57 protein-coding genes (1 of these 57 cut by a window edge) are annotated in these 54,583 nt (G+C 70.4%); 25 read left to right on the forward strand and 32 right to left on the reverse strand.

Annotation, left to right across the window (positions count from 1 at the left end; genetic code table 11):
* Positions 1-111 precede the first annotated feature (111 nt).
* The 3 genes from SD626R_RS15860 to SD626R_RS15870 all read right to left on the reverse strand — a co-directional run bounded on the left by SD626R_RS15860 (position 112) and on the right by SD626R_RS15870 (position 1,233).
* Positions 112-462: a ferredoxin gene (locus SD626R_RS15860; protein ID WP_092567277.1), complete on the reverse strand. Its 351-nt coding sequence runs from the start codon at positions 460-462 to the stop codon at positions 112-114.
* Positions 463-538: 76 nt separating this feature from the next.
* A complete protein-coding gene (locus SD626R_RS15865; protein ID WP_092567278.1) occupies positions 539-778 on the reverse strand; it encodes a DUF7508 domain-containing protein in 240 nt (79 codons plus the stop codon).
* Complete coding sequence (locus SD626R_RS15870) at positions 775-1,233, reverse strand: DUF5796 family protein (protein ID WP_092567279.1); 459 nt, start codon at positions 1,231-1,233, stop codon at positions 775-777. Before SD626R_RS15870 ends, SD626R_RS15865 begins: the two co-directional genes overlap by 4 nt.
* 97 nt (positions 1,234-1,330) lie before the next feature.
* Between SD626R_RS15870 and SD626R_RS17365 the strand changes: the two genes are divergently transcribed.
* The 5 genes from SD626R_RS17365 to SD626R_RS15890 all read left to right on the forward strand — a co-directional run bounded on the left by SD626R_RS17365 (position 1,331) and on the right by SD626R_RS15890 (position 4,292).
* On the forward strand, positions 1,331-1,456 hold the full coding sequence (locus SD626R_RS17365; protein WP_255310226.1) for a hypothetical protein: 126 nt from the start codon (positions 1,331-1,333) through the stop codon (positions 1,454-1,456).
* On the forward strand, positions 1,456-1,917 hold the full coding sequence (locus tag SD626R_RS15875; RefSeq protein WP_092567280.1) for a hypothetical protein: 462 nt from the start codon (positions 1,456-1,458) through the stop codon (positions 1,915-1,917). Before SD626R_RS17365 ends, SD626R_RS15875 begins: the two co-directional genes overlap by 1 nt.
* Positions 1,918-2,041: 124 nt before the next feature.
* Positions 2,042-2,947: a shikimate kinase gene (locus SD626R_RS15880; RefSeq protein ID WP_092567281.1), complete on the forward strand. Its 906-nt coding sequence runs from the start codon at positions 2,042-2,044 to the stop codon at positions 2,945-2,947.
* Positions 2,948-2,970: 23 nt separating this feature from the next.
* The gene (locus tag SD626R_RS15885) at positions 2,971-3,264 is read left to right on the forward strand and encodes a chorismate mutase (protein WP_092567282.1); all 294 of its coding nucleotides are present in this window, start codon (positions 2,971-2,973) and stop codon (positions 3,262-3,264) included.
* Between the two features lie 104 nt (positions 3,265-3,368).
* The gene (locus tag SD626R_RS15890; protein ID WP_092567283.1) at positions 3,369-4,292 is read left to right on the forward strand and encodes an acetamidase/formamidase family protein; all 924 of its coding nucleotides are present in this window, start codon (positions 3,369-3,371) and stop codon (positions 4,290-4,292) included.
* A gap of 34 nt (positions 4,293-4,326) precedes the next feature.
* Here SD626R_RS15890 and SD626R_RS15895 read toward each other — a convergent pair whose 3' ends face one another.
* Positions 4,327-6,342, reverse strand: a complete 2,016-nt coding sequence (locus SD626R_RS15895; RefSeq protein ID WP_092567284.1) for a helicase HerA domain-containing protein — start codon at positions 6,340-6,342, stop codon at positions 4,327-4,329.
* A gap of 127 nt (positions 6,343-6,469) precedes the next feature.
* On the opposite strand from SD626R_RS15895, the gene SD626R_RS15900 reads away from it, so the two are divergent.
* The gene (locus tag SD626R_RS15900; RefSeq protein ID WP_092567285.1) at positions 6,470-6,817 is read left to right on the forward strand and encodes a DUF5518 domain-containing protein; all 348 of its coding nucleotides are present in this window, start codon (positions 6,470-6,472) and stop codon (positions 6,815-6,817) included.
* Positions 6,818-6,848: 31 nt separating this feature from the next.
* Here the strand turns inward: SD626R_RS15900 and SD626R_RS15905 are convergent, their stop codons facing one another.
* The 6 genes from SD626R_RS15905 to SD626R_RS15930 all read right to left on the reverse strand — a co-directional run bounded on the left by SD626R_RS15905 (position 6,849) and on the right by SD626R_RS15930 (position 13,335).
* A complete protein-coding gene (locus SD626R_RS15905) occupies positions 6,849-8,507 on the reverse strand; it encodes a tryptophan--tRNA ligase (protein WP_092567286.1) in 1,659 nt (552 codons plus the stop codon).
* Positions 8,508-9,045: 538 nt separating this feature from the next.
* Complete coding sequence (locus tag SD626R_RS15910) at positions 9,046-10,242, reverse strand: ATP-NAD kinase family protein (protein ID WP_092567287.1); 1,197 nt, start codon at positions 10,240-10,242, stop codon at positions 9,046-9,048.
* A 316-nt stretch (positions 10,243-10,558) separates the two neighbouring features.
* A complete protein-coding gene (locus SD626R_RS15915; protein ID WP_092567288.1) occupies positions 10,559-11,251 on the reverse strand; it encodes a competence/damage-inducible protein A in 693 nt (230 codons plus the stop codon).
* Positions 11,252-11,346: 95 nt separating this feature from the next.
* Entirely contained in the window at positions 11,347-12,111 is a 765-nt protein-coding gene (locus SD626R_RS15920) for a DUF5803 family protein (protein WP_092567289.1), read from the reverse strand.
* A 4-nt stretch (positions 12,112-12,115) separates the two neighbouring features.
* Positions 12,116-12,811, reverse strand: coding sequence for a DUF2110 family protein (locus SD626R_RS15925; RefSeq protein WP_092567290.1), 696 nt, complete (start codon positions 12,809-12,811; stop codon positions 12,116-12,118).
* Complete coding sequence (locus tag SD626R_RS15930; RefSeq protein ID WP_092567291.1) at positions 12,811-13,335, reverse strand: transcription factor; 525 nt, start codon at positions 13,333-13,335, stop codon at positions 12,811-12,813. The genes SD626R_RS15925 and SD626R_RS15930 overlap by 1 nt, the downstream gene beginning before the upstream one ends.
* Before the next feature lie 151 nt (positions 13,336-13,486).
* Here SD626R_RS15930 and SD626R_RS15935 point away from each other — a divergent pair, with 151 nt between their 5' ends.
* Positions 13,487-14,503: a hypothetical protein gene (locus tag SD626R_RS15935; protein ID WP_092567292.1), complete on the forward strand. Its 1,017-nt coding sequence runs from the start codon at positions 13,487-13,489 to the stop codon at positions 14,501-14,503.
* A gap of 16 nt (positions 14,504-14,519) precedes the next feature.
* Here the strand turns inward: SD626R_RS15935 and SD626R_RS15940 are convergent, their stop codons facing one another.
* The gene (locus tag SD626R_RS15940; RefSeq protein ID WP_092567293.1) at positions 14,520-16,121 is read right to left on the reverse strand and encodes a PAS domain-containing protein; all 1,602 of its coding nucleotides are present in this window, start codon (positions 16,119-16,121) and stop codon (positions 14,520-14,522) included.
* A gap of 75 nt (positions 16,122-16,196) precedes the next feature.
* Here SD626R_RS15940 and SD626R_RS15945 point away from each other — a divergent pair, with 75 nt between their 5' ends.
* A complete protein-coding gene (locus tag SD626R_RS15945) occupies positions 16,197-17,681 on the forward strand; it encodes an ATPase domain-containing protein (protein ID WP_092567294.1) in 1,485 nt (494 codons plus the stop codon).
* Positions 17,682-17,720: 39 nt separating this feature from the next.
* On the opposite strand, the gene SD626R_RS15950 is transcribed toward SD626R_RS15945, so the two are convergent.
* Positions 17,721-18,281, reverse strand: a complete 561-nt coding sequence (locus tag SD626R_RS15950) for a tRNA (cytidine(56)-2'-O)-methyltransferase (protein ID WP_092567295.1) — start codon at positions 18,279-18,281, stop codon at positions 17,721-17,723.
* Between the two features lie 172 nt (positions 18,282-18,453).
* On the opposite strand from SD626R_RS15950, the gene SD626R_RS15955 reads away from it, so the two are divergent.
* Both SD626R_RS15955 and SD626R_RS15960 read left to right on the forward strand, forming a co-directional pair.
* Entirely contained in the window at positions 18,454-19,536 is a 1,083-nt protein-coding gene (locus SD626R_RS15955; protein WP_092567296.1) for a phosphoribosylaminoimidazolesuccinocarboxamide synthase, read from the forward strand.
* Positions 19,537-19,630: 94 nt separating this feature from the next.
* Entirely contained in the window at positions 19,631-20,335 is a 705-nt protein-coding gene (locus tag SD626R_RS15960; protein WP_092567297.1) for a DUF47 domain-containing protein, read from the forward strand.
* 42 nt (positions 20,336-20,377) lie between these two features.
* Here the strand turns inward: SD626R_RS15960 and SD626R_RS15965 are convergent, their stop codons facing one another.
* Positions 20,378-23,074: an AAA domain-containing protein gene (locus SD626R_RS15965; protein WP_092567339.1), complete on the reverse strand. Its 2,697-nt coding sequence runs from the start codon at positions 23,072-23,074 to the stop codon at positions 20,378-20,380.
* A 113-nt stretch (positions 23,075-23,187) separates the two neighbouring features.
* Between SD626R_RS15965 and SD626R_RS15970 the strand changes: the two genes are divergently transcribed.
* Positions 23,188-23,739, forward strand: a complete 552-nt coding sequence (locus SD626R_RS15970; RefSeq protein WP_092567298.1) for a hypothetical protein — start codon at positions 23,188-23,190, stop codon at positions 23,737-23,739.
* Between the two features lie 403 nt (positions 23,740-24,142).
* On the opposite strand, the gene SD626R_RS15975 is transcribed toward SD626R_RS15970, so the two are convergent.
* Entirely contained in the window at positions 24,143-24,511 is a 369-nt protein-coding gene (locus SD626R_RS15975; RefSeq protein ID WP_092567299.1) for a cupin domain-containing protein, read from the reverse strand.
* 74 nt (positions 24,512-24,585) lie between these two features.
* Positions 24,586-25,497 carry a 1,4-dihydroxy-2-naphthoyl-CoA synthase gene (locus tag SD626R_RS15980; RefSeq protein WP_092567300.1) on the reverse strand — a complete coding sequence of 304 codons (912 nt, stop codon included), beginning with the start codon at positions 25,495-25,497 and terminating at the stop codon, positions 24,586-24,588.
* Positions 25,498-25,724: 227 nt separating this feature from the next.
* On the opposite strand from SD626R_RS15980, the gene SD626R_RS15985 reads away from it, so the two are divergent.
* Genes SD626R_RS15985 through SD626R_RS15995 form a run of 3 tightly spaced genes read left to right on the forward strand, consistent with a single transcriptional unit; the run spans position 25,725 to position 28,350 of the window.
* A complete protein-coding gene (locus SD626R_RS15985; protein WP_092567301.1) occupies positions 25,725-26,750 on the forward strand; it encodes an ABC transporter substrate-binding protein in 1,026 nt (341 codons plus the stop codon).
* The gene (locus SD626R_RS15990) at positions 26,750-27,553 is read left to right on the forward strand and encodes an ABC transporter permease (protein WP_092567302.1); all 804 of its coding nucleotides are present in this window, start codon (positions 26,750-26,752) and stop codon (positions 27,551-27,553) included. The genes SD626R_RS15985 and SD626R_RS15990 overlap by 1 nt, the downstream gene beginning before the upstream one ends.
* Positions 27,541-28,350, forward strand: a complete 810-nt coding sequence (locus SD626R_RS15995) for an ABC transporter ATP-binding protein (protein ID WP_092567303.1) — start codon at positions 27,541-27,543, stop codon at positions 28,348-28,350. The genes SD626R_RS15990 and SD626R_RS15995 overlap by 13 nt, the downstream gene beginning before the upstream one ends.
* A 4-nt stretch (positions 28,351-28,354) precedes the next feature.
* Here the strand turns inward: SD626R_RS15995 and SD626R_RS16970 are convergent, their stop codons facing one another.
* From SD626R_RS16970 to SD626R_RS16010, 4 genes are all read right to left on the reverse strand, one after another.
* Entirely contained in the window at positions 28,355-28,516 is a 162-nt protein-coding gene (locus tag SD626R_RS16970; RefSeq protein ID WP_176697344.1) for a hypothetical protein, read from the reverse strand.
* Between the two features lie 70 nt (positions 28,517-28,586).
* Positions 28,587-28,811, reverse strand: a complete 225-nt coding sequence (locus SD626R_RS16000) for a hypothetical protein (protein WP_092567304.1) — start codon at positions 28,809-28,811, stop codon at positions 28,587-28,589.
* Between the two features lie 83 nt (positions 28,812-28,894).
* The gene (gene deoC / locus SD626R_RS16005) at positions 28,895-29,533 is read right to left on the reverse strand and encodes a deoxyribose-phosphate aldolase (protein WP_092567305.1); all 639 of its coding nucleotides are present in this window, start codon (positions 29,531-29,533) and stop codon (positions 28,895-28,897) included.
* 138 nt (positions 29,534-29,671) lie between these two features.
* A complete protein-coding gene (locus tag SD626R_RS16010) occupies positions 29,672-30,034 on the reverse strand; it encodes an Hsp20/alpha crystallin family protein (RefSeq protein WP_092567340.1) in 363 nt (120 codons plus the stop codon).
* A 157-nt stretch (positions 30,035-30,191) separates the two neighbouring features.
* Here SD626R_RS16010 and gatD point away from each other — a divergent pair, with 157 nt between their 5' ends.
* The 4 genes from gatD (at position 30,192) to SD626R_RS16030 (ending at position 33,970) form a co-directional block, all read left to right on the forward strand.
* Complete coding sequence (gatD, locus tag SD626R_RS16015) at positions 30,192-31,514, forward strand: Glu-tRNA(Gln) amidotransferase subunit GatD (RefSeq protein ID WP_092567306.1); 1,323 nt, start codon at positions 30,192-30,194, stop codon at positions 31,512-31,514.
* Complete coding sequence (locus SD626R_RS16020) at positions 31,511-32,620, forward strand: GNAT family N-acetyltransferase (RefSeq protein ID WP_092567307.1); 1,110 nt, start codon at positions 31,511-31,513, stop codon at positions 32,618-32,620. Before gatD ends, SD626R_RS16020 begins: the two co-directional genes overlap by 4 nt.
* Positions 32,621-32,644: 24 nt before the next feature.
* The gene (locus tag SD626R_RS16025) at positions 32,645-32,860 is read left to right on the forward strand and encodes a hypothetical protein (RefSeq protein ID WP_092567308.1); all 216 of its coding nucleotides are present in this window, start codon (positions 32,645-32,647) and stop codon (positions 32,858-32,860) included.
* 111 nt (positions 32,861-32,971) lie between these two features.
* Positions 32,972-33,970 carry a prepilin peptidase gene (locus SD626R_RS16030; RefSeq protein ID WP_092567309.1) on the forward strand — a complete coding sequence of 333 codons (999 nt, stop codon included), beginning with the start codon at positions 32,972-32,974 and terminating at the stop codon, positions 33,968-33,970.
* A gap of 36 nt (positions 33,971-34,006) precedes the next feature.
* On the opposite strand, the gene dnaG is transcribed toward SD626R_RS16030, so the two are convergent.
* On the reverse strand, positions 34,007-35,584 hold the full coding sequence (gene dnaG / locus SD626R_RS16035) for a DNA primase DnaG (RefSeq protein ID WP_092567310.1): 1,578 nt from the start codon (positions 35,582-35,584) through the stop codon (positions 34,007-34,009).
* 177 nt (positions 35,585-35,761) lie between these two features.
* Between dnaG and SD626R_RS16040 the strand changes: the two genes are divergently transcribed.
* The 3 genes from SD626R_RS16040 to SD626R_RS16050 all read left to right on the forward strand — a co-directional run bounded on the left by SD626R_RS16040 (position 35,762) and on the right by SD626R_RS16050 (position 38,172).
* The gene (locus SD626R_RS16040) at positions 35,762-36,046 is read left to right on the forward strand and encodes a hypothetical protein (RefSeq protein WP_092567311.1); all 285 of its coding nucleotides are present in this window, start codon (positions 35,762-35,764) and stop codon (positions 36,044-36,046) included.
* Positions 36,043-37,527 (forward strand): sodium:solute symporter family protein, encoded by a 1,485-nt coding sequence (locus SD626R_RS16045; RefSeq protein WP_092567312.1) that lies wholly within the window; start codon positions 36,043-36,045, stop codon positions 37,525-37,527. The genes SD626R_RS16040 and SD626R_RS16045 overlap by 4 nt, the downstream gene beginning before the upstream one ends.
* Positions 37,528-37,698: 171 nt before the next feature.
* Positions 37,699-38,172, forward strand: a complete 474-nt coding sequence (locus SD626R_RS16050; protein WP_241996682.1) for a hypothetical protein — start codon at positions 37,699-37,701, stop codon at positions 38,170-38,172.
* 48 nt (positions 38,173-38,220) lie between these two features.
* Here SD626R_RS16050 and SD626R_RS17370 read toward each other — a convergent pair whose 3' ends face one another.
* The gene (locus tag SD626R_RS17370) at positions 38,221-38,346 is read right to left on the reverse strand and encodes a hypothetical protein (protein ID WP_255310235.1); all 126 of its coding nucleotides are present in this window, start codon (positions 38,344-38,346) and stop codon (positions 38,221-38,223) included.
* Between the two features lie 133 nt (positions 38,347-38,479).
* Between SD626R_RS17370 and lipA the strand changes: the two genes are divergently transcribed.
* Together lipA and SD626R_RS16060 are read left to right on the forward strand one after the other, a co-directional pair.
* Positions 38,480-39,418 carry a lipoyl synthase gene (gene lipA, locus SD626R_RS16055; protein WP_092567314.1) on the forward strand — a complete coding sequence of 313 codons (939 nt, stop codon included), beginning with the start codon at positions 38,480-38,482 and terminating at the stop codon, positions 39,416-39,418.
* 176 nt (positions 39,419-39,594) lie between these two features.
* Positions 39,595-40,983 (forward strand): ABC transporter substrate-binding protein, encoded by a 1,389-nt coding sequence (locus tag SD626R_RS16060; protein WP_092567315.1) that lies wholly within the window; start codon positions 39,595-39,597, stop codon positions 40,981-40,983.
* Between the two features lie 205 nt (positions 40,984-41,188).
* On the opposite strand, the gene SD626R_RS16065 is transcribed toward SD626R_RS16060, so the two are convergent.
* From SD626R_RS16065 to SD626R_RS16090, 6 genes are all read right to left on the reverse strand, one after another.
* Entirely contained in the window at positions 41,189-41,893 is a 705-nt protein-coding gene (locus SD626R_RS16065) for an ABC transporter ATP-binding protein (protein WP_092567316.1), read from the reverse strand.
* Entirely contained in the window at positions 41,890-42,837 is a 948-nt protein-coding gene (locus tag SD626R_RS16070; RefSeq protein WP_241996683.1) for an ABC transporter ATP-binding protein, read from the reverse strand. Before SD626R_RS16070 ends, SD626R_RS16065 begins: the two co-directional genes overlap by 4 nt.
* Entirely contained in the window at positions 42,834-44,207 is a 1,374-nt protein-coding gene (locus tag SD626R_RS16075; protein WP_092567317.1) for a branched-chain amino acid ABC transporter permease, read from the reverse strand. Before SD626R_RS16075 ends, SD626R_RS16070 begins: the two co-directional genes overlap by 4 nt.
* The gene (locus SD626R_RS16080; RefSeq protein ID WP_092567318.1) at positions 44,204-45,316 is read right to left on the reverse strand and encodes a branched-chain amino acid ABC transporter permease; all 1,113 of its coding nucleotides are present in this window, start codon (positions 45,314-45,316) and stop codon (positions 44,204-44,206) included. The genes SD626R_RS16075 and SD626R_RS16080 overlap by 4 nt, the downstream gene beginning before the upstream one ends.
* Before the next feature lie 166 nt (positions 45,317-45,482).
* Positions 45,483-47,141, reverse strand: a complete 1,659-nt coding sequence (gene ggt / locus SD626R_RS16085; protein ID WP_092567319.1) for a gamma-glutamyltransferase — start codon at positions 47,139-47,141, stop codon at positions 45,483-45,485.
* Positions 47,142-47,378: 237 nt separating this feature from the next.
* A complete protein-coding gene (locus tag SD626R_RS16090) occupies positions 47,379-47,684 on the reverse strand; it encodes a putative quinol monooxygenase (protein ID WP_092567320.1) in 306 nt (101 codons plus the stop codon).
* Positions 47,685-47,819: 135 nt separating this feature from the next.
* Between SD626R_RS16090 and SD626R_RS16095 the strand changes: the two genes are divergently transcribed.
* Together SD626R_RS16095 and SD626R_RS17410 are read left to right on the forward strand one after the other, a co-directional pair.
* Complete coding sequence (locus SD626R_RS16095; protein ID WP_241996684.1) at positions 47,820-50,018, forward strand: hypothetical protein; 2,199 nt, start codon at positions 47,820-47,822, stop codon at positions 50,016-50,018.
* A gap of 419 nt (positions 50,019-50,437) precedes the next feature.
* Positions 50,438-50,569, forward strand: coding sequence for a DUF1328 domain-containing protein (locus tag SD626R_RS17410; RefSeq protein ID WP_092567321.1), 132 nt, complete (start codon positions 50,438-50,440; stop codon positions 50,567-50,569).
* A 141-nt stretch (positions 50,570-50,710) separates the two neighbouring features.
* Here the strand turns inward: SD626R_RS17410 and SD626R_RS16105 are convergent, their stop codons facing one another.
* The 5 genes from SD626R_RS16105 to SD626R_RS16125 all read right to left on the reverse strand — a co-directional run.
* Positions 50,711-51,181: a PIN domain-containing protein gene (locus SD626R_RS16105; protein ID WP_092567322.1), complete on the reverse strand. Its 471-nt coding sequence runs from the start codon at positions 51,179-51,181 to the stop codon at positions 50,711-50,713.
* Positions 51,178-51,429, reverse strand: a complete 252-nt coding sequence (locus SD626R_RS16110; RefSeq protein WP_092567323.1) for a hypothetical protein — start codon at positions 51,427-51,429, stop codon at positions 51,178-51,180. The genes SD626R_RS16105 and SD626R_RS16110 overlap by 4 nt, the downstream gene beginning before the upstream one ends.
* A 98-nt stretch (positions 51,430-51,527) precedes the next feature.
* Positions 51,528-52,142 carry a molybdopterin-dependent oxidoreductase gene (locus SD626R_RS16115; protein WP_241996685.1) on the reverse strand — a complete coding sequence of 205 codons (615 nt, stop codon included), beginning with the start codon at positions 52,140-52,142 and terminating at the stop codon, positions 51,528-51,530.
* A gap of 135 nt (positions 52,143-52,277) precedes the next feature.
* Positions 52,278-52,466: a hypothetical protein gene (locus SD626R_RS16120; RefSeq protein WP_092567324.1), complete on the reverse strand. Its 189-nt coding sequence runs from the start codon at positions 52,464-52,466 to the stop codon at positions 52,278-52,280.
* Between the two features lie 185 nt (positions 52,467-52,651).
* Positions 52,652-54,583, reverse strand: the 3' portion of a protein-coding gene (locus tag SD626R_RS16125; RefSeq protein ID WP_092567325.1) for a heavy metal translocating P-type ATPase. It continues 531 nt past the right edge of the window; only the last 1,932 of its 2,463 coding nucleotides appear in the window; its start codon lies beyond the right edge, outside the window — the gene reads right to left on this strand; it ends in the stop codon at positions 52,652-52,654.

A 54,583-nucleotide genomic window follows, 5' to 3' on the forward strand; every position in this document is an offset into this window, starting at 1 on the left:
TACAGGAGCGGATCTTAAGTCCGCCGCTTTTGGCCAGGCTCAGCCACCCCCGCGCGGATTTCGGTTCCGGCGGCGGGGTGAAACGCCTTTCGGAAGCCGGAGGCGAGCGGGCTACCAGTCGACCGAGAGCGTCCCGTCGCCGTGCGGATCGGGCGCGATCTCCTCGTCGGTACGCCGGTCGACGACGTGAATGACGCCCTGCTCCTTCTTCGCGGGACAGACCTCGGCCGCCCGCACGTTCTCCGCTAACTCGTCTTCGCCGATGTAGTACGACTGCGGCTTCCCTATCCCGCTCTGGATGTCCATCACCCAGTTGTCGGCGACCTCGGCGCACTTCCCCGCGCCGAAGCACTTGTTGGCCTCGAAGACGATCTTATACGGCTTCTCCTCGATCGGCGGCCCCTCGCCGCCGATGTCGCTCGCGCGCACCACCTCGTCGTCGGCGTCCGCCTCGTCGCTCATACCCCCTCGTCCGCGACCACGGGACTTTCGTCTGTCGGTCGTTCCCGGCGAGTGCGGTCACGTTCCGTCTCCCCGTCTACCCCTCGACGTGCTCCCCGAGCAGTCGCTCCGCGTGCTCGGGCGACTCCGCCAGTTCCCACCGCACCTTCGCCGCGTCCCCGTACGCGAGCGCCTCCTTCAGTTCGTCGCCGAGAACGCCCGCGCCGAACCCGACCGTGTCGCCGTCGGCGTCGCCGAGTTCGTAGAGGGCGTAGCGGCTCGGTGCGCTCCCGACCGTCGAGCGGTCGAGGTCGCGCCAGGGCTTCGCGAGGCTCACCGGTGCGCGTCGAGCCCGTCCTCCGGGCCCTCGACGATCTCGAAGCTCCCCTCGGTCCAGCCGTCCTCGACGAAGACGAACACGCGACCGCCGGCGATCTCGGGGTCCGCGATCACCTCGTTGCGCTGGTCGGTGCGGCCGACGATCACGCCGGGGAACACCTCGTCGCGCTCGCCCTCCTCGACGAGGACGCGGCCGACCCCGGACTCCTCTAAGATCTCGTCGTCGGTGTTGTAATCGTTGACGTACGTCATCACGCCCTCGGTCTCGGTCGGGTCGGTGACGAGCACGTGCGTCTCCTTGCCGGGCCCGGCGGTCACCGACCCCTCGACCGCGTCGGGGACCCCGCGGTAGAGGGTCGTCCGCCCGTCGAGGTACTCGACGACGACCCCCTCCTCGCGGAGGTCGATCCCGATCGACGTCGGCGGGACGTCGCTGCGTGAAGGCGCTGACATACGCGTCGCTCGGGCCGCCCGCCTCAAAAGGGGCGCGCACTCAGTCGCGAGAATCGGGCGTGCCACATTTAAGTCCCCGCCGACGGGAGTCTACCTTATGCAACGGACGCGACGGGGGTCGCCGGGCGCTGGCGTCTGGCTCGCAGCCGGGTTCTCCAGGAACGCGTCGGAGAAGCGCACCGGACGGCGGGATCGGCCGGCGGGCGGGCGGGCGGTGGTCTGATGGACGCGAAGGGAGCCGGCCTCACGGCGGCGGTGTTCGCGGTCGTCGGCGTCGGCGTCGGGCTGGTCGCCGCGGTCGGGGCGGGCTGGGCCGAGACCGCGCTCGCGACCGCCGCGACCGGCGAGACCGCTCGGTTCGGTCCGGTGTTCGTCGCGCAGTCGTACCTCGCGGTCACGGCGACCGCCCTGATCGGCGCGCCGCTCGTCGCCGGCGTGCTCGGCGTGCTCTTCGGGTCGCGGGCGTACGACGCCCGGGAGGCGGCCGCGACTTCGGGCGTCGGCGGCGGGGTCGGCGCGCTGATCTACGGCTTCGTCGTCGTCGCGCTCGTCGTCGTCTCCCAGGGCGAGGCCGCGACGCAGGCGCACGGGGTCGGCGACGCGCTCGGACCGCTCCTCACGACCGCGGTCGTCGCCGCCGTCGTCGGCGCGGCGACCGGCGCGCTCGGATCGGTGACGGGGTGACCGGCGCGACTGGAAGTCTGTACGGGACGACGGCCGACGCCGCGGTGCGGCGCGCGGAGCCGGTCTGAGCGAGAGTCTCGCCGTGATCGCTACCTCTTTGTCCGCGCTCGTCGGCCGTGAGTGCATGGAGGGACGGGCCGCGGCGCTCGGCGCCGGCACCGTGTTGAACGCGCTCGCGACGGGCACCGGCGCGGCCTTCGGCATCGACGTCGAGACGCGCGCGAGCGTCGCGCTCGACCCGGCCGCCGAGGGCGTCGACGGGACCATCGCCGAGGTCCCAGACGCGGACACCGCCCTGATCGAGCGCTGCGTCGCGCTCGCGACCGAGCGGTGGGGCGACGGCGAGGGCGGCGCCGTCCGGACCGACAGCGACGTGCCCCTCGCGGCCGGGCTCAAGAGCTCCAGCGCGGCCGCCAACGCGACCGTGCTCGCGACCTGCGACGCCCTCGGGCTGACGGTCGGGGACGGAGCCGACGGAGACGACTCGGCCCCCTCGGTCGACGTCACCCGGCTGGAGGCCTGCCGGCTCGGCGTGCAGGCGGCTCGCGAGGCTGGCGTGACGGTCACCGGCGCGTTCGACGATGCGACCGCCTCGATGCTCGGCGGGGTGACCGTCACCGACAACACCGACGACGAGCTGCGGTCGCGCGAGACCGTCGACTGGGAGGTCCTCGTCTGGACCCCGCCCGAGCGCGCCTACAGCGCGGACGCCGACGCGGCCCGCTGCGAGGCGGTCGCGCCCATGGCGGAGCTCGTAGCGGACCTCGCGCTCGACGGGCGGTACGCCGAGGCGATGACCGTCAACGGGCTCGCCTTCTCGGCCGCGCTCGGCTTCGACGCCGACCCCGCGGTCGAGGCGATGCCGCACGCGACCGGGGTGTCGCTGTCGGGAACCGGCCCGAGCGTCGTCGCCGTCGCGGATCCGACCGACCCCGAGACCGACCTCGACGCGGTCGCCGACGCGTGGGCCGAGCGCCCCGGAACGCTGCGACGAACGACCACGAGAAACGACGGCGCGACCGTCGAGTGAGCACACCATCGACCCCACTACCCATGAGTGACACACCGAACGCGGACGACCGAAGCCTCGACGAACTGCGACGCGAAATCGAGGACATCGACCGGGAGATCGTCGAGCTGATCGCCCGCCGAACGTACGTCGCCGACACGGTGGCGGCGGTGAAAGCGGAGCGCGACCTCCCGACCACGGACGAGGGACAGGAGGAGCGCGTGATGGAGCGCGCCGGCGAGAACGCCGAGCAGTTCGACGTCGACGCCAACCTCGTGAAGGCGATTTTCCGGCTGCTGATCGAGCTGAACAAGGTCGAACAGCGGGAGAGCCGGTAGCTCAGTCGAGGCCGAGGCGAATACCTCGTCGCCGCCGAGGGAGAGAGTCGTCGAGCGCGTCCGTGCGGGGATTTTTGTTCCAGCGCTCCGGAGTCGGAGCCGATATGTCACGAGAGCTGGTCTCTCACCGCGATGGTCACGTCTACGAGTTCGCGCCGGAGATGGAACCCGTCCACGAGGCCGCCGACGGCGAGTCGCTCACGATCGAGACGATCGACAGCCTGAACGGCGCGATCCAGACCGACGACGACCTGCTGGACGCGATCCCCGAAGAGGTGAACGCCGCGACCGGCCCGATCGCCGTCGAGGGGGCGACCCCCGGAGACGTGCTCGCGGTCGAGATCGAAGAGGTTCGCGTCGCCGAGGACCGTGGACGCGTCATCACGGCGCCCGGGTTCGGCCTCCTGCAGGACGACCCCGACATCGAACACCCCGCGACGCGGGTCACCGAGGTCGACGACGAGGACGACGGGGCCGCAGGCCGGATCGAGTTCGAGGGGACCGACGTCCCGATCGAGCCGGTGATCGGCACGATCGGCGTCGCCACCGCCGAGGAACCGGTCTCGACGCTGACGCCTGACGACCACGGCGGGAACCTCGACACGACCGACATGACGACCGGGACGACCGCGTACTTCCCCGTCTTTCAGGAGGGCGCGATGCTCGCGATGGGCGACTCGAAGGCCGCGATGGCCGACGGCGAGATGTGCGGGACCGGCGCCGAGATCGCCACCGAGATCGACGTGACGCTCTCGGTGATCGAAGACCCCGACGTCCCGCTCGACCGCCCGCTCGTCGACACCGGCGACGCGGTCAAGACGGTCGCGAGCGCCGGGACGATGGAGGAGGCGGTCGAGCTCGCGAACCGCGACGTCGTGCGGCTACTGGCGCACGACCACGGCTTCTCCCGAACCGAGGCGTATCTGTTCTCCAGTCTCGTCGGCGGCCTGGAGATCAGCCAGGTGGTCGACCCGCAGGTGACGGCGCGGAACGCGGTGCCGAGCGAGTACCTCTCGGTCCCGTTCTGAGCGCCGCCGTCGGTCCATCCGCTCGATTCTCACCTCACTCGTCCGCGGTCCGGTCGCGGTCGGCGAGTCGTCGCGCCGCGTCGCTGAGCCCGCTCGCGCTCGATCGGTCGGCGCCGTTCGCCGCGCTTCCGTCGTCCCCGGTCGGGTTCCCGGCAGCCTCCGCGTCGGCGGCACCGTCGACAGCCTCCGTATCGGCAACACCGTCGACAGCCTCCGCGTCGGCGACATCGGTCGCCGGCTCCCGACTCGGTTCGACCTCCGCCGGGTCCGCGTCCGGCGGATAGCTCCGCTCGGCCGGCGGGACGAAGGCGGTCTCGACCGCCCGGACGATCTCGCGGACGCTCTCCTCACCGAGGCGGTCGGCGTACGCCTCGCGGATCAGGTCGGGGACGGCGTAGGCGTAGTGTCCGCGGCCGGCGTGCCGGATCAGCCCCGCACGCCGGATCGGGCGGTGGCGGCTATATGCGTGCCCGGAGTCGCCGTCGCCGCCGGCGTCGATGTGGGCGGCGACGGGGTCGCTGACGCCCTCGCGCCGGTAGTGGCGGAGCATCCCGCGCGACAGCTCCGGGAGCGCCTCGATCCGGCCGCGGAGCTCCTCGATGACCGCCTCGCGGGTCCCGAGCTCGACGGCGTCGTCGAAGCGGAGCGCGCTCTCGGCGACGTCGGCGCGCGTCACCGGCTCGACGTCGTCCGGCGGCGCGTCGTCGGCGGTGTCGGCGTCGCCGTCGGCCTCGAAGTTGTCGTCGGCCTCGCCGGCGGCGTCGGTTTCATCGGCGTCACCGGCGGTGTCGTCGTCGACGGCGCCCGCGTCCGCCGCCTCGTCGTCATCGTCCGCGGTCGCGGCGACCGCCTCGTCGTACGACTTGAGGACGGACTGGTCGTCGCCGTCGCTCCCGCCGTCGTTCTCGCTGCCACTGCCTCCGCCGCCGCGCCCGCCGTCGGCCGCGGACGCTCCGGCGCCGACCGCGGGCGGTCCGTCCCCCCCGCGGTAGGGCGCCTCGGCCTTGCCGAGGAGCGCCTGCGCGAACTGGTCGGCCATGCTGCTCAGGTCGCGCGCCTCCTCCAGTTCGCGTTCGAGGTCGGCGATCCGCTGCTCTCTCTTTTCGAGCTCCTGCCGGAGGTCGGCGATTTCGGACTCGCGGCGCTCCTGCTCGTCGGAGATGGACTGGAGCTCGCCGACGAGGTCGCTGGAGACGGACTTGAGCTCCGGGCGCTCGAAGTCGTCGAGCCCGGGGGTCGCGCCCGCGTCGAACGTCTCCTTGCGATGGAACTGGATCCGGCGGATCGACTCGTCCCAGTCGGTCATCAGGAACGCCTCGCCGTCGCCGAGGTCCTCGACCGCGTTCGCGTACTTCGAGCCCAGGATCCGGCCGACCACCTTCGTGTCGTTGTCCCAGGTGAGCCGGTGCCAGCAGAGCCAGTCGCACTGGGTGATGAAGTCCTTCTTGACGTCGGCCGGGCGCTGGCTGATTCCGACGACGCCGAGGCCGTGTTTTCGGCCGCGCTTGCCGACCTTGATCAGCATCTTCCCCGTCTCGTCCATCCCGCCGCCCTCGGGGATGTACTCGTGGCACTCCTCGACGACGAGCAGGAACGGCTTCTTGAGGCGCTTCTCCTTCGCGAACAGATGTCTGACGACTTCGAGGAGGAGCTCGTTGGCGGTCTCCTCCTCCAGGTAGCCGGAGACGTCGAGAATGATCGGGACGTTCTGCTCTAAGGCGAGATCGGCGATCTTCTCCGCGTGTTCCGGGGAGACGACGATGTCGCACTCGTCGTCGGCGCCGGCATGGAGAATTTCGTACTCTTCCTTTAAACCGTAATACTCCCCGTCTGTGTCCACGATCATGACGGGGAATCCGTTAGATAACAAATTCTCGATCACGACGGAGGCGGTGTTGCTCTTTCCGGACCCGCTTTTACCGGTGATAAAAGAGCGGCCGGTGAGCACGTCGACGACCGGGAGTTCCACCGGCGTTCCCGGATCCGCCGTCGCGTCGCCGCCGATCCCCTCGCTGACGTCCGCGACGTGGATCGTCTCCTGCTCGGTCATACTCGTGACAGGTACCGCCCGCCTCATAAACTATCGGCTCGGAACGCGTCCACGCGGAGAGACTCGGCAGAAGGGCGCCGAAGGATCCTCCCGGAGAGTTATACATCAAGCCGGTGCCAGTCCACGTGTGACCGGAAACACCTACCTCAACGCGTTGATCGGCGCGGTCGCGACGGTCCTGCTCTCGTTCACCGGTATCTCGCCCGTGCTCGGGGGTGCGACGGCGGGCTACCTCGAAGGCGGCGAGACGAGCGACGGCCTCCGGGTCGGTGCGATCTCGGGCGCGATCGCGTCGCTTCCGGCGCTCGGACTCCTCTTCCTGATCCTGTTCTTGATCCCGGTCGCCCCCGAGCCCGGCGTCGTGATCGGCGGCGGCGTGCTGCTCCTCGGGATCGTCGCGCTCGTGTTCGGCTACGTCGTGGCCCTCAGCGCGATCGGCGGCGTCATCGGTGCGTACGCGAAACGGGAGCTGTAGGGTCCGGCGACCGACCGCGCCGGCGACCCCGTCAGTGCTCGCCGCCGGTCCCTCGCCGGTCGGAGTCCAGGTCGATGTCGAGGTCGTCGAGCAGTTCCTCGGCCTCCGCGCGCTTCTCTTGGTGGTCTTCGAGAAACTCGCGCATCAGCTCGGCGGCCTGCTCCTTGCAGCCGCCGCAGAGGCGCTCGCCGTTGACGCACTCGGAGTAGACGGTCTTCGTCAACTCGTCGTCGTCGCCCGCGAGCAGGTAGGCGTACAGCTCGTAGACTGGGCACTCGTCGGCCTCGCCCCCGAGCTCGCGCTGTTCCTCCGCGGTGTCGCGGCCGCCCGTGGTCGCCGCCTTCACCTTGTCGTAGCCGTCCTCGGGATCGTCGAGGAGCGAGATGTGGCTCGCCGGGATCGACGAAGACATCTTCCCGCCGGTGAGCCCGGTCATGAAGCGGTGGTAGATCGAGGAGGGCTGGCGGAAGCCGAACCCGCCGTGGTCGATCTCGACCTCGCGCGCCAGCGACTCGGCCTCGTCGCGGGTGAGGTCGAACGCGTCGACGTGCCCCTCGAACACGCGCTTCTCGCCGTCGACCGCCTCGATGAGCGCCTCGAACGCCTCGTCGGTGGCGTTGCGGTCGAAGAACCGGACGCGGGGGCGCAGCGGCTCCTTTCCGCCGGCGCGGAGCTTGTCGAGCGCGGTCGGCTTGGCCGCGGCCAAATCCACGCTCTCGCGGTCGCTCTCGGGCGGCTCGTAGTCGGCGAGCCACGCGGCGGCGTCCTCGCAGCGCACGTCGGTTTCGGGGTCCTCGACGTCGGGAGCGAGCGCGTCGTAGGCGGCCCGGACGAGCTGGCGCTCGTCGTCGTCGAGCTCGAAGGAGGCGAACGCCTCGGTCACCTTGAAGTAGCGCACGCGGGTCGCCAGGTCGCGGGTCAGGCGGACGTGGGGATCCTGATCGGGGCCGACCGGGATGACGGTGGGCTTCGGCTCGTCGACGAGCTGCGGGTAGAGGATGTCAGCGGTCTGAGTGACCACGCTCTGCATGTGCGAGATGTTCGTCTCGCCGTCGAAGCCGTAGATCGCCTCGAACTCCGAGAAGTTCGCCTTCGATCCCAGCTCGAAGCCGAGGTCCTGCACCTCGCGGTTGTCCGACTGGCGGTATATCTCGCCCTCTTCGGCGTCGAAGCCGAGCGCGAGCAGGCTCAGGAGGTAGTTGCGCGCGTGCTCGTCGATCTCGTCCCACGACATCCCCCTGGCGGAGTGAGCCTCCAGGTCGGCGATCAGGCCGAACGCGTCGCCACCCTGCTGCTGATGCCAGATGATCTCGTCGAACACGAGCTTGTGGCCGATGTGCGGGTCCCCGGTGGGCATGAACCCGGAGAGCGCGGCGAACGGCTCGTCGTTCGCCATCGCCTCGGCGACCGCGTCGTACTCGCGGTGCCCGAAGATGACGCCGCGGCGCATCAGGTAGTGCGGGTCGACCACGTCGTCGGCGACGTCGTCGAACGCCTCGATGCCGAACTCCTCGAAGAGGTCCGCGTAGTCGCCGACCGACGCCGACCCCCAGGGGTCGAGCGCGACCTCCTCGGCCGGTCCGTCCGCGCGCTCCGTCCCGCCGTCGGTGCGGGGCGATCCCGCGGTCTCCTCGCGGGGACCGCCCGCGGGCGCCGACGGCCCCGTCTCCTCGGGGGTGTCCTCGTCCATACGTCCCCTCCCGTCGGTCGACGCAAAAACCGTTCGCTTGCTCGTGAGGACGTGGCATACGAGGTCGTCGGTGTATCAGGACCGTGAGATGATCGTACCGACGTTGGATTCGGTTCCGAGGCGAAGTCGCTTGCATATGCGGTCAAACACTGCTCGGAGAATATTTCCAAAGCCCCAGCCACGATGACTCGCGCGGCTCGGTACGCTCCTCAGTCGCTCGCGTTGCTCGCTTCCTGCGGTGCTTCCGTCGCCGTGCTTCGCCCTCGCGACTGCCCCTTTGAGTCCCACCCTACCCCGCACCGTAACCGCGCCTCACGCCTCCCCAGCCTCGCGGTTCGCGCTCTGCGAGCGCTCACCGGCTCCAGCGAGGGACCGAAGGTCCCTCTGGCAGCCGGCGGCTCCGCCGCCGGCGACCTCGCGCGTGCTGCTCGGCCGCGAGGCGGCCTCGCAGGCACGCGCCACCGCAGTTCTGTTGTATCCAATTTCTCGTCGGAATCCCGGTCTGCGGTCGCATCAGGCTCTCTCTGTCTGCCCTTCTTCACGCGATCTTCATCATCCGCGTCTCGAACTTCCCGACGCGGACCCGGACCCAGCCCGCGAGTTCGGCGTCGAGCTCGGGGTCATCGGTGTCGACTCGGAGCGCGCGCACGTCGTCGAGCTTCGCCCGCGAGGCGACGATCCGCAGGTCGCAGCGCCGGATCACGGCCGGCGACAGCTGCGGGTTCCCGCGCCCGAAGACGAACCCCTGCCCGCCGATGGGCGAGACGACGATGACGTTCTCCTCGCCGAGCGCGTCGAGGATCTCGGCCTCTGTCGCGTCCAGTGCGACCACCTCGCCGTCGCGCCACACGTCGACGCCGATGGGAGAGGGCTCGAATCCCAGCTCGTCCTTGATCGCGCCGACGGTCGACCCCGGGCCGAGCACGAACGTGACGCCCTCGCCGTCGCGCTCGCGGATGTCGTCGGCCACCCCCTCCGCGAGCGACTCCACGGTCCCGCTCGCGGTCTGTTTCGACGACTGGAGGTCGTCGGCGACGGGGACGCGCGCGACCGCTCGGAGCTCCGGGTGGACCTCTCCCTCGCGGTAGGCGTCCTCGTCGATGTCCATCACCTCGCGGCGCTCGGTGCGCGAGAACGCCGCCGCGACCTCGGCCGCGTCCTCCGGCGAGACGGCGAACACGGAGGAGTACACCTTCACCCCGGCGGGGACGCCGAGCATCGGAACCTCGCTGCCCGCCGCCTCCAGCGTCGCCGCCACGTCCGTCGCGGTGCCGTCGCCGCCGACGAACAGGATCAGGTCGACCGGGTCGCCGTCGACGGGCGGATCGGCTGCGCTCCCGACGAACGCCCTGACGACGCGTGCGGTGTGCTCGGCGGTCGTCGCGGTGGGACCGGGCGGATCGCCGTCGCCTGGCGGGTCATCGCCGTCGCCGGACGAGCCGCTGTCGCTGGACGAGTCGCTGTCGCCGGTCGGGTCGTCCCCGAACGGGTCGACGACCCGCGCCGGCTCGAACCCGGCCGCCCTCACCAGTCGCTCGCCCATCGGGTCGGCCGCGGTCGAGACGGTCGCCTCCGGCGCGATCGCGGCGAGCCGCTCCAGCGCTCGTCGCGCGCGGTCGGGCGCTCGCGGCTCCGCGCCGCGAGCGATCGCCTCCGCGACCTTCCCGTCGGTGCCCTTGAGGCCGACGCGGCCACCCATCCCGGCGACCGGGTTCATCACGAAGCCGACGTGCATACCCCGACCTTCGGCGGCGGAAACTTAAGCGGGCGCGTCTCGCCCGCCGGACCGGCCCGGATCCGCGGACGGCGAGGATCGCCGGCGATCGACGCGGTCCACCGCCGCCGAGCGCGGAAGTTCAACGCTTAAGACGCCCCCGGAGCAACCTCGGGGTATGCTCCTCGAAGCCGCCGTGACCGAGCCGCTCCCGATCGACGCGACCGCGATCGCCGTGCTCCTCGCGAGCCTCGCCGTCACCGCCGTGTGGCTCGCGTACCTCTATCGGTAGCCGTCCCGCCGCGTCCGACCGCCTCTCCTCGCCGCGCCGGTCGGCTCACTCCGACTCGACCAGCGTCGACCGCTCCCGCACCCACTCGGCGGCGCGCTCGGCCTCCGCCGCGCTCGTCGCCGTGATCTTGACCCGGACGCTTTCGCCGGGGTAGGAACCGACGCTCACGTCGAACGCCTCCTGGAGCTCCGTGAACCGGTCGAGCAGGGCGCTCTCCGGCTCGTCGACGTCGACGGTGACCGTGTGGGTCGGCGTCCCCTCGAACTCGTCGGCGACCGACTCGAACATCGCCTCCATCTCTCTCGGCACGCCGGGCAGGACGTACACCGACTCGACGACGGCGCCCGGCGCGACGCCGGCCTCGTTGGCGAGCGGCCGGCAGTCGACCGGCAGATGCGTCGTCTCCGCGGCGAGGTCGTCGGCGCTGTACCCGCGCTCGGCGAGCCACGCCGCGGCCTCCTCGTTCCGTTCGAGCTCTCGACCGAAGGCGGCCGCGACCCCGTCCATCGTCACGTCGTCGTGCGTCGGGCCGAGTCCGCCGGTGACGACCACCGCGTCGTACTCGGCGTGGTACTCGTTGACGACGCGCGCGATCTCGCCGACCTCGTCGGGGACGACCGTCACCCGGCGGACGACGACCCCGCGCTCGTCGAGCCGGTCGCAGAGCCACGTCGCGTTCGTGTTCTCGGTGTCGCCGACGAGGAGCTCGTCCCCGACGGTGACGACGGCGGCGTTCATACCGCCGACAAGGCGGCGCGCACTCAAAAGCACCCGCGTTCGGCGCGTCGGCCGATCCTCGGTCCGGGAACGGATCCTGGGGGGACGGCGGCCGCCTACTCGTCGTCGTCGTACACGCCGAGTCCCAGCTCCCGACGCTGCTCCTTGAGCGCCTCCAGCTGGCGCCGGAAGTACGCGACCCCGACGATCGCCGCGACGATCGCGATGGCGAGGATCACGCCGAAGACGAGCAGGTCGGTCTCGCGGTACGACTGGACGACGACCGAGCCGCCCTCGACCGACTCCCAGGTGATCCGGTCGCGGCCGTCGACCGTCTCGATCTCGTGGTCGCGGGGCGCGACGTGACCCACGACCGGGAAGTCGGTGCTGAACCCGGGCGGAAGCGTCACCGCGTACGACCCGTCGACGTACGCCAGCGTGGTGAATCGCCGAGGGGAGCCGGCGGAAGCGAATGCGACCTGCCCCTCGCCCGTCCCCTCGGGGAAGCGGACCCACGTCTCGTCCGGAGTCCGCTCGACCTCGCCGCCGGCGGCGCGGAACTCGCTGCCGTTGAGCACCTCGCCGTCGGCGGTCCGGTACCGGAACGCCTCGAACTCCAGCGGCTGGTCGCCCGCGTACGGCGTCTGCCTGTACAGCCGGAGCTCCTCCACGCCCGAGACGTTGTACACGGCCGTGTACTGGCTCCCGGTCGAGAGGTTGAACGCGGCGTCGCGGTCCGTGTCGAACTCGTACCCGCTCGGGGGCTCCGCGTCGAGAGTCTCGTTCGCGATCTCGCCGCCGTCGTTGACGTAGTTGAGACAGCCGGCGCTGACCGCGAGCAGCGCGACGACGGCGACCGCGAGGGCGAAGCGTTTGTTCACGAATTCAGACGACGCAGCGCATCTCAGCCGGGAGGTACGAGCCGATCGCGGCGAGTAACCCCGGCGGGTCGGTGTTCTCGGTGCAGACGATGCTCTGTTCGAGGAGGCCGAGCCGCTCGACCGTGACGATGTCCTGCGCGTGGCCCGCCCGGTTCACCGTCGCGCGCACCTCGCCGCGCGTCGCCGAGTTGACGTTGACCCGGCCGTTCCCGCGCTGCCAGTCGTACAGGCGGTCGCGCTCGGCGTCCGCGAGGCGGCTCGGCTCGGCGTCCGGGTCGCCGACGTCGCCGCCGTAGACGAACCGGACGGAGAGGTGCTGGACCAGCCCGAACCGCTCGACGACCTGCTCGGGGGAGCCCCTACCCAGGCCGATCTCGTCGGCGGGGATCCGCACCTCGACGCCGGCGTCGAGCACGAACCCGTCGTCGTCCCACGATTCGAGGGTGCCGACGTACTCCTCGCCGGCCTCCAGCCCCTCGTCGTGGGCGACGATCTCGCCCCACGTCTCCGCGAGCACGTTGCGGGCGACCGCGGCGTCCTCGCCGCTCACGTCCACCTGCACGAAGTCGTCGTCGCGGACGCCGACGTGCCAGTCGACGCTCAGCTCCCCCACGTCGTTGGCGACGAGCGAGTCCATGCCGTCGAGCGCGCGGTCGCGGGCGTCGCCCTCGACGTAGCACTTGGTTGCGAGGACGACCATCAGCCCGTCACGTCCGCGTTGAGCTCGTCGCGGAGTTCCTCGACGCGCCGGCCCATCGCCTCGCGGAGCCGGTCGTTCTCCATCGCCTCGACCGGGGAGCCGCACTCGGGGCACTCGAAGCCGAAGTCCATCGCCTCGCCGAACTCGAAGCGGATCGAACACACCTCACAGAGGTAGAACTCGTGGGTGCGCTCGTACTCCTCGCGGTCCTCCAAGGCGTCGAGCAGGCGGTACATCTCCTCTTCGAGGTTCTCCGGGATGTTGTCGTAGTGGAACGTCCAGAGGTACGTGAGCCACCCGGAGTCCTCGTCGCGCACCCGGCGGTAGGTGGCGAGGTCGTTCTCGTACAGGATGAACAGCGCGCGGCGGACGTCGTTGAGCTCTAAGCCGAGCTCCTCCGCCAGCTCCTCGTCGGTGACCTCGCCGTCGGGCGGCGCGGCCGCGACCGGCATCCCCGTCGGCCCCACCAGCTCGTGGAGGTACTTCTGGATGACGGGGTCGTTCAGTAGATCCTCAAAAGCCATTACGCGAAAGTGGTGGTGGAATCGGGTTAAAAGCTCCGAAAGGGCCACCGTCGACCGGCTCCGGCACGGGCTCGCCGGGACCGCGACGGGCGCCGGAACCACCGACGGCTCCGGCAAAGCTTTACGCGCCCCCTCGCACCACCCGTGCGTGATGAGTGACTCCGACGACCCGCGCGGCGGATCCGACTTCGGGCGGCGGGTGCGCCTCAGGCGGGCGGTCGGCGCCCTCGCGCTCGCGGCGGTCCCGGCGCTGCTCGTCGCCGCCCCGCTCGTCCCGCTCGCGGTCCTCCTCGGTCCCGCCGGTCTCGGCGTTCTTACCCCCGCGGCGCTCGGGGGGATCCCTCCGGTCGTCGCCGCCGCGTTCGCCGCGGTCGCCCTCGGTCTCGGGGGCTCGGCGCTCGCCGGACCGGTCCTCGCCGACCGGCGGATCGCGCGGCTTCCCCCGGCCGACCTCGACGACCGTCACGAGGCCTTCGTCGACGACCGCGTCTCGACCCTCGCCGAGGCGGTCGGCGTCGACGCCCCGACGGTGACGGTCGTCCGCGCCGACGCGGCCAACGTCGCCGTCGCGGACGGGTTCCGGGGCGGCCGGCTCGTCGTTTCGACGCGGCTGCTCGCCCTCCCGGCCGCCGACCGCGACGCCGCGCTCAGACACGCGCTCGTCCGGCTCCGGACCCGAGAGGCGGCGGTCACCACGGCCCTGCTGCCGGCGCTGGCGCTCGTCGAGACGGTCGCGCTGCTGGCGACGCTCCTCGTCGGGCGCTGCGCCGACCGGACCGCCGCCGACCGGCGCGTCAACCGGATCCACGGGTACGAGCCCGAGGAGGACCGGGTCCCGCCGCGGGCGTACACGGTCGCCGGCGTCCTGCTGTGGCTGCTGCTGCTGCCGGCGTGGGTCCCCGCCGCCGTCGGCGACCGGCTCTACGTCGGCGGGGGCCGCCGGGACGCCGACGCCGCGGTGGCGCGGCTTGGAACCGCCGAGCGCGACGGGCTCGGGAACGCGGTCGCGTTCGCCGGCGACGCGGCGGGCGCCGCCGACTGGCCCCCCCTGCTCGACCGGCTGTCGCTCGCCTCGATGGCGGACGCCGAGACGGGTCGCGTGCGCGGGACGAGCCGACAGGAGGCCCGCTTCCGCCTCGCGCTGCTGCGGTCGAAGCGGTCGCTCTGAGTCGGTCCCGCCCGCCTCATCCCTGGCTCGACGTCCCGTCCCGGGGGTGCGCGGGCACGGTCAGCCGGACCGTGGTCCCCTCGCTCGACGTGTCGATCGCGAACTCCCCGCCCGCCTTGGCCACGACCCAGTAGATCAGCCAGATCCCCAGGCGGTCCGCGTGGTTCAGCGACGTCTCGCCGTGATCGAGCACCTGCGTCTCGTGGTCCGGGATCCCGGGGCCGTCGTCCGCGACCTCGACCGCGAGCCACTCCGGCGACTCCCGCCCGACGCGGACCTCGACCCGCGGCTCCGGGCCGTCGTTGTGTTTGACGGCGTTCTCTACCGCCTCCTCGATCGCCGTCAGCAGTCCGACCGCCGTCGTTTCGAGCGGGTCGCCGTCGGGGAGGGCGAACGATATCGTCGCTTCGGGGTACCGGTCTCGCACCCGGGACCGCAGCTCGATCAGGTGGTCGCGGAGCGCGACGCTCTTTTCGGTCGAGGCGGGTCCGGACAGCGTGCGATCGAGCTTCTGGACCGCGGCCGCGATCCCCATCAGATCGTCCGCCGTCTCGTCGATCACCTCCAGCGCGTCGAGCGCCTCGTCGCGGCCGCCGTCGATCTCCCCTCGTACCAGCTCCGTGTACCCCGAGATGAGGTTCATCTTGTTCCGGAGGTTGTGGCTGAGCACGCGGTTCATCACTTCCAGGCGGCGCTCTCGGATCTTCCGTTCCGTGATCTCCGTCTGAAACCCGACGAAGTGAGTGACCTCCTCCTCCGCGTCGCGGATCGGGGCGATCGTGAGCCGGTTCCAGAACTTCTGGCCGTTGCGCCGGTAGTTCAGGACGTCGACCGCGACCGGTCGCTCCTCGTCGATCGCCGCCCGGAGCGTCGCGGTCGTCTCCGGGTCGGTGTCCTCGCCCTGGAGGAACCGGCAGTCCGCGCCGAACACCTCGGAGCCGTAGCCGGTGAGCGCCTCGAACTCGTCGTTCGTGTACACGAGCGGGTTGTCGCCCTCGCCGTCCTCGTCGACCGCCGCGATCGTGATCCCGACCGTCGCCTCGTCCATCGCGCGCTCCTTCAGCCGGAGGTCCTCGACCGTCTCCTCCAACTTCCGCTCCCGCGCCGCGAGCCGGAGCGAGGTGCGGCGGCGCTCGACGAGGTTTCCGATCCGGGTGCGGAGGGCCCGCTTCCGCACCGGCAGCTCGACGACGTCGTCGACGTAGTCCCAGGTGCTCTCCGTCGTCGGCCCCGCCGCGTCGTCGTTCACGAGCAGGACGAACGGGAGGAAGACGGGCGCCGCCAGCTCCCGCCGCCGCTGGATCGACCCGGCGACCCGATTGAACTCGTGGGCGTCGAAGACGCAGCAGTCGAACGCCGAACCGAGCGCTTCGACGTCGGTCGTCGCGTCGGTCCGGAACCGGTCGCTCAGCGCTCCGGCCACCAGCTCCCGGTCGCGCCCCGGGCGCATGAACAGCAGCACGCGGGGGTCCTCGTCCGGTTCAGGCGCGCCTTCCGCCGGGAGGTCGTCGTCCGTCAGGTCGGAGGCACCGGCGTCGGCGGCCTCACCGGAGGGCGCGCCGCCGCCGTCGCCTTCGGGGGGCGTGCCGCCGGCGAGCCCCTCCGAGCCCGTGTCCATTACTTATGATCGGTGCACGCACTGCCACTAAGAGTTACCCCTCTCGTTAACTACCCCGCGCACGGACTGGGGATCATGTCCGAGCCACTGCCCGAGCGACTGTCGACCGGCGTCGCGGGCCTCGACGAGGTACTGTCCGGTGGGCTCATCCCGGCGCGCAGCTACATGGTCCGCGGTCAGGCGGGCAGCGGGAAGACGATCCTGAGCCTCCACTTCCTCCAGCGGGGCGTCGACGAGGGGGAGACGTCGCTGTTCATCAACTTGGAGGAGGACGTGCGCGACCTCACGGCGAACGCGGCCGCGCTCGGCTTCGACACGGAGGCGATCGAGTTCCTCGACCTGAGCCCGGGCGCCGACGTGTTCACCGAGGAGCAGTCGTACGAGGTGTTCGCGCCCGAGGAGGTCGAGAGCGAGCCGCTCACCGACCGGATCGTGGAGGGCGTCACCGCGGTCGATCCCGACCGCGTCGTCGTCGACCCGCTGACGCAGCTCCGATTCCTGCTCTCCGACGACTACCAGTTCCGCAAGCAGGTCGTCGGATTCATGCGATTTTTGAAAGACCAGGGCGCGACCGTGGTGTTCACCGTCCAGAACACCGACTCGCTCCCGACCGACGACCTGGAGTTCATCACGGACGGGACGATCCGGCTCGGAAAAGAAGAGTACGGCAAGACGGTCGACGTGCCGAAGTTCCGCGGGTCGTCGACGCAGAGCGGCGACCACGCCTACCGCGTGACCGACGGGGGGATCGAGGTGTACCCGGCGCTCCAGCCCGGAAACTACACCGACGAGTTCGTCTCCAAACAGCTGTCGTCGGGGGTCGAGGGGATCGACGACCTCCTGCACGGCGGACTCGAACGCGGGACGGTCAGCATCGTCAGCGGCCCAACCGGCGTCGGGAAGACGACGCTGAGCACGCAGTTCATGAAGCAAGCCGCGGAGCGCGGGGAGCGATCCGTCATCTACCTGTTCGAGGAGAACCGGGGGACGTTCCTCACGCGCTCCCGCGCCATCGGCATCCCGGTCGACGAGATGATGGAGCGCGGGACGCTCCAGGTGAACGAGATAGAGGCCCTCGAACGGTCGCCACAGGAGTTCGCTCGGATGGTCCGGACGGAGGTCGAAGAGCGTGGCGCGGACCTCGTGATGGTCGACGGTATCGCGGGGTACCGCCTGACGCTCCGGGGCGAGGACGGAATGATGCTCCAACAGCTCCACGCGCTGGGCCGGTATCTCAAGAACTTGGGCGTGACGGCGGTGTTCATCGACGAGACGCGGAGCATCACCGGCGACTTCCAGGCGACCGTCGAGAACATCAGCTACCTCGCCGACAACATCGTGTTCCTCCGGCACCTCGAGGTGCAGGGCGAGATGCGGAAGGCGATCGGCGTGCTGAAAAAGCGGACGAGTGACTTCGAGCGGACGATCCGGGAGTTCCGGATCACGTCGGACGGCGTCTCGGTCGGCGAGCCGATGACGGGGTTGCGCGGCATCCTGAGCGGGACGCCGGAGGTCGTCGACGACGCGGCGGAGTTGGAAGGGATCGACCAGGAGGAGTGATCGCCGGCGAGTCGCTGACCGAGTCCGGAGGCTCCCGCTTCAGGTCTCCTCCGCGTCCGTCTCGTCGGCGTCGATCACGGTCTTTCCGGTCGGCTCCGGCACCACCTCGCGGTCGGCGTCGACCCACTCGCGGTCCAGCTCCGCGCCCTCGAACAGCCGGTCTAGAAACACCGCGAGCCCGGCGACCTCCGAGTGCGGCTGGTTCGTCACGCCCACGTTGAAGTCGGCGCGCTCGTACAGCGCCCAGGGGACCTTCTCGCCGCCGACGACGACGAGGAGGTCGTCGCCGTCTCGGACCGACTCGCGGACCTCGCCCTCGACGTCCTGCACGCGCTCGCCGTACATCGTGAGGTGGACGACGGTTCCTTCCCAGTCCCGGACGATCGCCTTCTGGTCCTCCCGGAGTTCGACCGCGAACGGGCCGCCGAACCGGCCGGTGATGTCCCGCACCGTCTCCGCGGACTGCCCGGCGTTGTCGGGGAACACCACCCGGTCCGCCCCGAGCGCTCGGGCCGTGAGCCCGACGTGCGTCGTCATGCGGTCGTCGCGGCCGGGCCGGTGACCGTACCGGAGGACGACGACCTCGCGCGCCTCGTGCATGGCCGGCGATGCGCCCGCGATAGGTGTGGTCCTTTCGATGCGGTCGCGGGGGCGGACTCGCTTCGGGTCGCCGGAGTGAACACGGCATAGACGTGGATCGTTCCCCGAATCGAACGCAAGAGGTGACCACGTAACTGAAAGGTTCATGGGGGAGGCGGTCGCCGACTGTGGTATGACGAGCGTCAAGGAGTTCCGCGTCGACGAGCCCGCGACCGCCGACGCGCTCGGCCGCGGTCGGTTCGTCTTCACGGACGCGTACTCGGTGTTCGACTGGGGACAGATGCCCGACGCGATCCCGCGCAAGGGCGCGAGCCTCTGCGCGATGGGCGCGTTCAACTTCGAACTGCTGGAAGACGAGGGCGTTCCGACCCACTACCGCGGAGTCGTGGACCCCGGCCGGGACGCCGATGCGGGCGGGGCGAGCGAGCCCGAGGCCGTCCCCCTCGCCGACGCGACCGTCCCGCCGACGGAGATGGCCATCGACCTGACGCAGGTCCCCGACCTGCCGTACGAGGGTCCCGAGGCGGGCTACGACTACGACGCCTTCCACGCCGCGGGCGGGGAGAACTACCTCGTCCCGCTGGAGGTCGTCTTCCGCAACCGGGTCCCGGTCGGCTCTAGCCTGCGGAAGCGCGCCGAGCCCGCAGACTTCGGGCTCGACGCGGAGGGCGGTCCGGCCGGCGCCGACGGCGGCTGGCCCGCCGAGCCGGTCGACCTCCCGGAGCCGGTCGTGGAGTTCTCCACGAAGTACGAGGAGCAGGACCGCTACCTCACCCGCGCCGAGGCCGACCGGATCGCCGGCGTCGCCGACGTCGACGCCCTCGAGTCGCTCGCCCTTGACGTGAACCGCGTCGTCACCGAGCGCGCCGACGCCGCCGGCTTCGCCCACGAGGACGGGAAGATCGAGTGCCTCTACGTCGACGGGGAGCTCCGCGTCGCCGACGTGGTCGGAACGTTCGACGAGAACCGGTTCTCGTACGGCGGGCGCGGGATCTCGAAGGAGGTCGTCCGGCAGTGGTACAAGGCGAACGACCCCGCGTGGGTCGAGGCCGTGAAGGAGGCGAAGGCGGCGGTCGCCGACCGCGACATCGACGACTGGCGCGAGCTCTGCGAGCGCGACCCGGAGCCGCTCCCCGCGGCGGTCGTCGACGCGGTCTCGGAGCTGTACGCGGCCGGGACGAACGCGTACACCGGACGCGAGTGGTTCGACGTCCCGGACATCGAGGCGGCGCTCGACGCGGTCGACGATCTATAGGACGCTCCCGAGAACAGGGGCAGCGACCCTCGAACCCTCACGATCGAAGACACGCGAGGGAACCTCTTTACCGCCGACGCGCGTGGGTTCGCGCATGTCCACCGACGCCGACTTCGGGGAGCAGCTGGAGACCCGGACCGTCGCGTACCTCGACCGGATCGACGACTGCGTCGCCCTCCTCCCGCGGGCGCTCGACGAGTACGCGAGCGGTGGCGCGTACGACGAGACGGTCGACGAGATAGCCGCCGTCGAGAGCGAGTGCGACGAGCTCGTCCGCGGGCTCACGGCGCTCATCACCGACGCCGGACCCGACGACATCGGCCTGCTGAACACGCGGATCAACTTCAACGAGTCCGCGCTGCTCGACTTCTACAACGAGCTCGACGTGGTCGCGAACCACACCGAGCGGATCGTCCAGGAGGTGGCGATGATGCGCCCCGACGCGGGCGTCGAACCGTTCGCCGACATGCGGGAGATGGCGACGCGGATCGCCGAGATGACCGCGGTCCTCGGCGACGTGGTCGAGGGGTTCGTCAGGGGGCTCGCGCGCGCCGACGCCACCGAGACGCTGACCGAGGGGATCGAGGCGATCCGCGACCTGGAAAGCGAGTGTGACGCCCTCCGCAACGACGCGATCGAGACCGCGTTCGCCGACGACGCGGTCGACCAGCCGCTCGTCTACCGCGAGCTCGCGATCCTGCTGGACGAGCTCGCGAACACGATCGAGGACCTCACCGACCGGATCGTCGTGATCGCGAGCAAGGAGCCGGGGATCGTCACGGACGCGGACGGGGAGTAGCCGAGCCGGCTCTCGACTCGCCGTCGCGTCGCCACCTTCGCCTCACCGCCGCGCCCAGTCGAGCATGCGCTCGTAGAACGGCTCGGAAGCGAGCGCGTCGGCGTCGCCGACCAGCGTCAGCTGCTTTTTCGCCCGCGTGAGCGCGACGTTCATCCGGCGGTGGTCCTCGAATATCGGCCCGTCGAGGTCGCCGGTTGCGACCAGCGAGACGACGATCACCTCCTTCGAGGAGCCCTGGAAGCGGTCGACGGTGTCGACCGTCACGTCGGTCCGGCGGCCGATCTCCGCGACCTGCGCCCGGAAGGGGGCGATCACGCCGATGTCGCCCGGGTCGACGCCCGCGGCGACGTAGGCGTCGACGATCGCTGCGACGCGCTCGGCCTCGCGGACGTTCCGGTTGCCGTCGCGCTCGCCGTCCGGGTCGACGAACCCGACGCCGCCGGTGAGGTCGGGCGCGAGCGCGTCGGGGTCGACGCCGAGGTCGGCGAGCGTCTGCCCGGCCACCTCGGGGGTCGCGGGGCGGAGCGCGCCGTCGTAGAACTCCGCGGAGGCGAACGCCTGGATGCGCTGGCTCATCCGGTACTGGCGGTCGAGCATGACGCTCGCGTCGGGGTACGCCTCGATGAGGCGCTGGAAGAGCGACGTCTGCAGGTCGTTCTCGGCCCGAACGACCGGAGGGAGCTGCTCGTGGTCGCCGACGAGCACGAACCGATCGGCGCGGTTGATCGCGGCGTGGGTGCCCGGCTCCGTGAGCTGGGAGGCCTCGTCGACGAGCGCCACGTCGAACTCGCACTCGCGCAGCACCCGGGAGCCGCAGGCCGCGGTCGTGGCGGCGACCACCGGTGCGTCGCGCAGCTCGGCGGCCTTCGCGTTCGGGTCGCCGCGCTGGACGAGCCGCACGTCCCGCATGTCGTCCCGAACGCCGGTCTCGGTGCCCACGCGGAGCACGTCGTCGAAGCCCTGATCGCGCAACGCTTCGAGGGCGTTGTCGACCGCGCGGTTCGTGAACGCCGAGAGCAGCACCCGGTTCCCCTCTTCGACCAGTGCGCGGATCGTCCGCGCGATGGTGTACGTTTTCCCGGTGCCCGGCGGGCCGTGTATGAGCGCGCAGTCCTCGGCGTCGACCGCGAGCTCGACCGCCTCGTTCTGGGCGTCGTTGTTGCCGATGTAGGCGTCGGGAGTGCCTTCAGGGCGCTCGACGGAGTCCCGAAACTCCGGCTCGCGCCGCCCGAACAGCACGTCCTTTCGCGCGTCGGTCCCCTTCAGGATCGCGTCGTGGAGCGCGGTGAGCGACCGGTCGACGGAGATCTCGGAGGGATAGACGTCCAGCCGGCGGAGCTCGACCGGTTCGTCCGTTTCGACGACGACCGCGTCGCTCCCCAGTTCGGTGATGCGGCCGAGTTCGCCGTGGCCGCTCACGGGATCGCCGTCGCTCGCGAGCGCCACGTCGCCCTCGCGGAGCTTGGAGACGGCGTCGCCCGGCTTACGGGCGCGGAGCTCCCACCGGGCGTCGTCGATCTCGGTCTGCGAGACCGGCTCTAAGTCGATCAGCGCGCGGTCGTCCGCGGCGCGCTCCGCCGGGGTCTGCTCCCACAGCTTCCGGTACTCGGCGTGGGTCTCGCGGCGCTCCTCCTCCAAGGCGACGTAGAAGCGGTCGAAGTAGTCGCGCTCCGCGTCCGGCACGGGGGTCCCGACCGACCCCGCCTTCGACTCCTGATCGAGGCGGCCGGAGACGACCATGCAGGTGTCCTGCTCGAAGCAGTACTCGCACTTCGCGTCGGCCTCGTACCCGGTCGGGACTGTCGGGCGCTCGCCGGGGTCGTTGAGCGCGCGCCACTCCATCGCGGCGAGGGCGTTGCGCTCGCGGACGACGAACTCCAGCAGTTCCCGGCCCACCGAGAACTCCTTGGCGGGCGCGAGGTCGCCGGACTCCTCGTTGCGGTCCAGGGCGGTGTTCTTGGTGTACAGCAGGGTTCCGATGTCAGGGTCGACGCCGCGTTCCTCCAGCATAAGCGCGTAGCAGGCCGCCTGGATCTTGTCGTGGAAGCGCGGCTCCCGCTTGGTGTTCTTCCCGGTCTTCAGCTCCACGGGGGTCCCGCGACGGAGCGCGTCGGCGCGCCCCTTCAGGCCGAACGTCGGCGAGATGAGCGTGAACTCCGACCGCCACGTGTCCTCGTCGGAGAGGGTTCCCTGCGAGAGCCACCCCTCGATCGCGGCCGCGTTGCGGCGCACCTCGTCGGCGACCTCCTCGGGCTCGTACTCCAACAGTCCGAGTTCGAGGCCCGCCTCCTCGACGCGGTCCGCGACCGACGCCTCCAGCTCCATCCCGCGCAGGAGGTCGCCGAACACCTCGTGGACGATCGTCCCTTTGACCACCGGGTAGTTGAGCGGGATCCCGGAGAGCTTATTTAAATAGTACATCCGCGGGCACTGCACCCACGACCGGATCCCGGTCACGTCGACGAGGAAGTCGGGCTCGAGCACGACCCACGAGTCGCCCGTCGTCGCGTACCCCGTCTCGCCGCCGAACTCGTCCTCCTCGGCGTCGGTCACTAACAGCTCCATACCCGGTTCGGCGTGCTCGGCGGTCTCGGTCCACTTCCCCCACAGCGTCACGTCGACCGGGTCGGCCGCGCCGCGCTCGGGACGGATCCGGAGCTCGCGGAGCTCCCGGTCCCCGTACGACGTCGACACCGTCCGCGTCTCCCCGACGGAGAGGATCGGCCCCCGAACGTTCACGGCCGTCATCGGCGGCGGCCTCGAAAAACGCTGTCGGTGGGGGTCGACCGCGTCGCCCGCTCCCCGCCGCGACCGACACGCTCAAGCGCGTCTCCCCGCTACGATACGGTGACATGCGCGTCCGAGACTGGGACGATATCCTCTCCGACGTCGCGAGTGACGCGACCGATCCGGACGGCTGGCGGGCCGTGGCCGGCTCCCGGCGCGAGGGGCTCGGCGAGGACCTCTACTTCGGTCACCCGAACGTCGGCGTCTACCACCTCAAGACGTACGCGAAGAACCCTCGCGACCTCCGCGGCGTCGGCGCGCGGGTGGCTCGCAAGGTCGACGGCGAACTCGACCCTCTCCTCCCAGACGAGAAGTCGGAGGGCCGGTTCGCGGTGCGGTCGCCGCCAGAGGACGAGGAAGCGGCGGAGGACGTCGCGACGCGACTTCGCGAGACGCTGAAGGTCCACGCGGAGGCGCCGACGGACCCCGACCACCTGTTCGAGGACGTGATGGAGGCGATCGACGCGCCCGCGTTCGGCCCGATGGACTACCGGTTCGACGGGCGTCCGGACGAGCTTGACGAGCTCTCCGATACCTTCGACGAGGCCGAGGAGCTGCTCTCGTCCGAACTCGACGACCTGATCGACGAGGACGATGTCGACCGCGGGTTCCACTAATACGGGATCGCTGACGCGGATCGGGGGTCTTTCAGTCGCACTCGTATCGGTCGGACCGCGATCGTCGCGTTCGCGGTGGAGGCCTCCAAATATCTAGTCGCCCGGCTATACGTTCTCTTCTGGCGTGGCGCGGAAGAGATCTCCAAAGCCCCAGCCGCGAGGACTCGCGCGGCTTGCTGCGCGCTTCAGTCGCTCGCGTTGCTCGCTTCTTGTAGTGCTTTCTGCGCCGTGCTTCGCCCTCGCGGCTGCCCTTTTGAGTCCCGCCCCGCACCGCTCCGCACCGCAGCCTCACACCTCCCCAGCCTCGTCGCTGGCGCCGGTGGCGCCAGCGACTCCCTCGCGCGCGCTCCTCGCGCCCGCTGGGCGCTCGGCGGCACGCGCCACCGCACAGCGAATCCCCGGCTCAGTCGTCGACGCGTTCCAGCTCCTCTCTGGTCAACTCGTTCTCCACGTCGCCCGTGTTCCGCGTGCCGGCCGGCTCGAACAGGAGGATCTGCGCTTCCGGTTCGGCGACCGGGCGGTGCTCGGTCCCGCGGGGGACGACGAGTAGTTCGCCTTCTTCCAAGGTCACGTCCTCGCGGTCGCGGAACTCGATCCGGAGGCGACCGTCGGTGACGAGGAACAGCTCGTCGGCGTCGGCGTGACTGTGCCAGACGAACTCGCCCTCGGCCTTCGCGAGCTTCACGGCCTGCCCGTTCAGTTCGCCGGCGAGGTGGGGATCCCAGCGCTCGTCGATCGACGCGAACGCGTCTGCGAGGGTCACCTTCTCCATGCGCGCCCGTTGGCGGGGCGGCGGTTAAACCGTGGCGCGTGGGCCGCGCCTCCGGAGCGTGGTCGACTGCCGCCTCAGTAGTGCCAGGGATAGTCGCGGAACCCGGGCTCGCGCTTCTCTAGGAAGGCGTCTCTACCCTCCTGAGCTTCCTCGGTCATGTACGCCAGCCGGGTCGCCTCGCCGGCGAACACCTGCTGGCCGACCATGCCGTCGTCGGTCATGTTGAACGCGTACTTCAGCATGCGCATCGCGGTCGGCGACTTCTTCGTCATCTCGTCGGCCCACTCCAGCGCGACGGCCTCCAGATCCTCGTGGGGGATCGCCTCGTTGACCATCCCCATGTCCGCGGCCTCCGCGGCGGAGTAGGTCTTCCCGCGGAAGAACACCTCGCGGGCCTTCTTCTGACCGATCTGTTTCGCGAGGTAGGCGGAGCCGAACCCGCCGTCGAAGGAGGCCACGTCGGGGTCGGTCTGGAGGAACTTCGCGTGCTCGTCGCTCGCGAGCGTCAGGTCGCAGACGACGTGGAGCGAGTGCCCGCCGCCGACCGCCCAGCCGGGGACGACCGCGACGACGGGCTTGGGCATGAACCGGATCAGCCGCTGGACTTCGAGGATGTGGAGCCGCCCCGCGCGCGCCTCCTTCACGAGCGGGTCGTCCTCGTCGCCCGCCTCGTCGCCGTCGCGGTACTCGTAGCCGGAGCCGCCGCGCACCGACTGGTCGCCGCCGGAACAGAACGCCCAGCCGCCGTCTTTCTCGGAGGGCCCGTTACCGGTGAGGAGGACGCAGCCCACGTCCGCCTGCTTGCGCGCGTGGTCGAGCGCGGCGTACAGCTCGTCGACGGTGCCCGGCCGGAACGCGTTCCGGACCTCGGGGCGGTCGAACGCGATCCGGACGGCCGGCACGTCGACGCCGCGGTGGTAGGTGATGTCGTCGAACTCGTCGGTCACGCGCTCCCACGCGTCGGGGTCGAAGATCTCCGAGACCATGCGTCCCCGTTGACGGCCGATCGCATAAACGACGGCGGGTCGGTCGCCCGTCGCCCGAGGTTCCACAAATATTGCGTCAATCGGTGACAACAGATTTCCAATCAGGTGCTGTTGATACGATTCCTAAAGCCCTATCGGGGCGAATACGCACGAATCGGTGCGTCATCGAAATCCGCCTTCGTTGCTGGTGACGCGGGGGTGTTGGACGCCGCGGCCGTTTCGAGCGTATGTACGACACACACGCGCCGACGTCGCGTCGGTCCTTCCTCGCCGCGTCGGGCGGCGCCGCGACGCTCGGGCTCGCGGGCTGTCTCGGCGGCGGTGGCGGCGGTCTCGACGAGCTGACGGTCGCTCACATGCCGATCTATCCCGACCTCCAGTGGTACGTGATGGAGGGCGAGGGGTACTTTTCCGATATCGACGCCGAGATCACGGGGCGAGAGTTCACCGACGGCCCGGCGATCGTCCAGGCGTTCGGCGGCGGCGACATCGACGTCGCCATGTTCGGCATCGTGCCGGCGATGATCGTCATCGATCGGGGGATCTCCGCGCAGGTGACCGCGGCGAACATCCGCGAGCCGATGGGGATCATGGCCGAGGAGCCGTTCCACGAGCCGTTCGAGGCCGAGGGCGGCGACGCGTTCGCGACGTGGGCCGAGGAGAACGGTCGCCCCTTCCGCTTCGGCACGTTCCCGCAGGGGAGCGTCCCGGACGTGCTGCTCCGCTACTGGCTCCAAGAGATCGGGGTCGAGCCGGAGTCGAACGAGAACGTCGAGATTATCGAAATCAACGGTGCCAGCGCGGTCTGGCAGGCGATCGCCAACGACGAGATCGACGGGACCTCGATCATGGAGCCGGTGCCGACGATCGCCGCCGAGGAGGGCTCGTCCGTGACGATGCTGCGAACGGCGGCCGAGATCCTCCCCGGCCAGCCCGCGGCGGTCACGCTGATGAGCGACGCGGTCCGCGGGTCGCCGCTGGCCGCGCAGTTCCTCGAACAGCACGTCCGCGCGACCGAGTTCATCGACGAGAGCCCGGACGCGACCGCCCAGCACGTCGAGTCGGGGATCGGGATGCCCGCCGACCGCGCCCGGCGCGCGCTCGACTCGCCGCTGTCTAACTTCGTCACCGATCCCCGGGAGATCGCCGAGGCGACCCCGGTGTTCTCGGAGTTCGCGGCGAACAACGGGCAGATCGATGAACGGCTGTCGAACGAGGCGATCTTCGACTACGAGGCCTACGACTCGCTCTGATGTCGACCGACACCGGGAGCCGGTTCGACGGGGGAGCGCTCCGCGACGGCCTCGGCCTCGGCGACCCGCGGCGGCTCCTCCGCGGCGCCGCCGGCGTCGTCGGCTTCGTCGCCGTCTGGCACCTGGTCTCGCTCACGCAGCCGGCGTACGTGCTGCCGTCGCCGGCGGCGGTCGGCGACGCCTTCGCGGAGGAGTTCGCCTCCGGCACGATGACGGCCGCGCTGCGGTCGAGTATCCGCCATTGGCTCCCCGGGACGGTCGTCGGCACGGGACTCGGCGTCGCCGCCGGCGTCGCGTTCTCGTGGAGCGGCCTGCTCGACGACGTGACCGCGCCGCTCGTGCGGACGCTCCGGCCCGTCCCGCCGCTCGCGCTGATCGGCTTCGCGATCGCGTGGTTCGGGATCAACGACGCCGGCGCGGCGTTCATCATCGCCGTCGGCGCCTTCTGGATCAACTACTACGCGGCGTACGAGGCCGTCGAGGGGGTCTCCGAGGACCTGCTCGACGTGGGCCGCACGCTCGGCGTCCGCGGTGACCTCGACATGGTCCGGTCGATCGTCCTCCCGGCGTCGCTGCCGGGGATCCTCACCGGGGTCCGGACCGGCCTCGGGCGCTGCTGGATGCTCGTGGTCGCCTCCGAGATCTTCGGCGTGCCGGGGGTCGGCCGCGAGATACTCCGCGCGAGCAACAACCTCCTCGTCGACACGGTGATCGCGTACATCCTCGTGTTGAGCCTGATGTACCTCCTCGTCGACGTGGCGTTCCGCGCCGTCCAGCGGAGGGTGTTAGTGTGGCGGGCGTGAACGACGGGCCGATGGCGACGGACGATCGCACGGGCGCGGTCGCCGGGGAGTCCGGCGTCGTCGTCGACGGCGTCGGCAAGACGTACGACGGCGACGGGAAGCCGGTCCGCGCGCTCGACGACGTCACGTTCGCGGTCGAGAGCGGCGAGTTCGTCTGTCTCGTCGGCCCGTCCGGCTGCGGGAAGACGACGCTGTTCCGAGTCATCGCCGGGCTCGCCGACGCCACCAACGGAGAGGTCCGGCTCGCCGGCACCCCTGTCACCGGGCCGACGACCGACATGGGCGTCGTCTTCCAAGAGTACCACCTGTTCCCGTGGCTCACGGTCGAGGAGAACGTCGGGTTCGGGCTCGAACGGAGCGACCGGTCCGCGGCCGAGCGCGAGCGCCGCGTCGACGAGATGCTCGACCTCGTCGGGCTCACCGAGTTCCGCGACTCGTACCCGAAGTCGCTGTCGGGCGGGATGAAACAGCGCGTCGCCATCGCGCGGGCGCTGGCCGTCGACCCCGAGCTGCTCCTGATGGACGAACCGTTCGGCGCGGTCGACGCGCAGACCCGGGAGATGCTCCAGCGGGAGCTGCTCGACGTGTGGGCGTCGACCGGGAAGACGGTACTCTTCGTCACCCACGACGTCGCCGAGGCGGTGACGCTCGCCGACCGGATCGTCGTGATGGCGGCCGAGCCGGGCCGCGTCGCCGAGGTGGTCGACGTCGAGGTCGACCGCCCCCGCGAGCGCGGCGACCCGGCCTTCGGCGAGCACGTGGCCCGCGTCCGGGAGCTGATCGGCGCGCGGCCGTAGCTCGCTAGCTCTCCTCGTCGACCGCGGCCGCCAGCTCGTCCATGCGGCTCCGTATCACCGACAGCGTCGCGTCGGCGTCGGCGTATCCCTGGTCGTAGTCGTCCAGCGCGGACTCGGTCTCGTCGAGGAACCGCTTGACGGCGGTCTCGATCGGCTCGTCGCTCATGCCCCCCGATTCGGTCGCCGGTCTGTTAACCCCTCGGAGCGAGCGCCGCGCTCTCGGACGCGACCGCGGTTCAGCGCCGGCGCAGCGCGTACGCGGCGTAGCCGACGGCGGCGAGCAGCCCGACCGACAGCAGGCTCCCGTACAGCGCCGGGGAGGCGGCGACGTACTCGCCGAACGGGTCCGTGAGGGCGAGCACGCCGACGGTCAGCGCGACTGAGATGAGGATACCGACCGCACCGAACGTCTTGAAGGCCGTGTCGAGGTCCGGACGCGGCGATCCGCGCGAGTGGCTCATACCCCCGCGTAGGCGCTCCGGTAATAAATGCTCACGACGGGATTCTCACGGCGAGGGAACGCTGGGTCGGGGCTCGACCCCTCTCACTCGGGAAATCCCTCGACGATTTCGACGCCGGAGGAGGCGCCGATCCGCGTCGCGCCCGCGTCGAGCATCGCCATCGCCTCGTCGTAGGAACCGACGCCGCCGGAGGCCTTCACCGGGAGGTAGTCGCTCATCAGCTCCACGTCCGACACCGCGGCGCCGCCGTCGGCGAACCCGGTGGAGGTCTTCACCATGTCGGCGTCGGCGTCGACGGCGGCCTCGCAGGCGCGGCGCCTCTCGGCGTCGGACAGGAGCGCGGCCTCGATGATCACCTTCACCGGGACCGGCACCGCGGCGACGACGCCGGCGATCTCGGCGGCAACGGCGTCGTCCTCGCCCGCCTTCAGGCGGCCGACGTTGATGACGAGGTCGAGCTCGTCGGCGCCGTCCTCCCACGCGCCCACCGCCTCGTCCCGCTTCGCCGCGGGCGCGTGCTGGCCGTGCGGGAACCCGACCACGGTCGCGATCGTCGACGGGGCGTTCGCGTAGTCGGCCGCCTCGGCGACGTAGCAGGGCGGGATACAGGCGTTCATCCCGTGGTCGGCGGCCTCGTCGAGGACGGTCTCGACGTCCGCCCACGTCGTCTCCGGGCCGAGCACGGTGTGGTCGATGCTGGCGGCGAACGCGTCGCGGTCCATGCGCTCACGGTTCGCGCGACCGATAAAAGGCGTGTCGACGGGGAGGCGTGCCAACCGGGGATGCGCGCCGATCGGAGGTGCGCGCCACCGGGGAACCGGTCCGCGACCGGTCGGCGTCGGCGGGAGGCAGTCGCCGCGTCAGCTCTCAATCTCGATCTCGGTGCCGGTCACCGCGGCGTCGACGACGGCGGGGAGCCGCACGGTCAGGATACCGTTCTGATAGGAGGCCTCGATGCCGTCCTCGTCGACGGTCCTCGGGAAGCGGAACCGGCGGTGGTAGGTCCGGCGCGTGCCGCGCTCCTCGTCCTCGTGTTCGGCGGCGATGTTGAGGACGCCGCCGTCCCACGAGGCCGTGATCTCCGCGGGGTCGAACCCGGGGAGCTCTACCGTGAGGACGAACTCGTCGTCCTCCTCGTACAGCTCGTAGTCGTTACCGCCCGATTCGAACAGTCGGCTCGGGAAGTCGAATCCTTGCGTCCACGAACTGGCTGGCGTCGGCATGGCCATTGCTGACCACCTCGAGTGCAATCGATCATAGGGTAGCGATTCTATATGAACTTTACGAACTGTGCGGCTTGATATCAACCGTCGAGGACGCGTTCGCGGTCCTGGACCGCGAACGGTTGGATTCAAGTCCGCCGCAGGGGAAGCGGGTGGTATGCAACCGGGAGATCGCGTCCGCGTCGAGCGCGGGGACGTCACGAACGAGGGCGTACTGCTCCCCTCGACGACTCGCGACCACCTCGTCGTCAAGCTCGACGGGGGGTACAACGTCGGCGTCGACCGCGACGCGGCCGACGTCGAGGTGCTCGAATCGGGCGCCCGCGACGTGGACGACGGGGCCGACGCGGGCGGCGGCGAGGCCTCCGAGATCACCTTCGACGACGACCTGCCGACGGTCTCGCTCATCTCCACCGGCGGGACGATCGCCTCCACCGTCGACTACCGGACCGGCGCCGTCACCGCGCAGTTCGACGCCGAGGACGTGCTGCGGGCGGTCCCCGATCTGGCCGGCCGCGCGAACTACCGCGGCCGGGTCGTCGCGAACATCCTCTCCGAGAACATGGAGCCGTCCATCTGGCGGGAGCTCGCCGAGGCGGTCGCCGAGGAGGTCGAGGCGGGCGCCGACGGCGTCGTCGTGATGCACGGCACCGACACGATGCAGTACTCCGCCTCCGCGCTCTCCTTCATGCTCGACTCGCCCGTCCCGGTCGTCTTCACCGGGAGCCAGCGCTCCGCGGACCGGCCCTCCTCCGACAACGTGATGAACGCGGTCTGCGCCGTCGAGGCCGCGAAGGCCGACCACGCCGAGACGCTCGTCTGCATGCACGCGAGCCCCTCCGACGACGCCTGCGCGCTCCACCGCGGCACGCGCGTCCGGAAGAACCACACCTCCCGGCGCGACGCCTTCGAGACGGTCGGCGCCGCGCCTCTCGGTCGCATCGACTACGAGGCCGCGGCCGAGGCGGGCGCCGACGGCGACGCCGCGGACGACGCCATCGAGTGGGCCCGCAAGCCGCTCCCGCGGGGGCGCGTGGCGGGCGATGGCGACGGAGAAGACGGCGCCGACGCCGACCTCACGACCGCGACCGACCTCGACGCCGACGTGGAGCTGGCGAAGTTCACGCCCGGCATGGACCCGGCCGCGTGGGACTACCTCGGCGACAAGGACGGCGTCGTGATCGAGGGGACCGGGCTCGGCCACGTCCACACCGACCTCATTCCGCGGATCGAGGAGCTGGTCGAGGGCGGGACCGTCGTCGCGATGACGAGCCAGTGCCTCGCCGGCCGCGTCTGCGACCGCGTCTACGACACCGGCCGCGACCTGCTCGACGCCGGCGTCGTCGAGGCCGGCGACACCCTCCCCGGCACCGCGAAGGTGAAGCTGATGTGGGCGCTGGCGAACCTGTCGGACCCGAAGGGGGCGATGGGCCGCGACCTCGCCGGCGAGCTGACCGAGGAGTCGCGGCCCTGGCGATGACGGCGGCGGGAGGCGAGTTCGACGTGATCGTCCGCGAGGCCCGGCCGGCCGACGCCGACGCGGTCGCGGCCTTCGCGCGCGACACGTGGGGCGAGCGCCACGACGACTACATCCCGCGCGTGTTCCCCGAGTGGGCGGCGTCCGACGACCCCGACGCCGGCACCTTCGTCGCGACGCTGCCGCCCGCGGCGGTCGCGGGCGGCGCGGGCGGCGAGGCCGGCGCGACCGAGAACGCCGGCGGACGCGACGACCGCGAGCCCGACGACACGCTCGTCGAGGGCGACGGGACGGGCGCGGCCGCCGCCGGCGAGCCCGAGGCCGTCGTCGGCTGTATTCAGGGCGTCATGCTCTCCGACTGGGAGGCGTGGGGACAGGGGATCCGGGTCGACCCCGCGGCCCGCGGCCTCGGGGTCGGGACCGCGCTCTCGGAGGCCGCGCTCGACTGGGCGCGCGAGCGCGGCGCGGCCGTCTGTCGGAACATGGTGTTCTCGTGGAACGTCGCCGGGCTCGGCCAGTCGCGCGCGGTCGGCTTCGAGCCCGCGACCGAGTTCCGGTTCGCGGAGCCGACGCCCGACGCAGACGCGGTCGGCGCGGCCGACGCGGCCGACGCGGCCGAGACCGACGGGATCGGTCCCGTCACCGACCCAGACCCGGACGCCGCGTGGGCGCTCTGGAGCGACAGCGACGCGCGGGACCACCTGCGTGGGCTGGCGCTCGACGGCGACGAGCCGTGGGCGTGTTCCGCGCTCACCCGCGAGCGCCTCCGGGTCGCGGCCGACGAGGACCGACTGGTCGCCGTCGCCGACGCGGACGCGCTCGCCGGCGTCGCGGTCCGGACCCGCGTCTCCGAGGGCCCGAGCGACGAGGAGTGCGGGGGCGGCCCCGAGCGGACCGCCGAGTACGGCGCCGCCGCGTGGCGCGACGTCGACGCCGCGGGCGCGCTCTACGCGTCGATCGCGGCGGACGCGGCCGCGGTCGACGCCGACGCGACCCGCGTCCTGATCCCCGAGACGGTCGACCACGTGAGCGACACCGGCGCGAACCGGGTGCCCGTCGCCGCCGAGCCCGACTTCGTCATGCGGGCGGACCTCACGGGCGAACTATAAGCGTCGGCGGCCGAACGGGACACCATGACGCTCCTCTCCGGGGTCGCCCTGCCGTGGTCGCTCCCGCTCACGGTCGTGGTCTACGGCGTCGTCGTCGCCGCCGCGGCGTGGATCTACCGCGATGCGAGGGCGCGCGGGAACCGCTACGCGGCCGTCTGGGGGGTCTCGACGCTCGTGTTCACGATCCTCCCGGTGCTCGCGTACCTGTACCTCCACCGCGACGCGGGACCGGCGCGGTGACGCGTACCGAAAGCGGTCGCTCCCGTCCGCGTCTCCCGGCCGGCGGCTCGCGCTATCGGTCACGATAGCCGAACCCGAACGCCTAATTATGCCCGCGGCGGCCGTGGGGACATGTTCGCGACGCTCCCGGACCTCCTGCGGCTGCTCGCCGTCCCCGTCTTCGCGTGGGCGGCGCTGCGGGACGTCCGGACCCGACGCCTCCCGAACCGGATCTGGCCGCCGCTGTACGCGTCCGGCGCGTTGCTGCTGGTGTGGGAGACGGCGGCGATGTGGCCGCTCGCGGGGGTCGAGGGCCGGCTGTTCCTCGTGCAGGCCGCGATCAGCGTCCTGTTCGTCGCCCCGCTCGGCTACGCCTTCTGGTACCTCGGCGCGTTCGGCGGGGCGGACGCGAAGGCGCTGATCGCGCTCGCGCTCCTCTTCCCGACGTTCCCCGAGTACGTCGCCGCCGGCGCCGAGTTCCCGCTCGTCGAGACCCAGATCGGCGTCTTCTCGCTCACGGTCCTCACGAACACGGTGCTGCTCGGACTCGCGTATCCGCTGGGGCTCGCCGGGCTCAACCTCCTCCGCGGCGAGGTCTCGGCGAACATGTTCCTCGCCCGGCCGGTGCCGACCGAGTCCCTGTCGGGCCGCCACGGCCGGCTGTACGAGGACGACGCTGGCGAGACCCGGAGCGGGCTGGACCTGGACGCGCTCCGGATGTACCTGCGGTGGCGCGGGCTGACGCTCGCCGACCTGCGCGACGACCCGGACCGCCTCCGCGACCCGGAGAGCGTCGGCGAGACGTTCGACCCGACCGACGGCGGGACCCACGTCGGCCCGCGGACCGACGGGGGGACGGCGACCGGCGTCGGCGACGGGGGCGTCGACTCCTCCGGAGACCGTCCCGACGACCCGTGGGCCGCGGAGCGCTTCCTCGACGAGATCGACCACGGGGCGTACGGCACCGACGCCGAGACGCTCCGCGGCGGGTTGGCGGTCGTCGCCCGGGAGAACCGGGTGCTGGTGTCGCCGGGGATGCCGTTCGTCGTCCCGATGGCGGCCGGGCTGGTCGTCTCGCTGACGTACGGCGACGCGCTGTTCGCGCTGCTCGGCGCCGTCGGACTCGTCTGAGCCGAAGGAGCCGGGACCCCGTCGCACCGCCGGCCCTCAGCTGCCCGCGCGGAGGTCGCCGACCGTGAGGACGCGCGTCCCGACGGGCCGTTTCACGAACTCGCCGAGCTCGCGGCCGAGCAGTTCGCTCACCCCGCGCTGGGCCGCCACGTCGAGCAGCCGCTGGTCGATCCGGCCGTCGACGACGACCGTGTGCGGGGCCGTCTCGGTCCCCTCGACCGCGTCGAACGCGTCGCTCGCGTCGACCTCCGCGAGGACGCCGCGGTCGTCGCCGAGCAGGCGGGCGCGGTCGCTCCCGGCGTCGACGACCTCCTGCACGTGCTCCTCGATGGACCGCGGTTCGTCGTCGACGGGGGCGTCGTCATCGGTTCGATCGGCGTCGTCGCCGGTCGACATCGTCTCCGTTTCCGGCTCCGAGTCCGCATCCGTCTCTCCCTCCGCACCCGAGTCCGGCTCCGTCTCGTCTGCCGCCGACTCGTCGGGTTCCGGGCCGGGGTCCGCGCCGTCCTGTCGCCTCCCGTCCGCGGAATCGGGGTCGCTCGCCTCCGGTTCGACGGCGTCGACCGCGACCGACCCGTCGGCCGTCGCGTCGGTAGCCGCGGCCGGCGGCGTCTCCTCGACGGCCTCGACGAGCCCGCCCTCCGTCGCCCCGCGGGCCGCCTCCGCGACGACGCCGTCCGTCCCCGGATCGGGGGCTTCGGCGTCCGACACGTCCCTCTCCGATACTTCGGCGTCCGGCGCCTCGGTACCGGCGTCGTCGGATTCGGTCGCCGTCTCGTCGTCCGCGGCCGCCTCGCGGAGGTTGGGCTCGTCGGCGAGGCTCCCGTACGGGACCTTCCCGCGGAGCGCCTCGAAGACGGCGGTGCGGTCGAGGTCCTCCACCGACTCGCCGGGGGGTGCGAAGGCGACGTAGTCGACGTCGCCCACCTGCGCCAGCTCGCGGAGGATGAGCTCGCCGCCCCGGTCGCCGTCGAGGAAGGCGGTGACGGTCCGGTCGGCGGTGAGGTCGGCGACCGCGTCGGGGACGTTCGTCCCCTCGACGGCGACCGCGTTCTTGATCCCGCAGTCGAGCAGCGTGAGCACGTCCGCGCGGCCCTCGACGACGATGACGGCGTCCGAGTCGCCGACGCGGGGGCCCGCGGGTAGCCCCTCGTAGTCGACGATCCCCTCGACGCGGGCGGCCTCGCGGACCTCTTCGAGGATGTCGTCGCTCGCGAGGCTCGTCTCCTCGAAGCCGCCGGCGACGAGCTCCTTGGCGCGCTCGACGACTTCGCGGCGCTTCGCCGCCCGCACGTCCTCGATGCTCGTCACCTCCACGGAGGCCTGGCAGGGACCGATGCGGTCTATCGTCTCCAGCGCGGCCGCGAGGATCGCGGTCTCGACCTTGTCGAGGCTCGACGCGACGGTGACCTCGCCGAACGACTGGCCGTTCTCCGACTGGACGGAGACGTCGATCCGCCCGACCCGCGACGACTCCTGGAGGTCGCGGAGGTCCAACTCGTCGCCGAGGAGCCCCTCGGTCTGGCCGAACACCGCGCCGACGACGTCGCTCCGCTCGACGACGCCGTCCGCCGCGATGGTGGCGTGAATCAGGTATTTTTCTGTGTCTTTCATGGGAATGTGAATGGTGATGATCGGACGGCGTCCGCCGTCCGTGCGTCGTTGTGCACGTCGCCGAAAATAGTTATCGCACCCGCCACCGTCGAGCCTCTTTGAAGAAATATATTCTACAATACATCGTATCGAACCTGTTCGATAAGACTTAAGCCTTCAAAGACGTGATCTTTCGATATGAGACGACCTCGGAGAGATATCGTGTGGATTCCGACGTTCGCCATGCTCGTCGCGTTCGCGGTGCCGTGGCCGCTGTGGGGCGCCGACCGCGTCGTCGCCGGGCTTCCGGTGTGGATCTGGTGGCACGTCGCGTGGCTCGGGCTCTGTGCGGTCCTGTTCTCGCGGTTCGCCCGGAGCGGCGCGTGGGAGCGCGGGATAGGGCTCCGGCCCGAGGCGGACGGGGACGACCGCGGCGCGGGCGGCGATCCGAGGGCTCCCCCCGCCCGGGGTGATCGGCCGTGACGCTCGGGCTCTCGCTCGGCATCGTCGTCGGGTACCTCCTCTTAGCGCTCGCGGTCGGCCTCGTCGCCTACCGCGTCTCGGAGACGACAGCAGAGGACTACTACCTCGCGAGCCGGTCGATCGGCACGGTCGTCCTGCTGTTCACGACCTTCGCCACGCTGCTGTCCGCGTTCACCTTCTTCGGCGGGCCGAACCTCGCGTACCTCGCGGGCCCGGAGTGGCTGATCGTGATGGGGACGCTCGACGGCGTGCTGTTCGCCGTGCTGTGGTACGCGATCGGCTACAAGCAGTGGCTGATCGGGAACCGCAACGGCTACGTGACGCTCGGGGAGATGCTCGGCGACCGGTTCGGCTCGACCGGGCTCCGGGCGCTCGTCGCCGGCGTGAGCCTCCTCTGGCTGTTCCCGTACGTCATGCTCCAGCAGATGGGCGCCGGCGAGGCCCTCGTCGGGCTCACCGACGGCGTCGTCCCCTACTGGGGCGGCGCGGCGCTCATCACGGCCTTCATGATCCTCTACGTCGTCCTCGCGGGGATGCGCGGGGTCGCGTGGACGGACACGATACAGGGACTCTTCATGCTCTCCGTCGTCTGGATCGCCGCCGTCTGGGTGGTGTCGGCCGTCGGCGGCGTCGGCGCGGCCACCGGCGCGATGCTCGACGCCCGCCCCGAGTTCGGGAACTTCGGCGGCGGCACCTACTCGGTCGGCTTCATCGTCTCCACGGCGATCACCATCGCGTTCGGCGTGACGATGTTCCCGCAGATCAACCAGCGGTTCTTCGTCGCGAAGTCCGGCGAGACGCTGAAGCGGTCGTTCGCGCTGTGGCCGGTGCTCGTCCTCCTGCTGTTCGTCCCCGCGTTCATGATCGGCGCGTGGGCGGCCGGGATGCCGGTCGACGTGCCCGAGGGTGCGAACGTGCTCCCGGTCGTGCTGAACGAGTACGCGCCGGCCTGGTTCGCGGCGCTCGTGATCGCCGGAGCGATGGCCGCGATGATGTCCTCGTCGGACTCGATGCTGCTGTCGGGGTCGTCGTACTTCACCCGCGACCTCTACCGGCCCGTGATCAACGCCGACGCCTCGGCGGAGCGCGAGGCGTGGGTCGCCCGGCTCGGCGTCGCCGCCTTCGCGCTGCTCGCGTTCATCGCCAGCCTGTTCCGGCCCGGGACGCTGATCGAGGTCGGCGACACAGCATTCTCCGGGTTCGCGCTGCTCGCGCTCCCGGTCATCTGTGCGCTCTACTGGGAGCGGACCACCCGGACCGGGATGATCGCCGGCGTGCTCGTCCCGCAGCTCGCCTACCTCGCGGTGGTGCTGTCGGCGGTCGTCGGCTTCGTCCCGACGCTCCCGCGGACCGTCCTCGGCGGCTGGGACGTCGCGCTCGGGCTGATGGCGCTCTCGGCCGTCCTCACCGTCGGCGTCTCGCTCCTCACCGCGCCGAGCGCCGAGGGCGACGCCTCGCGGTTCGCGGTCGCGGGCGACTGAGATCCGTCGTCGGGCGTCGATCTCCGCCCCCCGTGTCGGTCCCGTCTTCCGGTGTCGGTCCCCGGTCGGCGTCGATCGAACGGCCGCGGACGCCGGACCGCGGCTCACACACCGATAGTTTATATGCTCACACTACCATCTAATCGTAGAACTACTATGAGACGTATTTCCATGATCCTCGCCGTCGCGGTCCTGCTCGCGGGCGCGCTGGCCGGCGTCGCGGTCGCGCAGTCCGACGACGGCGCGGCCGCGCAGGCCGACGACGGCGACGACCTGTATGAGTCGCTGGAGGAGATGGTCCCCGCGTACAACGAGAACGCGGACTCGGTCGACCTCGGTCCCGTCAACCTCGCCGGGACGAGTAACATCTACATCCAGGACGGGTCGTCGGAGGTCACGTACTCGATCACCATGGACCGACAGAACCGGATCACCGACCTCGACGACAGCCGCAGCGAGGACGCGAGACGGAAGATCACGACCGACCGAGAGACGGTCGAGGAGCTCGTCGCGGCCGACAACCCCGCCGCGGCCTTCCGGAACGCCGTCGCCGCCGACGACATCGTGATCACCGGGGAGGCGGGCAGGCCCGTCGAACGGGTCAAGTGGACGGTGATCAACGCGGTCAAGGGATTCTTCATCTGAGCGCGTCGGTCTCGATCGGGATCGCTCCCCCGAGGGGCGACGGTCCCGTCAGTCGCCGTCCGCTGCGGTGCCGCCGCCGTCGACCGCGCGCTCGGCGGCGGTCGCGAACATTCCCCGTCGCGTCGCGAGCGCGTAGTACGCGCCCAGCCCGAGGAAGCCGGCGACGTCGAACATCGGATAGTTTCGTATCTGTTCACGATAACAAAGTGTTGTTGCCGTCGGGCGTCCGACCGGTTCGTCGCGGTCGACCGACGTCGGTCTCGTCGGTGACCCGCACGTTTTTGCACGCGGCCGCCGTGGGTCGGGTATGCAACGCGGCCGTCGGAAGCCGGACTGGCTGAAGTCGCGGCCCCCCTCCGGTTCCCGATTCACGGAGATTAAGGAGCGCCTCCGCGAGCGCGACCTCCACACCGTCTGTGAAGAGGCCAACTGCCCGAACATGGGCGAATGCTGGTCGGGACGCGACGGCCCCGGCACCGCGACGTTCATGCTGATGGGAGACCGCTGCTCGCGCGGCTGTAACTTCTGTGACGTGGAGACGGGCGGGATGGAGCCGCTCGACCCCGACGAGCCCGCGAACGTCGCCGAGGCGGTGACCGAGATCGGGCTCGACTACGTCGTCCTCACCTCCGTCGACCGCGACGACCTCGCGGACGGCGGCTCCGCGCACTTCGCCGAGACGATCCGCGAGATCAAGCGGCGCGACCCGCGGATCCTCGTCGAGACGCTGATCCCCGACTTCCAGGGCGATCCGGACGCGATCGACCGAATCATCGACGCCGGGCCGGACGTGATCGCCCACAACGTCGAGACGGTCGAGCGCCTCCAGTGGCCCGTGCGCGACCGACGCGCCGACTACGAGCAGTCGCTCGCCGTGCTCGACCGGGTGAACCGCGAGTCCGACGTCCACACCAAGACGAGCCTCATGCTCGGCGTCGGCGAGTACGCCCACGAGGTGTACCGGACGCTCGGCGACCTCAGCGAGGTCGGCGTCGACGTGGTCACCTTCGGCCAGTACCTCCGGCCGTCGCGCTCGCACCTCGACGTGTTCGACTACGTCCACCCCGACGCCTTCGAGACCTGGCGCGCGGTCGCCGAGGAGGAGTTCGACTTCCTCTACTGCGCCTCGGGACCGATGGTCCGCTCGTCGTACAAGGCCGGCGAGCTGTTCGTCGAGGCGCTGCTCCGCGAGGGGCGCTCGCCGGAGGACGCCCGCCGCCAGGCGCGCGCGGCCGGCGGGGACTGACGACAGCCGCGTGCGACCGGGAGGGACCGGGGAACGTGTACGGGTTCTGTTACGACCGCCCCGAAAACGACTCGGGGCCGGGCGGCGATAATACACCTAATATGTGTGCAAATGCCAGGAGCTGTGCGGAAGTTGACAGGGATATACTTATCAAAGAGGGCTCTATATGACTGGGTATGTCATACCACAAACGACGGCGTGACGTGTTGAAGGCAGTCGGTGTCGCTGGCGCGGTCGGCCTCGCCGGCTGTGCCGGGGGAGACGGCGGAGACGGCGGCGACGGCGGAGACGGCGAGGACGGCGGCGACGGAATGGACGGCGAGGACGGCGGGTCCACCGGCGACGGCGGCTCCGGCGGCGGCAGTCCGGATCTGCTCGTCGTCATCGGTTACCCCGAGAGCGGGATCCAGCTGTTCCGCGACTACTACGCCGCCTCGGACGGCTCGGAGGACATCCTCATCCCAGACGGCCTCCAGGACCCCTCGCTGCCCGGTCAGGTCGGCAACGCGATGGACAACGTCACCGGGACCGCGCCGGCGGCGGGCGGCCCGAACCAGGAGGCGTTCGCGACCCTGTACGAGGACACGTACGACGAGACGCCCGGCGTGTTCACCTCGCAGTCGTACGACTCCGCGGCGGCGCTCATCCTCGCGAACGTCGCGGCGGGCGAGAACAACGGGACCGCGGTCCGCGACCAGCTCCGTCGGATCGCGAACCCCGACGGTACCTCGTACGGGCCCGGGGAGTTCCTCGACGCCGTCGAGGCGGCCGCGAACGGCGATAACATCAACTACCAGGGCGCGTCGAGCGCCGTCAACTTCGACCAGAACGGCGACCCGGCGTCGGCGGCCTACCAGATCTGGGAGTTCGCCGGTCAGAGCGCCGACTCCGTCGACGTCCAGGAGACGCAGAGCTTCTCGGGCGAGAACCCCGACGGAGCCGGTCCCTCGGCCGACGAGGCGCCCGGCGGCCTCGGTCGCGAGGTGAGCCTCGGCATCTTGTTGCCCGAGACCGGTGACCTGGCGTCGACGGGCCAACCGATGATCCGCGCGGCGGAGATCCCGGCCCAGCAGGTCAACGACTCCGACCTCGACCTGACGGTGAACGCCCAGTTCGAGGACACGAACACCTCGCCCGACCAGGGGGTCAGCGGCGCGCAGTCGCTGATCAACTCGGGCGTGCCCGCCGTCTGCGGGACCGCCTCGTCCGGCGTGAACGTCCCGGTCTGTACGGAGGCGCTCATCCCGAACGAGGTCGTCGGCTGCTCGCCGTCGAGCACCGCGCTGTCGGTGACGAACCTCGAAGACGACGACTACATCTTCCGGACCGCCCCGAGCGACCAGCTCCAGGGCCGGGTCATGGCCCAAGTCGCCTCCGAGCGGCTCGGTGCCTCGACCGTCGCGACGCTGTACGTCAACAACGACTACGGCCAGCAGCTCTCGAACCGGTTCAGCAACGTGTTCGAGGACTCGTTCGACGGCACGGTGAACGACCAGATCAGCTTCAACATCGGCGAGTCGTCGTACTCCAACGTCGTCGAGCAGGCGCTTTCGAGCGGGAACTGATCGGATCGGAGGCCGACGCGTCGACCCGGGCGGCCGACCGAACTCTCTCGTTTTTTTCGCGCGCTCCGACCGAGGAGCGGCGCGGCTCGTGTGCCGCCCCCTCGCGAGTGACGCGTCGCTACCGGTGCGTCTTCGATCCCTCTCTCAAACGATCTGACCGAGAACGGATCGCGTCGCGGACCGACTGCCGACGCGCGGCGGCCGACTACCCGCCGAGGAACTCCCGGCGGACCTCCTCGTCGTTCAGTAGCGTGGTCCCCTCGTCCTCGAACCGGTTCTGTCCGTTCGCGAGCACGTATCCGCGGTCACAGCGTCTGAGCGCCTCCTTGGCGTTCTGCTCGACCATGAGGATCGCCGTGCCCGTCTCGTTGATCTCGTCGATCTTGTCGAACATCTCGTCGACGAGGTCGGGCGCGAGCCCGGCGCTGGGCTCGTCGAGCAGCAGCAGCTCGGGGTCGAGCATCAGCGCGCGGCCCATCGCGAGCATCTGTCGCTGGCCGCCGCTCAGCGTGCCCGCCTGCTGGTGCTTCCGCTCTTCGAGGATCGGGAAGCGGTCGTACACCTTTCTGAGTTCCTCCTGCGGGACCTCGTCGAGGATGTACGCGCCCATCTCTAAGTTCTCCTCGACGTCGAGCTCCGCGAAGACGTTCTCGCTCTGCGGGACGTACCCCAGTCCCTTGTGGATCACGTCCTCCGGTTTCGTGCCGCTGATGTCCTCCTCGTCGAACGTCACCGTCCCGCCCATGTGGGTCGTCAGGCCGAACACCGACTTCATGACGGTGGACTTGCCGGCCCCGTTCGGACCGACGATGGTGACGTACTCCTCGCCGTCGACGTCGAGGTAGATGTCGGTGAGAATCTGGAGGTCGCCGTATCCGGCGTCGAGGTCGCGGACCTCCAGGAGGCTCATACCTCACCTCCGAGGTAGGCCTCGATGACCTCCTCGCTCTCCTTGATCTCCGCCGGCGTCCCGTCCTTCAGAATCTGGCCCTGGTGCATGACGATGACCCGCTCGCAGTTGTTCATGATGAGGTCCATGTCGTGTTCCACGATGAGGAAGGTGTACCCCCGCTCGCGCAGCTCGTGGATGTGTTCGAGCAGCCGCTTTTCGAGCGTCGGATTGACGCCCGCGAACGGCTCGTCGAGCAGCAGCACGTCGGGGTCGGTCAGCAGCGCCCGGGCCATCTCCAGCAGCTTCCGCTGGCCGCCGGAGAGGTTCCCGGCGTACTCGTCGGCGAGGTGGTCGATCTCGAAGAAGTCGAGCACCTCCCAGACGCGTTCGAGCTGCTCGGTCTCCTGCTCGCGCACCGATCCCCGGACGAACGGCATGACCGACCGCCACAGCGACTCGCCGACCTGTCCCTTCGGCGCGAGCATCATGTTCTCGAGGACCGTCATCTCCTCCAGCTCGCGGGCGATCTGGAACGTCCGCGCGAGGCCCCGGTTCGCTATCTCGTGGGGCTGGAGGCCGGTGATGTCCTCGCCGTTGAACCGGACCGTCCCCTCGGTGGGGTCGAGCATCCCGGTGATGAGGTTGAACGTCGTCGACTTGCCGGCCCCGTTCGGGCCGATGAGTCCGGTGAGCGTCCCCTCCTCGACGTCGAAGCTCACGTCGTCGACGGCGGTGATCCCGCCGAACTCCTTCCGGAGCCCCTCGACTTCGAGGGGGGCGTACCGCCCGTCGTCGTCCCCCGCGTGCGTGTCGGGGTCGTCCTCGACGAGCGCCGTCAGATCGGTGTCCGGCGACGACTCGTCGCCTGAGACGTCGTCCCCGGCCGGCGACGGCTCCGCGTCGGCCGCGGTCTCCTCGACCGGCGGGGACTCCCCCGCGGCGGATTCGTCGGTCTCGCTCACTGTTCCTCACCCCCGTCGGCGGCGGCCGGCTTCCCGGTCGACCCGCCGGCCCCCGGCCGCGCGAGGTCGACGCTGGACGCGGTCTCCTTTCGGTGGCCGAGCAGCCCCTCCGGCCGGTTGTGCATCAGCCAGATCAGCACCACGCCCATGATCACCAGCCGCAGCTGGCTGACGCTGTCGAGCGTGTAGAGGATGAACGGCATCGGGTCGAGCGAGGCGAACCCCGCCATCGCCTCGCCGAAGTTCCGCGGCGCGTCGCCCAGTTCGAAGGCCGTCTGGACGAGGTTCTTGAAGTACCGCGGTCCCTCGTACAGCAGCCCGGCGAAGATCGCGCCGCCGAGGAAGCTCCCGGTGTTCGAGCCCGCGCCGCCGATGATCAGCGCGATCCAGATGAAGAAGGTGATGTTCGGCCGGAACGACGGCGGCGTGATGCTCCCGCGCCCGGAGTACCAGAGGATGCCGCCGAGCCCCATCAGCGCGGCGCCCACCACGAACGCCGTGAGCTTGAACCGGTCGGTGTCCTTCCCGAGGGCGTTCGCGACGTCCTCGTCCTCGCGGATCGCCTTCAGCACGCGGCCGAACGGCGACTTGCCCATCCGGGACAACAGCAGGTAGAACAGCCCGACGAAGACGATGAGGACGATCCCGTAGAGCAGCCCGTCGAGCACCGGCTTCGGGTTGTTCGAGATGACGTTCGCCTCGACGAACCCGACGAAGCCGAGGTACGGCTCCCAGAGGAAGAGGGCCCGAAGCAGCGCTTCGAGCGGGTTCGTGTAGTTCAGGATGAGCCCCCCGCCGCCGCCGAGCCCGACCGTGTCGGCCGCCGGGTTGACGGCGAGCGGCCCGAGGCTGATGGTGTCCGGCACGGTGAACGTCTGGAACGTGCGGGACATCATCGTGAACCGAACGATCTCGGAGAACGCCACCGTGACGATCGCGAGGTAGTCCGCCCGGAGCCGGAGCGCGGGCAGCGCCACGAGCAACCCGAAGAGCGCCGTGACGAGCACGCCGACGGGAACGCCGATGAGCAGCGGGAGACCGAACCCGCCGACCTGCGCGGCGCCGTCCCCCACCGGCGGCTTCGAGATCAGCGCGGTCGTGTAGATTCCGATTCCCATGAAGCCGACGATGCCGATGTTGAACAGCCCGGTGTACCCCCAGTGGAGGTTCAGCGCCAGCGCGAGCATGCCGAACACGCCGATGAAGAAGGTGAGGTTCGCGATCGAGTTCAGCTGCCCGCGGAGTTCGTAGCCGAAGGCGACGCCGGCGAGGATGTACGCCAGGTAGAGGGCGCCGAGGACGGCGATCACGAGCGTCGCGTCGCGCTCGAAGAGCCCCTCGAACCGCCCGCGAATACCTTCGGCGCTCATGCCGTCGACCTCCCGCTGAAGATGCCTTCAGGCTTGAACAGTAAGATCACGATCATCACCACGAACGCGGCCGCGCGGCCGAACTCGGAGGGGATCCAGATCACGGAGACGGAGGCGGTCAGCCCGATGATGATCCCGCCGCCGATCGCGCCGTATATCGACCCGATCCCGCCGAGGATGACCGCGGCGAACACCAACAACAGCAGCAGCCAGCCGTCGTTAAAGCCGAGCGTCCCCTTCCAGAGGACGAACATGTACCCGGCGACGCCCGTGAGCCCGGCGCCGACGATCCACGTCGTGCGGATGACCCGTTCTGTCGGGATCCCGGTGATCCGCGCCAGGTCCTCGTTGTCGGACATCGCGCGCATCGCCTTCCCGAGCTTCGTCCGCTGGAGCAGCACGTGGACGCCGAGCATGAGGCCGGCCGCGACGACGACGAGACTGATGTCGTGCGCCGTCACGCGGAACGTCCCGTCGATCGCGGGCACGTTCACGCGCGGGACCGACCCCGCCGCGGTCGTCCCCCGGACGCCGGCCCCGTAGACGAACTGGAGCAGGTACCGGAGCGCGAACGCGACCCCGATGCTGGTAATCAGCAGCGCGATACCGCTCTCGTCGCGGATCGGCCGGTAGACGAACCGGTCGATCCCGAGCGCTAAGACGATCGCCGCGACGCCCGCGACGAGGGCCCCGACGGCGACGGCGATCGGCGCGGTCGTGACGCCGATGCCGAGCGCCCCGCCGAACACTGACCCCCCCGCGCCGACGAGCAGGAGCGCCCCGACGCTGTTCTCGCCGATCCCGGCGATGAGGTAGCTCGTCCCCATCCCGGCGAACGCTCCGGTGGTGAGGTAGTCGCCGTGCGCGAAGTTCGCGAAGTTGAGAATGCTGTACGTCATCGAGAGTCCAATGCCGGCCAGGCCGATAACCAGGCCCCTGAGCAGACCGTCCCATACCAGGGACGCGAGGCTGCTGATCTGGATCCCTCCAGTCAGGAGCCCGGAGACGAGTGACCACACCATCCACAGGGCCACGAGTATGACCCCGATGGCGAGCGGTTCCTCGCTGAGGGTTTGACGGTACCGGACGTACGTTTCAGAGACACTCACGTGATAACACTCCTCATCAAAGCCTATGAATCAACCTATAAGACGTTTTCTACCCAGAAACGCCCGACGTATGTCACGTTTAGCCACATACAAAGTGTCTTGAGAATATAATCACGCCACCGCTCGGCGCCCTCGGCGGCGACGCCGGACGCCGAGCCCCCGTCGGTCAGTACCCCTGTGCGTTGCCGTCCTTCCGCGGCTCGGTGGCGGCCGAGAGGACGCCGCCGTCGTTGCGGACGATCTGCGCGCCGCCGAACTGGACCGGCGAGAGCGTCCTGACGTCGTGCTCCTTCCGGACGAGCTTCGCGACGACGTCGTCGTCGAAGTGCGGTTCGACGCCGAGCTCGCCGCTCTCGCGGTACCGCCACCGCGGCTCGTCGAGCGCGCGCTGGAGGGGCATGTCGTAGTCGACGACGTTCGAGATCACCTGCACGTGTCCCTGCGGCTGCATGAATCCGCCCATCACGCCGAAGGCGGCCCAGTCGTCCTCGTCGAGTCGGACGACGGCCGGGATCAGCGTGTGGAACGGGCGCTTGCCCGGTTCGAGGCTGTTCGGGTGCTCGGGGTCGAGCGAGAAGGACGCCCCCCGGTTCTGGAGGGCGATCCCCGTCTCGCCCGCGACGAGTCCGGAGCCGAAGCCGGCGAACCGCGAGTTGATGTAGGAGACGACGTTGCCCTCGTCGTCGGCGACGGTGAGGAGGACGGTGTCGGCGTCCTCGGCGTTCGCGTTCGGTACGCCGAAGGAGACGTCGCCGTCGGCGGTCGGCCCGACGCCGGCCGCGCGCTCCGCCGCCCAGTCGGTCGATTCGAGCGGCGGAACCTCCTCGTAGTCGGGGTCGGTGATGTAGCGGTGGCCGTCGTGGAAGGCCAACTTCAAAGCCTCCGCGAAGTAGTGGACGCGCTCGGCGGTGTCGTAGCCGTGCTCGCCCGCGCCGAGCTCGCTCGCGACGTTGAGCGCCTCCAGCGCGATGAGCCCCTGGTTGTTCGGCGGGAGCTCGTACACCTCGGCGCCGTTGTACGTCGTCGAGACGGGATCCGGCCACTCGACCTCGAAGTCGGCGAGGTCGTCGACGGTCATGAACCCGCCCTGCGACTGGACCTCCTCGGCGATCGCCTCGGCGATCTCCCCCTCGTACACCGCGTCTGCGCCGCGTTCCGCGACCGTCTCCATCGACTCGCCGAGCCGCGGGAGCGTGACCGTCTCGCCGACCGACGGGGCGTCCCCGCCGAACAGGAACGCCTCCCGGGCGTGGCCGTCGGTGAACAGCTCCTCGGCGCCGGCCCAGTGGGAGGCGATCACCTCCGAGACGGGGTACCCCTCGCTGGCGTACCGGATCGCGGGCGCGAGGGCGTCGGCGAGCGTGAGCCGGCCGAGCTCCTCGATCGTCGCCTCCCAGCCGCGGGCCGTGCCCGGGACCGTGACCGCGTGGGGCCCGTAGAAGGGCATCCCGGCCTCGTCGGTGTCGTCGACCGCGTACCCCCCGTCGTCCGGGTAGTACGCCGAGGCGTCGTCGTTCGCTTCCAACGCCTCCCGCACGTTCTCGATCGTCGCGCCGGCGGGCGCGCCCCCGCAGGCGCGCATGGCCCCGACGTCGCCGTCGGCCGTGCGGTACAGCGCGAACACGTCCCCCCCGAGCCCCGTCGACGTGGGCTCGACGACGTTGAGGGCGGCCGCGGTCGCCACGGCCGCGTCGAACGCGTTCCCGCCCTCGCGCAGCGTCTCGATCCCCGCCTGACTGGCGAGAGGCTGGCTGGTGGCGACGACGCCGCGCTGCCCGTACACCGTCGACCGCCGAGAAGCGAACCGATCCAGGTCTGGCTCCATATCCCTGATCCGACTGCCCGGAGTATAAATACCGGTCCGGATCTATCCGGTCGCGCCCCGACCGGCCGCGACGTTCCGTCCCCGAACTCGGTTCGCGAACGGGGGCGCGGGCCCGTGCCTTCCGCGAGCCGCGCGTGTCCGCCGATCGGACCGTTCGTCCGCACCCGCCGTTCCCGGCGAGCGGCGTGACGGCTTCGGGACTGACGGATCGTCGAGAGGAAAACGGCGCTCGACCGTCTACGAGTGCTTGGCGGCCAGCACGTCGATCTCGTCGATCTGGGGGTCCGACGCGAACAGCTCGTCGGCGCGGTCCATCAGTTCGGCGGCGATCTCCCCGTCGAGGTGGGCCTGTCGCCCCTCCTCGTCGGGGAACGTATCGAAGATGCCGAACGTGGTCTCGTCGAGCCGGAGCGCGAACCACGTCGTCGTCTTCTCCTCGGCCTCCGCGGCCGGAAGCGCGGATTCGAGGAACTCGGCGACCTCCTCGGCCTTCTCCGGCTTCGCTTCGAGACGGGCCTGCAGCGCGTATTCGGAGTCTGTCATTCCGTTCGAATCGAGGGTCGCGAGCCGAATAAGTCCGGCTACGGGAGCAATCCGGACGTCGGTTCCGGCCTCCCGGCAACTGCTCCGAGCGTGGGAACGCTTAACGCCCCTGGCGGCCTCCGCTCGGTAGATCGAATGACAGGCGACGACGAGGGGAGGACGGACGGCGATGATCGGTCGGTCGACGGGGGTCGACGCCGCGCGCTCGCGTACGGCGGGCTCGCGGCGCTCGCCGGCACGGGAGTCGCCGGGGCGTGGTACGTCTCCCGACCGGAGCCGGAACCGTCGGAGGGACCCGACGACGAGGGACCCGATGAGGCGACGGAGCCGGAACCGGACGCGGTCGAGAGCGACGAGACCGAGGCGGTCCCGGCGATCGTCCGTCGGTACGCCCCGGACCTCTACTTCGGCGCGCTCGAGAAGTGGTACCCCACGGATCCGCGCCCCTACGTCATCGAGACCGACGAGGGGTCGGTCGCGGACGGATTCGCCGCGCTCGACGGCTACTCGGCGACGTTCCGCGAGACGGGGACGCCGCCCGCACCGACCGTCTTCTACAACGTCGTCGAGGCCGCCGAAGGGGTCGACGCCCTGCAGTACTGGCTCTACTCGGCGTTCGACCAGTTCACGGTCAACTTCCACTGGCACGACTGGGAGCTGTTGCAGGTGTTCGTCCACCGCGACACCGGCGAGCCGCTGCTGCTCTCGGCGAGCGCTCACTCCCGCGCCAGCCCCAACAACGAGTACCTCGATCCGGCGATACCGGAGGGGACCCGTCCCGGGATCCTCTCGGAGGTCGGCTCGCATTCGAGCGCGAGCGAGGTGAACGGCCTCGTGCCCAGCTTCGAACGGCTTCCGACTCCCGAGCTGCTCTCCGACGTGACCAACGACGCGATCGACGTCTCGGCGGCGGTCCGCGCGCCCTTCGCGTACGGGCTCCCCCGCGACGAGGGGGCGCGGCTCCCGTTCGTGCTTCCGGAACTCGACGGCGTCCCGCTGCACGAACACTCGTCGCTCTCGATCGACCGGACGGACCTCGTCGACGAGCGGGCGACCGTGGGCTCGTGGCGAGGGCTTCCGACGCCTCCGACCGACCTCCCGCTCCGCGAGCCCGGACTCGTGCTCTCACACCCGGAGAGCCGGCTCGCGACCGACGACGATGGGGCCGACGCCACCTACGCGCTCGAACCGATCGCACCGCTCCGCGAGGCGATCGACGACTTCGTCGGCCCCCAGCTGAGCTTCGAGTTCGCGATCCCCGGGTTCGTCGAGGACGCCATCGCGAGTCACATCACCTCGGTCGGGATCCCGTGGGAGCAGGACCGATTCACGGACCCGCTCTCGAACGTCACCGATCCGGCGCACCGCCGTCGGATCGACGGCGCCGAACCGGCCGGGCTCGTGAACCGCGTCGTCGGTCGGGTGCGACAGCTCCGCGCGGGCGCCGACGGGGCTCTCGACGGCGTCCCGGACGCGGCGCGCGACGCGGTCGCAGACGTCGCCGGCGTCTCGCTTTACGCGCCGCCGACCGAGCTCGCCGTCCGACTGGCGAGCGAGCACCCCGCGGCGACGGTGACTCGCGACGGGACGTTCGGCCTCCTGCACGTCGAACCCGGCCCGCACCTTCTCGCGGTCAACGGGCCGGGATTCGCCCCGATCGCCGAGCGGTTCGTCCACGAGGGCGGCCTCGTCCGCGCCGGCGGCGACGGCGAGCTCGCCGCGGTCGCGGCCGAGGACGCCGGATGGATCCGCGGCGACGCCCGGGAGACGGACGGGATCGAGCGCGTCCGCGTCGTCGAGGACTACGCGGGCGTCGTCCACGAGGGCGCGCCGGTCGAGACGGACCGGTTCTCGGTCGCGGTTCACCGCGAGGGTCGGTACACGGTCGAGATCGTCGACCGCGACGGTCGCCGCGGGGCGTACCGGGTGACGCCGAACTCGTTCGACGCGGACGGGGAGGCGGTTCGGGACGCCGTCAGAACCGGGAAACTCGCGCTTGCACGGACCCTGCGCGACGAGGTCGCCGAACTGTCCGCGCTCGCGGAGTCGGTGTCGACGTCCGATCGCGACGCGGACGGCGAGCGCAACCCTGTCCTCGACCGGCTCAGGCGTGCCCGCCGCGCGGCCGACGGCGCGGTCGCGGCCGCGGAGAACGGAGAGGAGGGGCTGACGGACGAGCGGCTCTTCGACGCCATCTCCGCGCTCTCGGAGGTCCGGGAGATCCTCGCCGGCGAGGATCGAGGCGGATACGACGACGCGGCGATCGCCGCGATCGACCCGAAGGCGCTCGCAGGGATCGATCGCGCCAACGAAGCGATCGACGCGGACCTCTGAGGAGCGCGCTCGGAGCGAGGCCGATCCCGCTCTCTCAGCGGTGCGGATCTCCCGTCGTATACGGCTATTCGCTATATCGAATTGAGTTCGGCGCGCGGTGTCCGAAACCCCGCCGTGTCGGCGGCTGTCGCGCTGAGCTCCGGGTTCCCGGGGAAACGAGAGCGACTGCAACCGGCCGGGGTCTCGACGAGACGCCGCTTCCGACGACCGATCTCGCTGTCCGACCCTGGTTTTCGGTCTCGACCGTCGCACGCCCTGAGTAACGTCGGCATATCCGAGATGTTGCCGCATAGCTAATCGGGCAGGGCGGACATCCCACGTATGGATATCAGCATGTCACTCCGCGCCGTCAGCAACCAGTTGCATTCCGTAGACGGCATCGCGCCGCTTCAGTTCTCGGGCGACTTCCTCGAACCGGGGTGTTGTTCTTCGTCATCGCGATCGTGGCGGCGGTCCTCGGCGCCCGCGGGGTCGCCGGCCTCTCGGTGACGGTCGCGAAGTGGCTGGTCATCGTGTTCCTCGTGCTGGCGGTCATCTCGGTGTTGCTCTGAGGATTTTGAGCGGCCCGACTCGACCGCACGTGGCGGGACCGGGAACCCGCGGTCGTCCCGTTCCCGGGGCCTCGGCACTCACGACTCGCAATCTATCCATAGTGAATGTGTTTAGCGCGGCTATAGCGTCCGTTCGCCACGCTACTGCTCGTCCAATATCCGGATGCCGCGCTCCACGACTGCTTCGGTCACGAAGAGACTCGTCGCACGCTGGAGTGCTCTCATACGCATTGCTGCCTCGTCTCTGTCGAGCAGTCCGCGGCCGTACCCGAGCGCGATGACGCCGATGGAACCACGTACCTCGATATCTGCGTCAGATGCTGCCTCTCGGGCGGCGAGGTCGTCGGTCAAGAGAACGCTGCCTCGATCTTCGGCGACCGCAATCGCCGCGCGTTCGCCGGCGTCCAGCTCGTCAGTTCCGACTTGGCCCCCATTGGCTTCGACGAGTTCGTACGAGAGGTCGACAAACTCGTCCGGAACGCCACCGGCCTCGACTTCCTTATAAACCGTCTCCGGCACGAGTAGCGTATCAAACGCCGAGAGCAGTTCGAGCGAACCGATTTCGGCGAGGTGAATGAGCGGTCCCGCGTCCGAGACAGCTGCGATCGTCACGCGTTCAGGCCCCAGTCGACATCTTCTTCCACGAGGTCGCGCTCTCGCTCCGCTCGCTCGACTTTCGTCCGACCGACGCCCTCGATGGCTTCCACGCGGTCGAGTTCGTCGTCGAGGTACTGGGCGAGCACGAGGTCCTCCCACAGGTCTTCGAGACCGCGTTCAAGTGCCCGTTCGAACACCTCGGACTCTGGAAGGCCGCGGGCTTCGGCGATTTCTCGAACCCGGTCGGAAATTTCGGCGGCCATACCGTGTGATTGTTCGGCAACGTTCATAAATCCGTGTCTGCCCATCCGATGAGAATCTGACCGGGGCCTATGTCAACTGTGGCCACAACCAGATACCCTTAGAGCCATCTTTTACCATCAAAAATGGCGGCCTCTGCACTCATAGGGCTCGTCATCGCTGGTGCCGAGGCAGCTCGGAGCGGTGCGTCGTCATCGGCCGGTGGTCCGTAGTCGGCTCGTCGTCTAAAATGAAACGGGTCGAAACGCCCGCCGTCAGTACCCGAGCTCCTCGTACTCCTGCGGGTCTTGGTCGGGTCCGAGACGCAGGAACTCGAGCTCGCGAACCCCCGAACGGTCCGTCCGGCGTCGACCGGGGCGACGAACCGCGGACGGCGCCCCGGCGGCAGGGGCTCTCCCGCGCGTTCGACCGCCAGCACGGCGTCGAGTGCGGTCGGGACCGGCACGCAGACGGTGTACCCGTCGGCCGCGACGCGCACGTGGGTCGCCTCCGGGTCGACGTCGACGTCCGACCGATCGAGCAGCGCCGCCACGGGGACCCCGCGCCAGACGCCGCCCCAGCGCTCGCCGCTGGCGCACAGGAACTCCTCCTCGACGCGCTCGAGGGCTCCGTCGTCGACCGCGCCACAGACCACCGTCCCGTCCGCGAGCCCGCACAGGCGCACCGCGGTCCGCGCCGCGGCCTCCGGATCGCCGCCGCGCTCGTGTCGGCTCATGACCGACCGTAGGCGGTCCCCACTTACGAATCGGCCGCACCGTTTTCGGGAACCGGGCATCCGGGGCGATTCCCTGAGGAGCGGCGCAGCTCCGAGCGCCCCGCTCGTCGGTTCGGAAAATCGCGACGCGGCCGGTCACTCGCCGCCGTGACACGACCCCGCGTACGCGTTCCACCGACCGGTCCCGTTCGGGATCCGCCCCGTGTCCGTCGGGTCGAACGTCCCCGCGCACCGCGCGACCGCCTCGGCCGCGGTCGGGAGGCCGTCACCGTCCCCCTCGTCGTCGGTCTCCTCGTCCGCCGCCGACCGGATCGCTCTCGTCAACGCTGCCGTCTCTGCTTCGATACTCGCCTCGCGCGCACTCGGACCCTCGGGACGGGTCGCCGCCGCCGATTCCGAGCCTGCGTCAGTCGTGTACTACGGGTGGCACGTCTCACTCGAGACGCCGGTCCTTAATAATAGTTCATGTTCGTTTCGGGCGTCGGGAACGAGGGCGTCGCCCCCGCCGGTCACTCGTACGACTCGGGCTCGATCCCGGAGAGCCGCATCGCGTTGCCGGTGACGCCGAGGCTCATTCCCATGTCGCCGACGACGACCGCGACGGCGACGCTCACCAGCCCCAGCGGCACGCCGAGCGCCAGGAGGGCCTTCACGCCGAGGCTCGCCCAGACGTTCTGGCGGATGACGCCGTTGGCCGTGTGCGAGAGCGCGTAGAGGTACGGGAGCTTCGCCACGTCGTCGCCCATCAGCGCGATGTCGGCGGTCTCTAAGGCCGTGTCCGTCCCCGCGGCGCCCATCGCGACGCCGACGTCGGCCGTCGCCAGCGCGGGGGCGTCGTTGATCCCGTCGCCGACCATCGCCACCTCGCCGTACCCCGCCTGCAGCGACTCGATCGCCTCCACCTTCTCCTCGGGGAGGAGGTCGGCGCGGTAGTCGTCGACCCCGACCTGCTCGGCGATCGCCCGCGCCGTCCCCTCGTTGTCGCCCGTCAGCATCACGACGCGCGCCACGCCGAGCTCGCGCAGGCGCTCCACCGCTCGCTTCGAGTCGGGCCGCACCTCGTCGGCGACGGCGATCGCTCCGATCAACCCCGTGGCCGTCCCGATGAGCACGACGGTCTTCCCCTCGCGCTCCAGCGCGGCGAGGGCTCCCTCCGGGAGTTCGCCGGAGGCGGCGTCGGTAGGCTCCGGATCCTCTCCGGCGACGACCCCGCCGTCGGTCTCGGCGCGGGCCCGCGACAGGTCGAAGCCGAGCTCCTCGAACAGCGCGGGCTTCCCGGCGTAGTACGTTTCGCCGTCGATCTCGGCGCGGATTCCCCTCCCGGTCAGGCTCTCGAATCCCGTCGGTTCCGCGAGGTCCTCCGCTCCCGCCGCCTCGGCGCGGTCGAGGATAGCGGCGGCGATGGGGTGTTCGCTCCGCCGCTCCAGCGCCGCGGCGCGCCGCAGCAGCGTCGCCTCGTCGGCGTCGCCCAGCGGGATCAGATCGGTGACGGCGAGTTCGCCCCTCGTGAGCGTCCCGGTCTTGTCGAGCGCGACGGCGTCGACGTCGCCCATCGCCTCCAGGTGGTTGCCGCCCTTGATCAGCACGCCGTTCTTGGCCGCGCTGGTGATCCCCGAGACGACCGAGACGGGCGTCGAGATGACGAACGCGCAGGGGCACGCGATCACCAGCAGCGTGAGCCCGCGGACGAACCACGTGCCCCAGTCCGCGGCGAAGACGAACGGGTATCCGGCCATCTCGACCGCGATCGGCTCCGCGATGAGAAGCGGCGGCAGCACGGCCGTCAGGATCGCGAGGGCGACCACGACCGGCGTGTAGTACCCCGCGAAGCGGTCGACGAACCGCTCCGTCTCGGTCTTCTCGGCCTGTGCGCCCTGCACCAGCTCGATGATCCGCGAGAGGGTGGAGTCGCCCGCGGTCGAGGTCACCTCGATCTCGAGGTAGCCCTCCTCGTTGATCGACCCGGCGAACGCCTCGTCGCCGATCGCCTTGTCGACCGGGACGCTCTCGCCGGTGATCGGGGACTCGTCGACCGCGCTCTCGCCCTCGACGACGGTCCCGTCGAGCGGCACCTTCTCGCCCGGCCGGACGACCACGGTCTCGCCGACGGCGACGTCGTCGGTCGGGACGGTCGCCTCGCCTCCCTCCCGCTTGACCGTCGCCTCGTCCGGCGACAGCTCCATCAGCTCGCGCAGCGAGTCGCGGGCGCGGTCCATCGCGTAGTCCTCCAACAGCTCGGCGACGCTGAAGAGGACCGCGAGCGTGGCTGCCTCGACGAAGTAGCCGATCCCCGTCGCCGCGACGATCGCCGTCCCCATCAGCAGGTCGATGTCGAGGCTCCGGTTGCGCGCCGAGTAGTACCCCCCGCGGATGACGGGGATTCCGCTGGCCGCGACGGCGCCGACGAACAGCGCGTCCGCGAGCGTGAGCGGGACGCTCAG

Source organism: Halorubrum sp. SD626R, from assembly GCF_001261915.1.
Lineage (GTDB): Archaea > Halobacteriota > Halobacteria > Halobacteriales > Haloferacaceae > Halorubrum.

What these genes read in the sequence shown, in the direction of transcription:
- gatD (WP_092567306.1), top strand. Translation starts at nt 30,192, where the DNA reads ATGCAACCGGGAGATCGCGTCCGCGTCGAGCGCGGGGACGTCACGAAC.
- SD626R_RS16000 (WP_092567304.1), bottom strand. Translation starts at nt 28,811, where the DNA reads ATGAGCCACTCGCGCGGATCGCCGCGTCCGGACCTCGACACGGCCTTC.
- SD626R_RS15985 (WP_092567301.1), top strand. Translation starts at nt 25,725, where the DNA reads ATGTACGACACACACGCGCCGACGTCGCGTCGGTCCTTCCTCGCCGCG.
- SD626R_RS15950 (WP_092567295.1), bottom strand. Translation starts at nt 18,281, where the DNA reads ATGCACGAGGCGCGCGAGGTCGTCGTCCTCCGGTACGGTCACCGGCCC.
- SD626R_RS15885 (WP_092567282.1), top strand. Translation starts at nt 2,971, where the DNA reads ATGAGTGACACACCGAACGCGGACGACCGAAGCCTCGACGAACTGCGA.
- SD626R_RS15955 (WP_092567296.1), top strand. Translation starts at nt 18,454, where the DNA reads ATGACGAGCGTCAAGGAGTTCCGCGTCGACGAGCCCGCGACCGCCGAC.
- SD626R_RS15940 (WP_092567293.1), bottom strand. Translation starts at nt 16,121, where the DNA reads ATGGACACGGGCTCGGAGGGGCTCGCCGGCGGCACGCCCCCCGAAGGC.
- SD626R_RS15910 (WP_092567287.1), bottom strand. Translation starts at nt 10,242, where the DNA reads ATGCACGTCGGCTTCGTGATGAACCCGGTCGCCGGGATGGGTGGCCGC.
- SD626R_RS15875 (WP_092567280.1), top strand. Translation starts at nt 1,456, where the DNA reads ATGGACGCGAAGGGAGCCGGCCTCACGGCGGCGGTGTTCGCGGTCGTC.
- SD626R_RS16095 (WP_241996684.1), top strand. Translation starts at nt 47,820, where the DNA reads ATGACAGGCGACGACGAGGGGAGGACGGACGGCGATGATCGGTCGGTC.
- SD626R_RS15895 (WP_092567284.1), bottom strand. Translation starts at nt 6,342, where the DNA reads ATGACCGAGCAGGAGACGATCCACGTCGCGGACGTCAGCGAGGGGATC.
- SD626R_RS15860 (WP_092567277.1), bottom strand. Translation starts at nt 462, where the DNA reads ATGAGCGACGAGGCGGACGCCGACGACGAGGTGGTGCGCGCGAGCGAC.
- SD626R_RS16065 (WP_092567316.1), bottom strand. Translation starts at nt 41,893, where the DNA reads ATGAGCCTCCTGGAGGTCCGCGACCTCGACGCCGGATACGGCGACCTC.
- SD626R_RS16020 (WP_092567307.1), top strand. Translation starts at nt 31,511, where the DNA reads ATGACGGCGGCGGGAGGCGAGTTCGACGTGATCGTCCGCGAGGCCCGG.
- SD626R_RS15870 (WP_092567279.1), bottom strand. Translation starts at nt 1,233, where the DNA reads ATGTCAGCGCCTTCACGCAGCGACGTCCCGCCGACGTCGATCGGGATC.
- SD626R_RS16110 (WP_092567323.1), bottom strand. Translation starts at nt 51,429, where the DNA reads ATGGCCGCCGAAATTTCCGACCGGGTTCGAGAAATCGCCGAAGCCCGC.
- SD626R_RS16060 (WP_092567315.1), top strand. Translation starts at nt 39,595, where the DNA reads ATGTCATACCACAAACGACGGCGTGACGTGTTGAAGGCAGTCGGTGTC.
- SD626R_RS15935 (WP_092567292.1), top strand. Translation starts at nt 13,487, where the DNA reads ATGAGTGACTCCGACGACCCGCGCGGCGGATCCGACTTCGGGCGGCGG.
- SD626R_RS16075 (WP_092567317.1), bottom strand. Translation starts at nt 44,207, where the DNA reads ATGAGCGCCGAAGGTATTCGCGGGCGGTTCGAGGGGCTCTTCGAGCGC.
- SD626R_RS15880 (WP_092567281.1), top strand. Translation starts at nt 2,042, where the DNA reads ATGGAGGGACGGGCCGCGGCGCTCGGCGCCGGCACCGTGTTGAACGCG.
- SD626R_RS16115 (WP_241996685.1), bottom strand. Translation starts at nt 52,142, where the DNA reads ATGAGCCGACACGAGCGCGGCGGCGATCCGGAGGCCGCGGCGCGGACC.
- SD626R_RS17370 (WP_255310235.1), bottom strand. Translation starts at nt 38,346, where the DNA reads ATGTTCGACGTCGCCGGCTTCCTCGGGCTGGGCGCGTACTACGCGCTC.
- SD626R_RS15915 (WP_092567288.1), bottom strand. Translation starts at nt 11,251, where the DNA reads ATGAACGCCGCCGTCGTCACCGTCGGGGACGAGCTCCTCGTCGGCGAC.
- SD626R_RS15980 (WP_092567300.1), bottom strand. Translation starts at nt 25,497, where the DNA reads ATGGTCTCGGAGATCTTCGACCCCGACGCGTGGGAGCGCGTGACCGAC.
- SD626R_RS15890 (WP_092567283.1), top strand. Translation starts at nt 3,369, where the DNA reads ATGTCACGAGAGCTGGTCTCTCACCGCGATGGTCACGTCTACGAGTTC.
- SD626R_RS16090 (WP_092567320.1), bottom strand. Translation starts at nt 47,684, where the DNA reads ATGACAGACTCCGAATACGCGCTGCAGGCCCGTCTCGAAGCGAAGCCG.
- SD626R_RS16010 (WP_092567340.1), bottom strand. Translation starts at nt 30,034, where the DNA reads ATGCCGACGCCAGCCAGTTCGTGGACGCAAGGATTCGACTTCCCGAGC.
- SD626R_RS16030 (WP_092567309.1), top strand. Translation starts at nt 32,972, where the DNA reads ATGTTCGCGACGCTCCCGGACCTCCTGCGGCTGCTCGCCGTCCCCGTC.
- SD626R_RS15925 (WP_092567290.1), bottom strand. Translation starts at nt 12,811, where the DNA reads ATGGTCGTCCTCGCAACCAAGTGCTACGTCGAGGGCGACGCCCGCGAC.
- SD626R_RS15975 (WP_092567299.1), bottom strand. Translation starts at nt 24,511, where the DNA reads ATGGAGAAGGTGACCCTCGCAGACGCGTTCGCGTCGATCGACGAGCGC.
- SD626R_RS16040 (WP_092567311.1), top strand. Translation starts at nt 35,762, where the DNA reads ATGAGACGACCTCGGAGAGATATCGTGTGGATTCCGACGTTCGCCATG.
- SD626R_RS15990 (WP_092567302.1), top strand. Translation starts at nt 26,750, where the DNA reads ATGTCGACCGACACCGGGAGCCGGTTCGACGGGGGAGCGCTCCGCGAC.
- dnaG (WP_092567310.1), bottom strand. Translation starts at nt 35,584, where the DNA reads ATGAAAGACACAGAAAAATACCTGATTCACGCCACCATCGCGGCGGAC.
- lipA (WP_092567314.1), top strand. Translation starts at nt 38,480, where the DNA reads ATGCAACGCGGCCGTCGGAAGCCGGACTGGCTGAAGTCGCGGCCCCCC.
- ggt (WP_092567319.1), bottom strand. Translation starts at nt 47,141, where the DNA reads ATGGAGCCAGACCTGGATCGGTTCGCTTCTCGGCGGTCGACGGTGTAC.
- SD626R_RS15905 (WP_092567286.1), bottom strand. Translation starts at nt 8,507, where the DNA reads ATGGACGAGGACACCCCCGAGGAGACGGGGCCGTCGGCGCCCGCGGGC.
- deoC (WP_092567305.1), bottom strand. Translation starts at nt 29,533, where the DNA reads ATGGACCGCGACGCGTTCGCCGCCAGCATCGACCACACCGTGCTCGGC.
- SD626R_RS15960 (WP_092567297.1), top strand. Translation starts at nt 19,631, where the DNA reads ATGTCCACCGACGCCGACTTCGGGGAGCAGCTGGAGACCCGGACCGTC.
- SD626R_RS15945 (WP_092567294.1), top strand. Translation starts at nt 16,197, where the DNA reads ATGTCCGAGCCACTGCCCGAGCGACTGTCGACCGGCGTCGCGGGCCTC.
- SD626R_RS16970 (WP_176697344.1), bottom strand. Translation starts at nt 28,516, where the DNA reads ATGAGCGACGAGCCGATCGAGACCGCCGTCAAGCGGTTCCTCGACGAG.
- SD626R_RS16050 (WP_241996682.1), top strand. Translation starts at nt 37,699, where the DNA reads ATGATCCTCGCCGTCGCGGTCCTGCTCGCGGGCGCGCTGGCCGGCGTC.
- SD626R_RS17365 (WP_255310226.1), top strand. Translation starts at nt 1,331, where the DNA reads ATGCAACGGACGCGACGGGGGTCGCCGGGCGCTGGCGTCTGGCTCGCA.
- SD626R_RS15930 (WP_092567291.1), bottom strand. Translation starts at nt 13,335, where the DNA reads ATGGCTTTTGAGGATCTACTGAACGACCCCGTCATCCAGAAGTACCTC.
- SD626R_RS15970 (WP_092567298.1), top strand. Translation starts at nt 23,188, where the DNA reads ATGCGCGTCCGAGACTGGGACGATATCCTCTCCGACGTCGCGAGTGAC.
- SD626R_RS16025 (WP_092567308.1), top strand. Translation starts at nt 32,645, where the DNA reads ATGACGCTCCTCTCCGGGGTCGCCCTGCCGTGGTCGCTCCCGCTCACG.